We start from the raw sequence: 49,722 nt of genomic DNA, 5'->3' as shown, positions 1-49,722 counted from the left end.
CTGTTAGTTTGTAAGCTGCATCCTTGAAGGTGGCTTTGACTTGCTCTGTTAACATCCGCTCTACCGATGGCTCTCTATAAGCCCAGTTTAACCTCATTCAGGGGAGGTTATTTCAACGCTGCTCCCTTATTAACTTTCTAGAGTCTGGCGGGCGGACTGGGCGAGCTGGTGTAGGGCGTCGAGGTTAGGCGCTTGTTGATTGCTTTTACGATCTTTGAGCCAGAGTAGGTATTCGATGTTTCCGGCAGGTCCCGTCAGCGGCGACCAGGTTAGGCCCCAGTAGTGCCAGCCCTGCTGCTGGGCGGCGGTGAGTACCTGCAGCAAAGCATTGGCATGATCGCTGGGTTCGCGGACGACGCCTTTTTTGCCGATGCGATCGCGCCCCACCTCAAACTGCGGCTTCACTAACAGGACGACTTCCCGAGGCGACGTCAGCAGCTGCCAAAACGCGGGCAGCACCTTGGTCAGCGAAATAAATGAGACGTCCATGACGCCTAAATCGGGTCGCTCAGCTTCGTCTGCATAGAGGTCTGCTGGGCTGAGATGGCGAATGTTGGTGCGTTCCTTGAGCAAAACCCGGCTGTCCTGCCTGAGCTTCCAGGCCACCTGACCGTAGCCGACGTCAATGCCGTAGACCTGAGCGGCCCCCGCCTGTAGCAGACAGTCCGTGAAGCCACCGGTGGAAATGCCGCCGTCCAGGCAAACCCGATCGGAAATCTGCAAATCAAACGCAGAAAGCGCCTGGGCGAGCTTTTCGCCCCCTCGGGAGACATAGGGCGATTTTTGCTTGACCTGAATCGTAGCGTCGTCGGGGATCGGTGTTCCGGGCTTATCGATCAGCTGCTGATTGACCTGAACTGCACCGGCTCGAATCAGCCGCTGGGCCTGCTGGCGAGAGGTGCAAAAGCCCGCTTCGACCAGGCGCGTATCGAGCCGCTGCTTTGCCAAATACTCTACTCGTTAAAGTCTGGCTCGATTGTATCAGGCTGCTGGCGGGGCTTGAGCAAGAACCAGCCCATGGCAAAAAAGGATGCCGTGGCCAGCTGCATGATGTCAATGGCGGAGAGAAAGCCGTCAGAAACGGCGGCAATGGTGCGATCGCAAATCCCAAAGCTCCAAGACCCTAAGCCAAAGAACCAAAAGCCGGTTCTCAACCGATTCAAAAGCTCTGCGGTCTCTGCTATCGGTAGAGCAGAGCGAGCACCAAAAGGGCAGTAGCTGCGCTGCATGTGAAAAATCCACAAAAGTTATCTTTAGTCAAGATAATTGTAAACAAAACTTTACGACTCTGCCATGAGTCAGAGGCGAGCTGCTGTTTGAGGTTGAGCGGCGAACAGCGGCAGCCGAATTTCAAAGCAGGTTCCGCTGCCCGGAGTGGTGATGCAATCTAGTTTTCCTTGATGCTGTTCGACGATGATCTGATAGCTGATCGCTAGGCCAAAGCCCGTACCCTGTCCAAGCGGTTTAGTCGTGAAGAAGGGGTCATAAATTTTAGCCGCAATCTCAGCGGGCATACCGCTGCCATTATCGGCGATGCGGATAGTCGCAAAGTCCTGCTCTACTCCTGTTGTCACCTTCAGCGTGAGGGTCAGGGGTGGGGCAGCGGCAGCGTGAGTTAAAAATGCCGTTTCCAAGGCGTCGATGGCGTTGCTGAAAATATTCATAAAAACCTGATTGAGCTGGCCTGGGTTACATTCCAGCCGCGGTAGGTCACCATACTCGCGAATTACCTTAATTTCGGATCGATTCGACTGGATCTTAAGCCGATGTCCCAGAATCAGCAGCGTACTGTCCAGCCCTTCATGAATATCTGCGGCTTTCTTACCGGCCTGATCCATGCGTGAAAAGTTGCTGAGTGACCGCACAATCTCACTGATTCGTTCGGCCCCAGTCTCTATAGAGCGGAGAATTTTTGATAAGTCTGACTGCAAGAAGGCTAAATCCATTGCTTTGATTTTGGCCTGGATGGGAGCTTGGATGGGCTCTGTTATCTCCGGGTAAGCGGTCTGGTAAAGCTGAATCAGGTCCATCAGGTCGTCAGCATATTCCTGCAAATAGCAGATGTTGCCATAGATAAAGCTAACCGGATTGTTAATTTCGTGAGCGATACCGCCTACCAGCTGGCCCAGGGAGGACATTTTCTCACTCTGTACCATCTGCCCCTGGGTCTGCCGGAGCTGCTGGAGCGTTTCCTCTAAAACTTGGGTCTGCTGCCTTAGCTTTGCCTCGGACTGTCGCAGTGCGGCTTCTGCCTCCCTGCGGTCAGTGATATCTACTGCAATGCCGACTGTTCCAATGGCCATCCCAGCGGTGCTCAACACAGGCGTTTTATAGGTTTCAAACCAGCGAGTCTGCCCCTGCTCATTTACAATTCGCTCTTCTACCCGCTGCTGCCGTCGAGTCGCCATTACCGCCTGGTCTTGTCGAGAATAAGCTTGAGCTAGCTCTGCAGGCCAGATATCAAAATCGGTTTTGCCCGCTAGATCATCAGCAGGCGTACCGCAGGCGTGGCTAAAAGGTTTGTTAACCGCAATAAACCGACTTTCCTGGTCCTTTAGCCAGGCGAGATGGGGAATATTGTCCAGCAGCGACTTGAGCTGCTGCTGCTGCTGCTGCTGTAGGAGCTCGGCCTGCTTGCGATCGCTCATGTTATAGATATAGCCGTACCAAAGAATATCGCCGTTCGGCTGGCGCTGTGGCCGAGAAAACCCCTTCAGCCAGCGATAGTCCTCCGGCGTAATTACCCGCCACTCATACTCCCAGTCTGACAGCCCCGCCGCCGAAGCTTGAATGGACTGATTGAGCCCTGGTAAGTCTTCAGGATGAACCTCAGCGAAGGCTAAGCTGGCATCCTGCTTGAGCTTTTGGGGGTCAACATTCAGCAGTGCCTGAGTCCCAACCGACGCATAGGGGAAGCAGCGGCTGCCGTCGGGCCGCTGACAAAATTCAAAGAGCATTCCCGGCACATTGTCGGTGAGGTGGCACAGTCGAGTTTCGCTCTGCTGTAGGGCTGTCGTCTGCTGTTCGATCTGGGCTTCCAACGCTTCGTTAAGCTGCTGCTGCTGTAAGACGGCCTGTCTGCGCGCAGTGATGTCTGTCACTGTGACCATCAGACCCATGACCTTGCCCTGGTCATCCTGTAGCGGAATCCGGCTGACCCCCAGCCACTCAGTTTGACCGTTGCCCTGCAACCGGGGCTCAATCATATGGAGTTCCGGCTGCCCCGAGTCAATCACCCGGCGATCGCTAATCTGGTGACTGTCAGTCTTCTCCGGGTTCCAAGATAGCTCCTGCTCAGTTTTGCCCGCAATCTCCTCAGGACGTTCAAGGCCGTTAGCAATGGCGGCGCTGGAGTTACAGCCCAGATAGTGGAGATCGGTATCCTTCCAGTAAACCTGCTGAGGAACGTTATCCAGAACGCTGCGCAGCAGCCACCGTGATTGATCCAGTTCCCTCTCCGTCTGGTGCTGCCGCAGGCGACCACCTAGGCTCGCAGCGGCGGCTTGCAGCAGGGCCGTTTCGCTGGTTGACCAGTGGCGCTCTGTGCGACAGGCATCAAACCCAATGAAACCCCAAAAACGCTGCTCCATCTGGATGGGGATTACCAGGATTGAGAGAATCTGCTGACTTTCCAGTATCTGGCGTTCAGAGTCAGGAAAAGTCAGTACCGGGCCAGAAATTATCTCCCCGCGCAGTAAAGTCTGATGCCAACGAGGGAAGAAATCATCATAGGACAGATTTTGCAGGTCAGGATTGTCAATTTCGGGCTGGATACCCTCTGCGGTCCACTCCCAGCGCTGGCTCATCAGCGACTCACCGCTCAGGGGGGCCAAATGATTTTCAAAGATATAAGCACGATCGGCGGCTGCGGCTGTTCCCAAAGTTGCCAGGGCGAGGTTTACCGCCTGGCCATAGTTCTTCTCTATTAGAAGCTGATGAGTAGCCGTCGCGATACCTTGGAGTAGGCGATCGCGCTGCTCAATCTCAGGATGAATCATGGAAGCCACTGATGGGATGCGCATTTTGATTGAGAATGCCCCCACAGCCAGCTGGAGTAACGAAGCGGCAGCACTGCCAACACCTTCTTCAGCCAGAGGGTTAGATCGGCAAGACCCCTCAGGCTGCGCTTTGCTTGAGCACTATCAGCTGCTGCTTCACCTGGTCAATGCCGTCTTTACTGCCCTGACGGTCGTAGCGCTCGCTCGCCTGGAGCAAACTGCGTACAGCCTGATTGTCATCGCCGACGTTGACCTGAGCCAGTCCGAGGTTATGAAACGCTTCGGCGCAGGACGGCTCTAGCCGGCTGACCTGGGTAAACCGCGCGATCGCGCCCCGATAGTCTCCCCCTTGGAAGACCTTCACGCCCTGTTCAAAGGCGGCCTGGGCCTCTCCGCTGAGTGGCGTAGCCGATGCTTCTATCGGCAGGGGAAAGGGAATTTTGCCGCCCAGCGGTTTGAAGTAGGCGTTAGTCATCGCCCCAATCCCAATCCCGGCCACGGCAAGAATGACAATGGCCCAAACTAAAAAATCCGAAACTGCGATCATCCTTTTGTCCATCGGGCTAGCTACCCCTATTAAAGCGGCAATAGCGGCTAGCCAAGGGCCGTTTTTGCTAGCTCAGGCGACTCAAACCCAAAGGAGCGTGACTTTGGGCCTCACCTGTACTAAAACCAAGTAGGACTCGCTTAACGATTCCTTTGGTTCACATCTGCAAAAAATTATGAGTTTTCAACGCGCCAGCGGCGTTTTACTGCACCCGACTTCCCTACCCAGCCCCCACGGCATTGGCGATTTGGGGCAATCGGCCTATGAGTTTATTGATTTTCTAGAACGCAGCGGCCAGACCCTCTGGCAGATTTTGCCGCTGGGGCCGACTGGCTACGAGCATTCGCCCTACACCATGAACTTCAGCGCCTTTGCCGGCAATCCGCTGATGATCAGCCTGGAGCGGCTGGCGGAAGACGGTCTACTGGATGCAGGTTCGCTCTCGCCCCTGCCAGATAGCAACCCCAACCGGGTTGAGTTTGACCGGGTCATCCCCTACAAAGACGAATATTTGCAGCAGGCCTTTGAGCGATTTCGAGACACGCTAGAGGGCGATCGCAAATCCCGCTACGACCGGTTTTGTCAGGAGCAGGCCTGGTGGCTGGATGACTTCGTGCTGTTTATGGCGCTGCTAGAGGCCAACCAGGGCAAGAGCTGGAGCCAGTGGGAGCGGCCCATCGCAGAGCGCCAGCCAGAAGCGCTCAAAGCCCAGACCGAGGCGCTGAAGGAGCGGATTGACTTTCAGCGGTTTATGCAGTTCAAGTTCTTTGAACAATGGACCGATCTGCGTCAGTACGCTAACCAAAAAAATATTCAAATCATTGGCGATGTCTCGATCTATGTCTGCCACAACAGCGCCGACGTTTGGGCGCATCCTAAACTGTTTAAGCTCGATCCAGAAACGCTGGAGTCGGCCTTTATTGCGGGCGTGCCGCCGGACTACTTCAGCGCCACCGGGCAGCTCTGGGGCAATCCGGTCTACGACTGGGATGCCTGCCGTCAGAATAACTACGACTGGTGGATTCAGCGCTTCCAGGCCACCCTGCAATACGTGGACCTGGTGCGGGTAGACCATTTCCGCGCCTTTGAGTCCTATTGGGAGGTGCCTGGCGATGAGGAAACGGCGATGAACGGCGAGTGGATTCCCGGCCCGGGAGATGAATTCTTCAAGGCCCTGAACGACCGGCTGGGCAGCCTGCCGATTCTAGCCGAGGATCTGGGAATCATTACGCCCGAGGTGGAGGCCCTGCGCGATCGCTTTGACTTCCCCGGCATGAAAATCCTCATGTTCGCCTTTGCTGGCGGCCCTGAAAATACGCACCTGCCCCACTACTATCCACAAAACTGCATCGTCTACTCCGGCACCCACGACAACGACACGGCCCTGGGCTGGTGGAATCGGGCTGGGGCTGAGGAAAAGCAGTTTCTGGCTAAATACCTGGGCTATGGCAGCGTGGACGAAGTTGAGGAAATTAACTGGGTGCTGATTCGCACGGCCCTGGCTACGGTCGCTAACTCTGCCATCATCCCGCTCCAGGACATCTTTGGGCTGGACAACAGCGGCAGGATGAACGACCCCAGCGTCATTCCTGGCAACTGGCGCTGGCGCTACGGCAGCTCTGACCAGCTCTCGGTAGACCATCAGCAGCGACTGCTAGACCTGACCAAGCTATACAGCCGCTGATAGTGATTGAGCGTAGGCTGGGTTTCGGTGGCCTCAACCCAGCCATACACTGACCTGCTCTTGGTCAAGGCGTTTTCTAGGTCAAGCTTTCATATGCAGTTTGATTAGACCTTATGCACTAACTTGGAACGACTCTTCTGAACTGGCTGCTTGTGGTTGGAAAATATACTGAAACCTTCAATATATCTGCCTAATGTAAGCGTAATAATGGACAGCTCGCAGTATATCCAGCCGGTTCCAGGTAGATATACTGAAAGAATAGATCTAATAAATAGTTAGCTGGCAAATGATGCAGCGATTCTTAACTGATGTGACGCAAAGTCTGCTTGAGCACGCTAGACTTTCTTGAGGCTATCGGTCGGCATCAAAAATAAACGGAATGATATCTTCGTTAACTGGTTTTACCAAAAAAACTGAATTACTTAATAAAAAGGAAATAGACAAAGTTGTATTGCTAGCGTTTTATCATCAGAATGGGAAAGATGGCTTTGAATTCACAGTAGATTCTGTATGTGAATGGTTTGAGACCCTAGATTTACATAGGCCAAATAAATCAAGATTGAGGCAAAACTTGAAAAGCTCTCGCTCTTTTCTGAAAGGGCAACATGAAGACTCTTTTCGACTTCACGCTAAGGAGAGTTCAAGTCTCTACAAAAAGTATCCTTTTTTGGGAGAGAAATCCGAAGATATTGAAGCAACAGATACTATCTTACCTACCTTACTTTATGAGAACACACGTGGTTATATAGAATCTCTATCTAAACAAATCAATGCTTCTTACGAAAACAACATATTCGATGGTTGTGCAGTTTTAATGCGCAGACTTCTTGAAATATGTTTGATTCATTCTTATGAAAACCAGGGCATTGACTCAGACATCAAAGATTCTCAAGGAAATTATAAGATGCTTTCTGACATTATCTCTAATGCCTTGAGAAATCCAAAGCTTTCGCTTTCAAGAAATACAAAATCATGTTTGGAGGATTTCAGAGCGATCGGAAATTACTCTGATCACAAAATTTACTATAATGCGAAAAGAGCAGATATTAGTAAAGTAAGGCTAGACTTTAGAGCAACCATAGAGGAGCTATTATATAAAAGTGGAATTCGAAACTGAAACTGTAGAATCAGGAAATCCAGCAAAGGCAAAAATTAACTTCAAAACAGGTGAGGTTGAATTTGAAGGATCAGAGCAATTTGTATCAAATCAGTTGGCTGCTATAGATGCTATTGCTGAATATATGGCGCTTCTTATAACCAATGATTATAAAGACGATAGTGATTCGATTGAAGAAGAAGAAATGGCAGCTGTTGCTGAAGAAGAAGAGGAGAAACTAGTAATAGCTGGTGAGCAAGATCTTGATATGCCAGATAATTTTGGTGAATGGTTTCACGGCTTTAGAGATAATGTTAATGATCTAGACAAAGCATTACTCACGGCTTATTACGAACAAAAGCAATCGCCAGAGAATGACTTTAAAACCTCTGCAGTCAACCAATCACTCCAAGAACATGGAATAAAATTATCAAATCCGTCGAGTTCTTTGAAAAGACTTGCTGCTAAGAAATTGCTCTTTCAAACTCGAAAAGTTGGCAAACTGAAGTATATGAGAGTATCTGCGGATGGGGTGAAGTACCTTAAAACGCTTCGGAGCTAATTCTGTCATATATCTGGTTTGTAAGCTTACTTAACATCTTGTTAACAACCTTAGTGAAGACAAGTCGTTCGTCTCAAGTTATTGATAAAGGACTGGTTTCGGATTCAAGGCTAAGATAGAATTCAATAGTGTTTCTCATATTTGTCATCATGGCTCTTTCGATACTAGCTGAATCTGCACCCTTGACGACTAATCCTCATGGCGTGGTTTGTGTTGGTGGAACACGGGTGACTTTAGATACTGTGGTCGCTGTATTCAAGCAAGGATCAACAGCTGAGGAGATTGTTTATCGTTATCCATCTTTAAGGCTGGGTGACGTTTACGCTTCAATTGCCTTCTACCTTAACCATCAAGAGGATGTAGAGGAGTATCTCCAGCAGAGACAGCAGCAAGCTCAAGAAATTCGCCAAATAAATGAAGCTCGATTTGATCCTCAAGGCTTGCGAGATCGTTTACTCGCCCGAAGAATTGAGCGGCAGGCATGGTCAAGCTGCTAGCCGATGAAAATTTAGACAACACAATCATTCGAGGCTTATTGCGCCGCAATCCAAACATCGACATTGTTCGCGTTCAGGATATTGATTTATCGGGAGAAGATGATCCGGTTGTGCTTGAATGGGCTGCTGACAAAGGTCATGTTTTACTCACCCATGATGTTGCTACGATTACTCGCTACGCTTATGAAAGATTAGCCAGTAATCTCGCTATGCCAGGAGTAATTGAAATTCACACAGATGCATCAATCGGGAGAGTAATTGAAGATCTTTTCATGATTCTTGAATGTGGCACTCCGGAGGACCTAGATGGTCAAATTTATTACCTTCCCTTGTAAGTTGATAACAGCATAACAAATCGTTGCAGCGGCGGAATGGGGATGATTGGTGATGATGCCTAAGTTATCTACCGCCGTTGAACTCTATCGTTATGCCGCTTGCGTTACCGGTTGTGGCTGTACTCAAAGGTTACCTATGTGACGATTAGAGAAATCGGTGCGTTCAATTAGCGAAGTCGTTGCTGAGGTTGCAATCCATGCTTTATGTGGTCATTGAATATTTCAACGTAGGAGCGGCTGTTGAGATCTACCGCCGTGCCCGCGATCGTGGCCGTCAGCTGCCACCAGGTCTTGAGTATGTAGATAGTTGGGTCGATTTAGACTATTTTCGGTGCTTCCAACCCATGCGGACGAATGATCTAGCCTTGTTTGATATTCGGAATATTCGGATCAAAGATTGGAACGATCTCGGTCATTTTGAAATTATTCCAGTGAGAACTTCAGCAGAAGTGGCTCAACACATTGCCGATAAACTTTAGCAGCATTCTCTGTCTGTGACAGCATGAATCCTTGATATAATGTAAACAGCTATCCACTCATGCCACTTTTATGGACTACCAACACATCATCACAATTGAGCCTGGAAAGCGTAGTGGCAAGCCGTGTATTCGGGGAATGCGAATCACGGTGTATGACATCTTAGAATATTTGGCAGGTGGGATGACCGAGGCAGAAATTCTGGAGGATTTTTCTGAACTCACTTCAGAGGATATCAAAGCGTGTCTTGCTTTTGCTGCTGACCGCGAAAAGAAATTATTCGTGGCATCGCTGTGAAGCTGCTTTTAGATGAAACCCTATCCGATCGCATCATTCACAGAATTAGCGACCTGTATCCGGATTCTGAGCATGTCAAGACGCTGGGACTGATCAATACAGACGATTTAGTGATCTGGGACTATGCAAAAGCAAATGGATTTGTGATTGTTTCCAAAGATTCTGATTTTCATCAGCGCAGCTTACTCTATGGTCATCCACCCAAGTTTATTTATCTTCGAGTTCAAAACTGCCCGACATCGAAGATTACTCAAATTTTGAGGGATAATTTGGATACGATCGTTCAGTTTGAACGTAGCGAAACGGAAAGTCTTCTGGTGTTGGCGTAGTGTAGAGCTGCCGTATAACAACCCGGCTGTATCAGAACGAAGTCGAATTGTCGCTAAGACGCATAGGTAATCTGCGTCCGGTGAGCGGGAATGTTAGCTGGCAAAAAGGTTTGACGATGGATAGCCCTAAAAAATATGGATGTGCCACACGGAGTGCGGCACATCCTCAACTCAAAATCATGACCTCTAGGGCAATACCAAGTCACGTGGCAAAAGAGGTCTTCTAAGCTAGTCATAGCGGAGGGCAGGGCTGAATGGTTTGCAATTTCAGCGTACCTACTCCTCCCTTTATTGGCTTTTGACGATTGCCATATCCAGAACTGATGTTATTTATCTATGTCGTCAGCAGCTCGGCGGGCAGCCGCTTGAAGGCCAGCCGCTCATTTTCCACATCGACATAGATCGTATCGCCTTCGCCCAGCTCACCCCGCAGGATGGACTTGGCAATCTGGGTCTCCAGCTCGCGCTGGATGGCTCGCTTCAGCGGCCTTGCCCCATAGACCGGGTCGAAACCAACATCGGCTAGGAAGTCCAGGGCTGCATCCGACAGCCGCAGCGACATCTTGCGATCGCTCAGCCGCTGCTCCAGCCGTCGTACCTGAATCTTCACGATTTCGCGCAGCTGGACCTGCTCCAGAGCGTGGAAGATAATGGTTTCATCGACGCGGTTGAGAAACTCCGGGCGGAAGTTGGCCCGCAGCGCCTCTAGGACGCGCGATCGCATTTCCTCATACTGGCTGTCATCCCCGGCAATATCCAGAATGTGCTGGGAGCCGATATTGCTGGTCATAATAATGATGCTGTTGGTGAAATCGACCGTGTGACCCTGCGAGTCGGTAATCCGGCCATCGTCCAGCACCTGAAGCAGGATATTGAACACATCGGGATGGGCCTTCTCGATTTCGTCGAACAGGATCACCGCGAAGGGCCTTCGCCGCACCGCTTCAGTCAGCTGTCCGCCCTCGTCGTAGCCGACATATCCAGGAGGCGCACCCACCAGCCGGGAGACCGCGTGCTTCTCCATGTACTCCGACATGTCAATCCGCACCATCGCGTCTTCCGTGTCGAATAGGTAGGCCGCCAGGGCCTTGGCCAGCTCGGTTTTACCGACACCGGTGGGGCCGAGGAAGATAAAGCTGGCCATGGGGCGGTTGGGGTCGGCCAGACCGGCTCGCGATCGCTGAATCGCATCGGCCACCGCCGTCACCGCCTCATCCTGACCAATCACGCGGCGGTGCAGCTCAGCGTCCAGGTTCAGCAGCTTCTGCATTTCGGACTGCACCAGCTTGCTAATCGGGATGCCCGTCCATTTGGAGATGATTTCAGCAATGTCGGCCTCGGTGACTTCCTCGCGCAGCAGCGTCTTACCAGAAGTCTGGGTCTCGCTCAGGTCGGCTTCGGCCTCCTGGAGCCCACGCTGGAGGTCGGTGAGCTTACCATACTTGAGCTCAGCCGCCCGGTTCAGGTCATAGTCGCGCTCGGCCTGCTGAATTTCAATATTCACCCGGTCGATCTCTTCTTTAATCGACTGGATATGGTCGATGGTGTCTTTCTCAGCCTGCCACTGGGCGTTCAGCGCCCGTTGGTCTTCCTTCAGGTCGGCCAGCTCCTTCTCAATTCGCTCTAGCCGCTCTACCGAGGCCGGGTCGATTTCCTTTTGCAGCGACAGCCGCTCCATTTCCAGCTGGAGGATTTTGCGATCGACCTCGTCTAACTCCTCTGGCTTGGAGGTGATTTCCATTTTCAGCTTGGCGGCGGCCTCATCTACCAGGTCAATCGCCTTGTCGGGCAAAAAGCGATCGCTGATATAGCGAGTCGAAAGCGTTGCAGCAGCCACCAGCGCACTATCGGCAATCTTGACGCCGTGGTGCACCTCGTAGCGCTCCTTCAGGCCGCGCAGAATCGAGACGGTATCCTCCACCGTGGGCTGATCGATATAGACCTGCTGAAAGCGGCGTTCCAGGGCGGCATCCTTCTCGATGTATTTGCGATACTCGTCCAGCGTCGTCGCGCCGATGCAGCGCAGCTCGCCCCGGGCCAGCATGGGCTTCAGCAGGTTACCCGCATCCATCGCGCCCTGGGTGGCGCCAGCCCCGACGACGGTATGGATTTCGTCAATGAACAGGATGATTTGTCCTTGGGATTCGGTGACTTCCTTCAGCACGGCCTTGAGCCGCTCTTCAAATTCGCCCCGATATTTCGCCCCGGCGATTAGCGCCCCCATGTCCAGGGCGATTAGCTTGCGATCGCGCAGCGACTGCGGCACGTCACCGCTGACGATGCGCTGGGCTAAGCCTTCTGCGATCGCGGTCTTACCCACGCCTGGCTCGCCAATCAGCACCGGATTATTTTTAGTCCGCCGCGAAAGTATTTGAATCGTCCGGCGAATCTCGTCGTCCCGGCCAATCACCGGGTCAAGCCGCCCTTCGCGGGCAAAGGCGGTCAGGTCGCGGCCATATTTTTCCAGCGATTCGTACTTGCCTTCGGGGTTCTGATCGGTCACCTTTTGCTTGCCTCTCACTTGCTCAACGGCGGTTTTCAGTTTGGCTTCGTCCAGGTCAAATTCTCGCAGCAGCGCTTTGCCAAACCGCTCGTCTTGGGCATAGGCCAAAATTAAATGCTCGACTGAGATGTAGTCATCTTCAAAGGCTTTGCGGTAGGACTCAGCCCGGTCCAGCAGCGTGTCGAGCGAACGACCCAGGTAGACCGAGCCGCCGCTGCCGCTGATCCGGGGCTGCTGGCGAATGTAGGTTTCGGTGCGATCGCGCAGCTGCGAAACGGTCGCCCCGGCTTTCTGTAAAATACTGGCCGCCAAACCCTCTTGCTCCAAAAGCGCCAGCATTAGGTGCTCAGTCTCAATTTGCTGATGACCAGACTGCTTGGCGATGTCAGGGGTTCGGGCTACGGCGGCCCAGGCCTTATCGGTAAACTGATTGGGATCGGTAGGTTGCATAGGCTGACTCCGGCTGGGGATGATAGACCTTTTTAATAGGTATGTAGCTGCATTGTAGAAAAGCCAGCCTTGATCCGAAGATCGGTGTTTACGGCCAATTGGGGTAGGTATTGCCGCCCTTAGCAACGATCCTGATACTGCTGCACTGCGACTGCAAGAATAGACATCTACCGCTAATATGGTTCAATATCGGATTGTTAAAGATAGTTAATAATGTCAATAGGGTCTCCCGACTGTCAAAGTTAAAGACTTACCGAAAGCATTCCCGAAAGCGCTCAGTTCTGCGGATAATCGAAATATATCGAATCTATTGAAGCCTGCTTGCAGCTCTCTCGCATTAGCCACCTTTGACTCCACCCAATCGCTCAATTAAGAAAAAGCTCTACAGCACCTACCGCGAGCAGGCCCCGCTACGCCGGATTTCTTATACGCTATCGCCCGTTGCCTTTGTCCGCTTTCTGCTGAATATCAATTTTCGCACCGTCCGCAGGGTAGTCCGGGGAACGCTCCAGCTGCGCCTGCCCAGCCTAGCCTCAGAAATGGCCTATAACGCGATGCTGGGCCTGTTCCCAGGGATTCTGGCGCTGCTGACGGCAATTGGTCTATTTGCCCCGCTCGACTCTACCTTCACAAGGCTGGCGGCTCGACTGAGTGAAGTAGCCCCGCAGCAAGCGCTGGAGCTGATTGAGGAGTTCGTCAAGGCCATCAGCTTTAGCCAGAACCGGGGCCTATTTTCAGTCAGTTTTTTAGTGGCGCTGTGGGCTTCTTCGGGTGCCATTAGCGCGGCGATGCGGGCGCTCGATCAGATTCATCAGATTCCAATCAAGCAGCGACGTCCCTTCTGGAAAGCCCGACTGGTTTCGATCGGCCTCACCATCGGTACGATTTTGCTACTGATTCTGGCCTCTAGCCTGGTGTTTATCAGCGATCTGGTCGTTCAGCATCTGGCAGTTCAAAGTGGAGAATCGGTTGGCAAATGGGTGCTGACTGTCTGGCGACTGTTTAGCTGGCCCCTGGCGCTTGGAATCGTTTCAGCCGCCTTTGCCTTTGTCTACCGGTTTGGGCCAAGCCGCTGGAGCTCGGGCAAGCCGCTGCTGCCGGGGGCAATTCTAGCGGCGCTGTCTTGGGCCGTGATCTCTGGCCTATTTCGCCTATACGTCAGCCAGTATGGAAACTACAACAAGGTCTATGGCGCGGTTGGGGCGGTAATTATTCTGCTGCTGTGGCTATATCTGACGTCGCTAGTCATGCTGATTGGCGATTTGCTCAATGTCACGGTAGGTAAAGCCATAGCCGAAAAACGGGTAATCAGACGCCAGCAGTCGCAGCCGTCCGCCGAGCCACTATCTCCCTCTGCGTATTCCCAGGACTGATCAAAATAATCCTTCTGGTGGAAGAACCCGTACCTAATTTTTCGGACTATCGGTCTAATCTAGCCCGAACCCAGCCCGATAAAATTACTGTATTTACGAAAAGAGGTTTAAGGCCATGGGTCAACTGAAAACGGTGGCACTGCTGGGTTTGCTTAGCGCCCTACTGATTACGGTAAGCTACTTTATTTTTGGCGGGACGGGAGGTGTTTTGATTGGGATCTCGATCGCGGCCATCACCAATCTCGGCTCCTGGTTTTACTCCGACAAAATTGCCCTCTCAGCCTACCGCGCCCAGCCGGTGACGCGGCAGCAGGCCCCAGAACTATACGGCATGGTTGAGCGCCTGGCCCAGCGGGCGGAGATCCCCGTGCCGGCGGTCTATATTGTCCCTGGGGATGCGGCCAATGCCTTTGCCACCGGGCGCGACCCGGAGCACGCCGCGGTAGCCGTGACTGAGGGAATCGTAAAAATGCTCTCGACCGAAGAGCTAGAGGGCGTTCTAGCCCACGAGCTCACCCACATCATCAACCGCGATACGCTCACCCAGGCCGTCGCCGCAACGATTGGCGGCGCGGTGGCTTTTCTGGCCCAGATGCTGCAATACAGCCTTTGGTTTGGCGGGCGCGATCGCGAAGGCAATGGGTCCAATCCAATTGCGCTACTGCTGACGGTCGTTCTCGCCCCGCTGGCCGCGACAGTGATTCAGCTCGGCATCTCCCGCACGAGGGAATTTGCCGCTGATGCTGGGTCGGCTCAGCTGACTGGCAACCCCCGCGCCCTGGCCAGCGCCCTGAAGCGGCTGGAGGCCAGCGCTAAGCGACTACCGATGCAGGCCAACCCGGCCTTTGAGCCGTTGCTGATCGTCAACGCGCTGCCTCAGCAGATGTTTAAGAGCCTATTTTCGACCCATCCTTCGACTGAAGATCGGGTGGCACGGCTGCTCGAAATTGAGCAAGCCCAGGGCAGTCAGGCCAAAGATGTCTCCTTTGGGGTTTAGCACTAAAAAATGAGCAGTCTGAAAAGTGGTTACTCAGACTGCTCATGTTTTAGCTCTCGTCGCGCTGTTCAATCAGTTCGACTGAGTCCGGAGGTCAGCTAGACAGCCCTGCTGCTACCGCTGCCAGAACCCCTTTTTCGCCGAGCTTGGTACCGGTAGATTTAGCCGATTATGGAAATCTTCCTGCACCTTTTTGGTTAGCCGTCGCGACACCTGGCGGACAATCTGGTTCAGCAGCTTGTCTCCAGACGCCTTGACTAGGCTGTGTGGCAGGGCCTGGATAAAGCGAGGCATTTGGACTAGGGTACATAGGGTCAAATCCCACTCAACGTGGGTGGCCCGCTCAACCTGGGCATCTTGCGGAGCATTTTCCGGGCCGTTTTCACAGAGGGTCATCGAGGCTTGGAAATCGACCTCGTAGCCCTTGGGCTCAAAGCCGGGAACCGGAATCGTCTCGATCCGGTAAATTCCCTGATCTTGAGGCAGCAGATGCAGGCCAATTCTCGGCTCAATTTCTAAATTTAAGCTGCCAAACCGGCCCACCGTCAGCGCATAGCCATTTTCACCGATCGGCTCTACGCTCATCGGTCGAGCACAGCGCCCAAACCAGCCCTGGTGAGCATCGAGGTACTCAGCTACCGTAGCCGCGTCGGCGTACATTTCCATCTGCCCAATATAGTTGCCTTGAAACTGCACCGTCTCCAAGGGGGATGAGTCTGTATCCAATTGAGTCATTTCCTGCGCCTGCAGCAGGCCAGCGCCCTGGTTAAAGAGCCCGGGAGCGGACTTAGAAGGATGGCTAGAGGGGACTTGCATAGATGAGCGGTCTTCCTGCTGAGGGTTTAAAAACTCACCGACGTTAGCCACGCTAGCGCCGAGCGAATGAGGGATACAAAACATACTCTCGATTCAGAATACCTATTCACCCCAACAGCGCCCATCGTTGATCTACGGATCATCGTCTAATAGTTTAGTGGCCTCTGGGTGGTTTGCCCACTCGCTCTAGAGCCGACCTCGACTAGAATATATCAATTTTTTTAAATTTTGGGTGCAGCAGCGGCTTCCATTACTGCTAATTTCCGCCCGGCGAGGCAAGCTCGAATATGGCCAGCCCTTTATACTAAAGCTCCTAACAATAGACCTTTAATCCAGGATTTACCGCCATGAAAGCATTTGTCGCCGGAGCCACCGGCCGCACCGGGCAGCTCATTGTCGAGCAGCTGATCGCCCGCGATATCCCCGTGCGGGCAATGGTGCGGGATCTAGCTAAGGGCCGGGACCAGCTGCCGACCAGCATTGAGCTGGTTGAGGGAGACGTGATGAAACCAGAGACGCTAGGCGCGGCGATGGCGACCTGCACCGTCGTCCTCTGCGCCACCGGGGCGACGCCCAGCCTAGACCCCACCGGCCCCTATCAGGTGGATTACGAGGGCAACAAAAACCTGATTAATGCGGCCAAACAAGCGGGCGCTGAGCAGTTTGTCATCGTCTCTTCGCTCTGCGTATCCAAATTTTTCCACCCGCTGAACCTATTCTGGCTGGTGCTCTATTGGAAAAAGCAGGCCGAAGACTATCTCAAGGCGAGCGGCCTACCTTACACCATTGTGCGACCGGGTGGCCTGCGCAGCGAGGACAGCAGCGACCCGGTGGTGATGGCCCCAGCCGATACCCTATTTGAAGGTAGTATTCCCCGTCAGCAGGTGGCTCAGGTCTGCGTGGAGGCCCTGACGGAGCCCGCGGCAAAAAATAAGGTGGTAGAAATCGTCGCCCGCGAGAATGCAACACCCCAGCCGATCGACGCTCAGTTTGCGACAATTCAATAAATTTTGAATTAAAAGAACCAGCCGTAGCTGTGCAGGCCCTTACCCAGCAGGTTGACGCCCAGATAGCAGATCCAGACGACGACGAAGCCTGAGGCAGCTAAAATGGCGGGTCGCCTGCCCTGCCAGCCTTTGGTCAGGCGCGAATGCAGGTAGGCGGCAAACACCAGCCAGGTGATCAGTGCCCAAGTTTCCTTCGGGTCCCAGCTCCAGTAGGAGCCCCAGGCTTCATTCGCCCAGACAGCTCCGGCGATGATGCCAATGGTCAGCAGTGGAAAGCCTAGGCCAATCATCCGGTAGCTGACGTTGTCAAGGGTGTCAGCTAGGGTCAGCCGCTGCATGGATAGCGGGGCGGTGGTGGTTTCACGCTGAAGTACCGCCGTGCCACCGCTGCCGACGGCGGTGCTGGCCAGGCCGGGAGCCAGCTTGTGCTCAGCCGCCTTTTGCAGGGTGTATTTGCGATCGCGAAATCCCCCCGTCCCCACCGAGCTGCCCTTCAGCTCCACCGCCTGACCCCGAGTCACAATCAGAAACGCCACCGCTAGCAGCGCCCCCACCATCAAAGCGGCATAGCTCAGCAGCATGACGCTGACATGCATCATCAGCCAGTTCGACTTCAGGGCCGGGACTAGCGGCTCGGAGACCTGCATCTGGTCGGGCAGGGTCAGGGCGGCAAAGGCCGCGATCGCCATTGCCACCGGGGATGTCACCACGCCCACCCAGCGGCTATCGCTGGTGCGCTCGGCGATAAAATGCATCGCGGTGATGCCCCAGGCAATAAAAAATAGCGATTCGTAGAGATTGCTCAGCGGGAAGTAGCCTCCCTCAATCCAGCGGGCCGCTAACAGGGTCGCCATGGTCAGGTTGGCAACGGCCATCCCGGCTGTCCCCAGCGCCGGCAGCAGCGATAGATTGGGGAAGGCAAGACCGCTCCAGTAGAGCAGCATTGTCACAAACAACACTGCAAAGGATGCATTATCAAGCCAGCCTTGGAGGGTAACCAGGTCCATAGAAGGGTATCAAACTTAACGCTTTTCCTATCCTACAGCGGATACCAGGCCGTCAGCAGCGGCTAAATCTTAAAACCTTGGGGCTTTTTCTCACAGGTCACTCAGCCAAGACGACAATCGTCGGCATACTATTCTACTGTGCGAAAATTGAGACAACTAGGAGCGGGTAACCATGGCAGACGCAGCGACACTCTGGGAACGGTATCAGGACTGGCTTTACTATCACGAGGGCCTGGGTCTATACCTTGACGTTAGCCGAATGCGCTTTGACGAAGCCTTTGTCGAGCAGATGCAGCCCCGCTTTGAGCAGGCCTTCATGGCGATGGAGGCGCTGGAGGGAGGCGCGATCGCAAACCCCGACGAAGACCGCATGGTTGGCCATTACTGGCTGCGCGACCCCGACCTAGCGCCCTCAGACGAGCTCAAGCAGGATATTGTCGAGACCCTAAACTCGGTAGAGGAATTCGCCGCTAAGGTGCGCTCAGGCGAGATTAGCCCGCCCGGCCAGGCTCGCTTTACCGATATCCTCTCCGTCGGCATTGGCGGCTCGGCGCTGGGACCCGAGTTTGTCGATCAGGCGCTGAGCGCCGTCAGCCCAGAACTGCAAATTCACTTCATAGACAACACCGACCCGGCGGGAATCGACCGCACCCTCGCCCAGATTGGAGAACGGCTATCGACCACGCTGACGATCGTTATCTCCAAGTCGGGCGGCACACCCGAAACCCGCAACGGCATGGTCGAAGTCAAGGCGGCTTATGAGGCTCAGGAGCTAGACTTTGTCAAGCAGGCCGTCGCCATCACGGGGATTGGTAGCAAGCTAGAGGACATCGCCAAGTCTGAAGGCTGGCTTGCCACCTTCCCCATGCACGACTGGGTGGGCGGACGCACCTCCGAGCTGTCGGCGGTCGGCCTGCTGCCAGCCGCCCTCCAGGGAATTGAGATTCGCGAAATGCTGGCCGGGGCCAAAGCGATGGACGCGGCGACGCGGGTGCATGAGCTGCACCAGAACCCAGCGGCCATGCTGGCCCTAGCCTGGTATTTTTCAGGCGATGGCAGAGGCGAGAAAGACATGGTAATTCTGCCCTACAAAGACAGCCTGCTGCTGTTTAGCCGCTATCTGCAGCAGCTGGTGATGGAGTCTCTGGGCAAGGAAAAGGACCTGGACGGCAATACGGTTTACCAGGGCATCGCGGTCTACGGCAACAAAGGCTCCACCGACCAGCATGCCTACGTTCAACAGCTGCGCGAAGGGGTCCCTAACTTCTTCGTCACCTTTATCGAAGTGCTTCAGGACCGCCAGGGCGACTCGGTGGAAGTGGAGCCCGGTGCGACCTCGGGAGACTACCTCTCGGGACTGCTGCAGGGCACCCGCCGCGCCCTCTATGACAATCAGCGCGACTCGATTACGATTACCATCCCGGTTGTCACCCCCCGCGCCGTCGGGGCGCTGATTGCCCTCTATGAGCGCGCCGTCGGCCTCTACGGTTCATTGGTCAACGTCAATGCCTATCATCAGCCCGGCGTGGAAGCAGGTAAGAAAGCCGCCGCCAGCGTGCTGGAGCTGCAAAAGCAGGTGGTGGATATTCTCAAAAAAGCCGATCAGCCGCTGGCGCTAGCCGAAATTGCCAGCCAGGCCAATGCTACAGATCAAATTGAAAGCATTTATAAAATTATTCGGCATCTGGATGCCAATGAGCGGATGGCCAAAATCCAGGGCCACCCCAGCCAGCCTAAGACGCTTAAGGTGACGGCACGGTGAAAGACAGTGCCGGTGATTGACAGATTGTTTGATGTTTGCAGCTATGGTCAGCGCAGCTCCCCCTTTCCACTCACAAAAGGCGTCTTCCAAAAATCCCAGTTTTCTTTATTAAAGGGCGATCGCCATTTATAAATCAGCCTAGACTCTAACGTTTGGCGAGCTCGGCGCTGGCTCGGCGCATGGGGCCAGAACGCAATTCCGAGCTGACTGGTCATCTGATTTTGATAATGGGCCTGCCGGTAGTTGACCAGGTAGCGCTTACAATCATGCTCGCCCTTCCAGCGCTGATTCGACTTCACGGTCTCGCCCACGTAGAGCAGCAGCGGCGCGGCATAGTCGATCACAAAATACATCGCCGCCACCCCGACATCGCTGAATCGCCAGCGCCAGAACTCAGTATTCTGCGGCGGCAGCTCAAATGGATTGAGCCCTTCTGCCTGACTATCTGCTGCCGCTAAATCAAACAGGGTCGTCTGCTCAGCGGCGGGGGCTAAACCAACGGTCGTCTGAAACTTTGCCACCCGGCGTTTCCAATCCCGCAGCTCAGCTGTGCCAACGGGAGCCGCTGCCCTAAAATTTTCGTAGTGCGACTGGCCGACAGCCCGGAGTTGACTTTCTGAAAGCAGGAAACCTTGCCTATCCACGGAGCGCCTCTGGAAAGTGAATTACAAAGCTATATATAGCGTAATTTCCAAAAAAATATGCAGAAAACCTCTATATGTTGATGAGCCATTAAGGAAAGCCGATCGGGTTTTTCTGAGTTCCAGCCATTGACGGCCGCTCATCAAAACTTCTTGATTATTCCAATTCTGACTATTGGAAGACCAAATATCAAGCTTTGGCATAATTTCGGAGTTTAAATATGTAACTGATGACAAGCGCGATCGAGAATGGTCAGAAAGGCTTGAAGCTCACGTAGACTTTGGGAAGAATAAATTTGTCCATTCGCTCTACAGATCCCCCCGGTTGTGAGGCCAGCTCACCTGAGATGCCTAAATTTGAAGCGGCTATTCAGAAAAAGGTAGGCACAATCTACATCACGGAAATCTTTACCGTCTTAGAAGCCGTTGCCTTTAAACAGACCTGTCAGGCACTGTTCCAGCAGAATACCTGCCTCAACCAGGTCATTCTTGATTTCGAGAAAACCAGCTTCATCGACAGCAGCGGCATTGGTGCCCTCGTGATTTGCCATCGTCTTAGCCAGGCTCAGGGAGCTCAAATGCAGCTGCACAACGTGCCGTGCCAGGTGATGATGGCGCTACAGATGACTGAGCTAGACAAGATTTTTACCATCAAGCCCTCTGCCTCACCCCTCAGTCCACCGCAAAGTCGGCTTAACGGTCTGCCCTCTACCCATCCTTCGGTCCGGTCTAAAGCCAAGCGCCTGACGGATATTGTTGGCGCGCTGGTGGGACTGCTGATCACGGGCATCGCCTGGGTGCCGATCGCGATCGCGATCCGCTACGAAGACAGGGGTCCCATCCTGTTCGGCCAGACTCGCTGCTCCTGGATGGGCAAGCGCTTCACGATTTGGAAATTTCGCTCGATGGTTGCCGACGCCGAAGCCCTCAAAGCCCAGGTTACCAACCAGGTCGAAGGTCCCCTGTTCAAAAATGAAAACGATCCCCGCGTTACCCGCATCGGCCGCTTCCTGCGCCGTACCAGCCTGGATGAGCTGCCCCAGTTTTGGAATGTGCTCAAGGGCGAAATGAGCCTGGTGGGGACGCGCCCGCCGACCCCCGACGAAATTGAGCAGTATGAAGTGTCGGCCTGGCAGCGGCTCAATGTCAAACCGGGCATGACTGGCGAGTGGCAGGTACATGGTCGGTCTAAGGTCACCAATTTTGAAGACGTTATCCGTCTGGACCTGAGATATCAGGAAAACTGGAGCTTCTTCTACGATCTGAAGCTGATTGCCAAGACGGTTTTAATTCTCTTCAGCCGCAACTCTGGAGCCGTTTAGCAGTCAAAACGCTTTTTACGTTGCTTTCGGATCAGGCCAATAGCCTGCCGCGCGTGGCTAGGATTTTGAAACGGCTGACGGGGTCGCCGGAAGCAGCCACCGGCTAGTGATTTTGTCAGTCGCTTTGCGTTTTGCGTCAAACAAATTCGCTGGTGCTTCAAAATGCCTTCACAATAATAGAGGACGTAGAAGCATCAGAAGCAGCGCGTATGCTGGCAAATATCTTAGCCATGGTCGTAGGGCTGGGCAGTTTCGCCTTTTACATGGCGGCCTTTATCTATCCCGAGGTGCATCGTCGGGCCGACTTTTTATGGAGCGGCCTGGGATTTTTCTATGCGCTGGTACTGTGGTTCGGGGCCGGACAAGTTCGAGGGGTGGTCCTACTGGGGCAAACGGCCAGCGTTGGACTGCTCGTTGTATTGGGCTGGCAAACGTTAGTCCTGCGGCGATTGACGACGCCTTTACCACAGCGTACCCCCGTCGTCCTCAAGCCTGAGCTGGTGACGGCCTGGGCCGGTCGGCAGCTCGACAAAGCTCAGGATACGATCCCCGCCATCGAGACCATTCGCGCCGCCCAGGTCGAGCGCAAGCGGGTCGAGACCAGCGGCCCTTCTAGCGGCTGGCGACGAGCCTACGAATATGAGTTTGTCGAAGACGGCATTGATCTAGCATCGGCCAAAGAACCGGCCAAAGAACCGGCCAAAGAATCCGCTCAGGGACTGGCTAAAGGGATTGCGGACGAGTCGCTGGCGGTCCCCCCAGAAGAATTCTCAAAAGAATCCGCAGAATCCTTTCCAGAAGCTCCAGATGCGTCTTCAGAAGCAGTCCTAGATCCGCCTCCAGAGGAATCTGCTCTCGAAGCATCCATAGAAGCACCCCTAGAAGCCGTGATAGAGCCATCTCCAGCGGCACCTGAGCTAGCCGATCCCGATTGCGTCATTCCAACTCCCGACCTCTCAACTGAAGCTGAGTCGCTTGCAGCAAACGCCAAACTTCCGCCAAGCTCGGCAGACCCGCAACAGTCGCGGCCCGCAGCGACCCGCTCAGCGCCTCAAGGACCGATCTCAAAAGCTATGATTATTGCAGACTGGCTTAAGGAGTTGGTGGTATTGCTTACCCGACCCAAGCCAGCTCGCCCCATGATCGAGCTGCCGCCCCGGCCGCCCTCCATTCCATCGGTTAAGCCTGAGTCCAGTGATGAAGCCGATGGGATATGGCCCGCAGAGGAGCTAGAGGACGATCTCAACTAGCCCAGCCCCTTGAAGCCCGCCAGACTTCAAGGCAGAATGGTTCGATGGCGCGAAAAATCCCTGAGTTTCCTAACCTGTGACTGACTCCAAAAGCTACAAAGAGACCGTTCTGCTGCCCCAGACAGACTTTAGTATGCGAGCCAACGCGGTCAAGCGCGAGCCCGAGCTTCAGCAGTTTTGGGACCAGCAGCAGATCTATGCAACCCTCTCCGAACAGAATCCGGGTGAGGTATTTGTGCTGCACGATGGCCCGCCCTACGCCAACGGCGACCTGCATATGGGCCACGCCCTAAACAAAATTCTCAAGGATATTGTCAATAAATATCAGCTATTGCAGGGCCGTAAAGTTCGCTATGTTCCCGGCTGGGACTGCCATGGCCTGCCGATTGAGCTGAAGGTGCTCCAGACCCTGAAGCCCGAAGAACGGCGATCGCTCTCTCCTCTGGAGCTGCGCCATAAGGCCAGAGAATTTGCCCAGGAGACGATTGAGCATCAGCGTCAGGGCTTTCGTCGCTACGGTGTCTGGGGCGACTGGGAGCATCCCTATGCGACCCTTCAGCCCGAGTACGAGGCCGCCCAGCTCGGGGTCTTCGGCCAGATGGCGCTAAAGGGCTATATCTATCGCGGGCTCAAGCCGGTCTACTGGAGCCCCAGCTCCCAGACGGCGCTGGCGGAAGCCGAGCTGGAGTATCCCGCTGACCACGTGTCGCGCAGCGTCTACGTGGCCTTCCCGCTGACCGAGCTCTCGGCGGCCAGTCAGTCGGCTCTGTCGCCGTTTATGCCTGAGCTGGCGATCGCAATCTGGACCACCACCCCCTGGACGATCGTCCCCAACCAGTTCATCCGCAGCCGCCCTGAGATGGCCTACGCGGTGGTAGAAGGCTTCCAATCCGTCAGTCCCCAGGCTCCCAAATACACCCTAGTCGCCGCCGACGCGGTCGAAAGGCTGGCCAAAACCTTTGACACCGAGCTGACCGTGAAAGCCACGGTAGCGGGACAGGACTTAGAAGGCTGCACCTACCGGCACCCGCTGTTTGAGCGTCAGAGCCCAGTCGTCTCGATGGGAGAAGACATCAATGCCGAGACTGGCACCGGGCTGGTTCACTGCGCCCCGGCCCATGGCCCCGAAGACTTCCAGGTCGGCCAGCACTACGGCATCGAGCCAATTGTGATTGTGGACCAGTATGGCCGCTATACCGAGGACGCCGCGCCATTCAGCGGGCTCAATGTCCTGACTAACGGGACGGAGGCTGTAATCGAGGCGCTGACCGAATCCGGGGCGCTGCTTAAGGAAGCAGCCTACGCCCATAACTATCCCTACGACTGGCGGACCAAGAAGCCGGTGATCTACCGCGCTACCGAGCAGTGGTTTGCCTCGGTAGAAGGATTTCGGGAGGCTGCCCTGGACGCGATCGCGCAGGTACAGTGGTTCCCCGCCCAGGGCGAAAACCGGATCACGGCGATGGTCCAGGACCGAGCCGAATGGTGTATCTCTCGCCAGCGCAGCTGGGGTGTGCCGATCCCCGTCTTCTACGACGAAGAGTCGGGCGAACCGCTGATGACCCCGGAGACGATTGCCCACGTTCAGCACATCTTCGCTGACCAAGGCTCAGATGCCTGGTGGCAGCTGCCGGTAGCCGAGCTGCTGCCAGAGCCCTACCGCAGTAACGGTCGTAGCTACCGCCGGGGCACCGACACGATGGACGTTTGGTTTGACTCGGGCTCCTCCTGGGCCGCCGTGGCAGAGCAGCGCGACAGCCTCCACTACCCAGCAGAGATGTACCTGGAAGGCTCCGACCAGCATCGCGGCTGGTTTCAGTCTAGCCTGCTGACCAGCGTCGCCACCCACGGCCAGGCCCCCTACAAACAGGTGCTGACCCATGGCTACGTGCTCGACGAGCATGGCCGCAAGATGAGCAAATCCCTGGGTAACGGCGTCGATCCCCGCGTGGTGATCGAGGGCGGCAAAAACCAGAAGCAGGAGCCGCCCTACGGCGCTGACGTGCTGCGGCTGTGGGTGTCTTCGGTGGACTACTCCTCCGACATGCTGCTGGGGCAAAAAAATCTTCGGCAGATGTCAGACGTCTACCGCAAAATTCGCAATACGGCGCGCTTCCTGCTGGGCAACCTGTACGACTTTGACCCGGCCCAGGCCGTCCCCTATGAGCAGCTGCCGGAACTCGACCGCTACATGCTCTATCGCATGACTGAGGTATTCACAGAGGTCAAAGGCGCGTTTGAGTCCTATCAGTTCTTCCAGTTTTTCCAGACGGTGCAGAACTTCTGTACGGTAGACCTGTCGAACTTCTACCTGGATATCGCCAAAGACCGGCTGTATATTAGCGCCGCCAACTCACTGCGTCGCCGCAGCTGCCAGACCTTGCTGGCTGCCGTAATCGAGAATCTGGCCCGGGCGATCGCGCCCGTCCTCTCCCACATGGCCGAAGACATCTGGCAGTTTATCCCCTACCACACCGGCTATGAATCGGTCTTTGAGTCGGGCTGGGTGAAGCTCGACCCGACCTGGTCTCAGTTTAAGCCGGTAGAGGACTGGCGGCGGCTGCGGAAAGTCCGTGAAGAGGTCAATAAGGTGCTGGAGCAGGCCCGTGCCGCCAAAGCCATCGGTTCCTCGCTGGAGGCTAAGCTTATGCTTTATGTCGCAGACCTTGACCTGCGCCAGCAGCTGGCCGCGATGAATCCACCCGAGGATAAGGCAGACGGCTCGGCTCACGTCGATCGGCTCCGCTACCTATTTTTAGTCTCCCAGGTGACGCTGCTTGAAACCCCCGAGTCCTTACAGAATCTGCCCTACCACAGCGAGTCAGACGCCTTTGGGATTGGCGTCGTCGATGCCGAAGGCGAAAAGTGCGATCGCTGCTGGAACTATTCCACCACGGTCGGTACCTCGGCTGAGCACCCGACCCTGTGCGATCGCTGTGTCCAGGCGCTAGCCGGGCAGTTTTAGGATTTGCAAGGGAGTCTTAACGACAACAAAAATATTTTATGAATCCGTAGTTTACCGCTTGTGCCAGGGCGGCGGCTTTACTATGTTTGAGGCTTGAGGAACATCCCCACCTAGAGCCACATGCCGCCACTGGGTCTAGCTTGAGGTTGGCTATCCCCGCTATAGTCGAAGCGTCACATGCTCTATTTCATCCTGGCCTGGACCGGCCTGCTGATCGCCAGCTTCCTTGTTGGGACGGTTACCCTGCAACTCTGTCGGGGGTATACGCTAGATCGGCTGTGCGATCGCGTCAGCCTCTCAGTCTGGCTGGGTCTAGTCGTCCTCTCAATCGCCCTGATGGCGGCTTCGCTACGCTTCTCGCTGTCGGCTCCGGTCGGGGCAGTCGTTATTTTAGGGCTGAGTAGCCTCGCCTGTTTACAAAAGCAGACCCGGGCTGAGATAGCCGCCGTTTGGGCTTGGATCAGCTGGAGCAGGGGTCTAGGGTATGGCGCAGCTGCCGCTGCGATCGCGGCCTTGATGGCGCAGCCCGTCACCTGGTTGGATACCGGTCTTTACCACGCCGGGTTGATCCGCTGGCTGTTTGAGTTCGGCACCGTTCCTGGCCTGGCCCTGCTCAATTCCCAGTTCGGCTTTATTTCCACCTGGTTCGCGATCGCGGCTCCCTTTAATGCCCCTTTCCCAGCGGGGCAGGCAGCAGCCGTTATGAATGGGTTTGTGCTGCTGATAGCGGTCTTGCAGCTGGGCCTCAGCCTAGCTCAGGTGATGCTCCGGAAAGCGCGATCAAGCGACTGGTTCAGCCTAGTTTTTCTGCTTATTGTTTGCCTGGCGTTTACTCAAACCCATTTCCTATCGGTCATTTTGCTCTCACCTTCACCCGACATTCCAGTCATTTTGCTGACCGGGACGGTGGCCTGGCTGATTTTGCTCCTCCACGAGCAGAATAGCCGGGCATTTGCTGAAGTCATTCAGACGCCCCTCAGCCCCGACCTGCTGCCGCTGCTCTTGGCGATTGGAGCCACGTCAATCAAGCTCACTGCCCTACCGCTGCTGGCTTTTTCTCTGGGGTTCTATCTGCTTAGAAAGATGAGCTGGGGACGATGGATTGCTGGCGGCCTGATCCTTGGCCTCGCCTTATTGCCGTTTTTAACGGCCTCCACGCTGACCTCCGGCTGTCCGCTTTTTCCGTCTACCTTTGGATGTTTGGACCTACCCTGGACCCACTCTGCCGAGTCCACAGTGCGAATTGCCAATCAAACCCACGGCTGGCAGACCTGGTTTGGTCAGCCCCCGCCGGGCGCTAATCGCTACCTCTGGCTGCTGGGGAAATGGCTGCAAAGCTCCAATTCAAATAAGCTGATTGCGCCACTTTTGGTCGCCATCCCGATCTATTTGCTCTTCGCTATCGGCCAAGCTCGGCACTATCGTCCCCCTAGTCGCGCCTATGCCCAAATCTGGTTGGTTCTACTCGCTGCCGTAGGCACCCTGTTCATGATGCTAAAAGCACCCATGTTCAGATTCGGCATGGGCTATGTCCTTCTGGTTCCCTGCCTGCTGGCCATGACCTGCTTACAAAAGCAGGCCTGCGCAATAGGGGACATTCGGCAGCTATCCTGGTTCTACAAACGCAGCCGCTGGGCCATTGGGCTAGCCGTTAGTGCGGCTCTACTCGCCATGATTACAGTCCGTTCCGGGCCGTCTCACCTGCTCTTGCCGCCGCCCTTACCAGCCTCTGAGCTGGAGGTCCTACAGCCCGTTGGGGAAGTTGCTTACCAGCGACCCCTCAATTCGCGAAGGATCTGCTGGTCGGCTGAGCTCCCCTGCGTCCGCGAAGTCAGCCCCAGGATTGGTCTTCGCAACACTGCTGCAGGGCTAGATGCCGGATTTATGTACGTACGCTAGAGCGCTTCAATCAATTATTTCCAAAGTTCAAATCCGTGTAAACCCTCTGTGAAGTTGGGCGCTGCCCGCTGTAATTACCCGACATGGTGACTACCATGGTTAGAGTAGTAAACGTTTCTTAACAATATTTCTTGTAGAATTGTCGATGGGCAGCTGGAGAGCTATGCAGGGGGCAACTGCAACTTCCCTAGCTCAGGCTCCCTATCCAGGAACATTCAACGGATGTTGACCGACTCGATTAGTATGTGTGCTGCATACAGACTGAGAATTTTTGTGGACATATCTAGGAGATAAGGTGCAGAAAGCGTCCGGCTGGCCTGAGGTTTCAATCATTGTCCCGGTGCACAATGGCGGCGAGAGTTTTCGGAAATGCTTACAGAGCCTAAACCAATGGGCGCTGGAGCGGGCCGAAGTCATCGTTGTTGCCGATGGAGCTTCCGACGGCAGCTGGCAGTTGGCAGAGCCGTTCGGCGCGAAGCTGATTCGCCTACCCGAAACGCAGGGGCCAGCCCGAGCCCGAAACATCGGGGCTGAGGCGGCTGAGGCCGATATTCTGTTTTTTGTCGATGCCGATGTTACAATTCACCCCAACACGGTCGATGGCGTTATTCGAGCCTTTCAGGCCAACCCTGAGCTAGCTGCTCTGATTGGCTCCTACGACGATGCTCCGGGGGCGACAAATTTTTTGTCCCAGTACAAGAATCTTTTTCACCACTACACCCATCAGGGGGGGCACGAGGAAGCCTCTACCTTCTGGGGTGCATGTGGAGCTGTTCGACGAGAGATTTTTCTATCTTTGGGAGGATTTGATCAGCGTTTCCGAAAGCCTTGTATTGAAGATATTGAATTGGGATATCGTCTAAAGCAGGCAGGATACCAAATCCGTCTTTGCAAAGCTATCCAGGTCAAGCATCTGAAACACTGGACACCTTATTCACTGCTGCGGGCCGATATTTTTTATCGGGCTCTTCCCTGGACGGCCCTGCTGCTTCAGCTTCGGCAGACCGATCCGCAGCAGTATCAGCAGGTGTCTCGCGATCTCAACCTGAAGTCGAGCAGCCGCCTCAGCGTGGTTTTGGTCTATGCCGCGATCGCGAGCCTGCTGTTCGTGTGGTGGTGGCCCACAGCGTTGCTTGGCGCGGGGCTGTTGAGCCTGGTTTTAGTCCTACTCAACTGGCCCGTCTATCGATTTTTCTATCAGCAGCGGGGATTTTGGTTTGCCCTGGGCGTTATCCCATGGCACTGGCTCTATTACTTTTACAGCGGTCTCGCGTTTGCCATTGGGCATCTGCGGTATCAGATTTGGGGCTATCAGCTCGCCAAAGGTTAATCCGCTCCCCTGCTCATTGCTCCCCTGCTCATTGCTCCCCTACTCATTGCTCCTTGGAGAACATTAGGATGAAAAATGCTCAAACCGTTGTCATTGGTGGCGGTCCAGCTGGCCTAACGGCAGCTTACGAACTGGCCAAGCATGGACATTCGTCCGTTGTTTTGGAGCAGGCCGATCGGGTCGGGGGAATTTCCCGCACTGAGGACTATAAGGGCTATCGCTTTGATATTGGCGGCCATCGCTTTTTCACTAAAGTGGGCGAAGTTCAGCAGGTCTGGAAAGAAATCCTGGGTGATGAGTTTATTCAGGTGCCTCGGCTGTCCCGCATTTACTACCGAGGTCGCTTTTTTGACTACCCGCTGTCGATTTCGAATACGCTGAAAAATCTCGGCCCGGTTGACAGCGCCCTGATTGTTTTGAGCTATGTCAAGTCTAGGCTCAAGGCCAAGCTAAATCCGGGCGAAGAAGCTGAGAACTTTGAAGACTGGGTGGTCGAGCGGTTCGGCAATCGGCTCTATCGCACCTTCTTCAAATCCTATACCGAAAAAGTCTGGGGTATTCCCTGCGACAAAATTCAGGCCGAATGGGCAGCTCAGCGGATTAAAGGGCTTTCTTTGAAAAAGGCGGTCGTCAACGCCATGTTTGGCAGCAACGATACCAAAACACTGATCAAAGAGTTTGACTATCCCATTCTGGGTCCCGGCATGATGTGGGAGCGCTGTCAGGAGATTCTAGACCGCAAGGGATCGCCGGTTCACCTGCATACTCGGGTTGAGAAGATTGAGCATGAGAATGGCCGAGTGACAAAAGTGACTGCCCGAAAGGGAGATGAGACGCTTGAGCTAGAGGGTGACGACTACGTGTCGAGTATGCCGGTTACGGCGCTCATTCGCTGTCTGCACCCCGCGCCGCCTGCTCATGTGTTGAAGGCTGCCCGGGGTTTGAAATACCGCGATTTCCTAATCGTGCCGATCATTGTCAATCTAAAGTCGCTCTTTCCCGACAACTGGATTTATATCCACAGCCCCGAATTCAAAGTAGGCCGCATCCAGAATTTCAAAAACTGGAGTCCTAAGATGGTGCCCGATCCCGAGAAAACCTGCTTGGGAATGGAATATTTCTGTAGCGAAGGCGACCAGCTTTGGGAAATGTCAGATTCCGAACTGGTGAAGCTGGCCAGCCGGGAAATTGTAGGATTGGGACTTGTCCCCGTTCAGGCTTTAGTAGAAGATGGCACCGTTATCCGCCAGAAGAAAGCCTATCCGGTCTACGACGGCGAATATCGCGATCATCTACAGGTAATGCAGGACTACATCCAAAGCTTTCAAAATCTGCAAACGGTAGGTCGTAACGGGATGCACCGCTACAACAACCAGGACCACTCCATGCTCACCGGTCTGCTTGCGGCCAAGAACATTCTGGGCGAGCACCACGACCTGTGGAACGTGAACGTAGAGCGCTCTTACCACGAGGACTTTACTAAAGACCAGTGGGCAAAGCTCAAGGCTGAGAAAAAGCGGCAGGAGCAGACCCAGGCAATCTTGGCCTGAGGCTATAGGTTCTACAAGATGCAAAGCAGCCAGCCCTATCCTCAAGTTTCTATCATTGTTCCGGTGTTCAATGACGCAGAGCCGCTAGCCCAGTGCCTAGCCGCCCTGGAGCAACAGTCCTATCCCAAAGACCGCTATCAGGTGATTGTTGTCGATAATGGATCGGATCACCTCTCCGCGGTAGAAGCTTTGGTGGGCCGATGCGCTCAAGCCGTGCTGGCTCAGGAGAGCCGTCCAGGCTCCTACGCGGCCCGCAACCGGGGGATTGAGATGGCTCAGGGAGACGCGATCGCGTTCACAGACGCCGACTGCATTCCCGCCGCCGACTGGCTAGAAGCAGGCGTCAGGCGGCTGCTGGAGACGCCCAACTGCGGCTTAGTCTCAGGCCAGATTGAGATTTTTCCACAGGATGCTCGCTGCCCAACCACGACTGAGCTGTTTGAAATGGCGACTGCCTTTCCCCAGGAGCAGCACCTGAGGGATATGAAGTATGGCGCTACGGCCAATCTGTTCACCTGGAAAACCGTCATTCAAGCCGTGGGTAGCTTCAACCCGACGCTCAAATCTGGCGGCGACCTAGATTGGGGAAAGCGGGTATACGACGCCGGATACGCACAGGTCTATGCCCCCGAGGTGCGCATTGCCCATCCGGCCCGGGCTTCCCTACGGCAGATTCGACAAAAAACGGTGCGGCTAGCCGGGGGGCACTACGATCTGCTCAATCGCAACCTCTATCACTTCTTCTATGAAGATTCGCTTTTCTTTAAGCTTGCTATCCAAAAGCGCATTCCCGACCCGATTAAAAAAAATCTAATTTTCGCGCTGATCTTAGGTCAGGATTTGATTCCCCCTGTTAACTACGTGATCAGCGTCTTCAACAGCCCGAAGTTAAGCAGAGTTAGTGAAAAAATTCGAGTTGCCTGGGTGATTGTGGTCGTTCGGTATACGGGTGCCTGGGCCAAAATTCTGCTGAGGATGGGTAGAACACCTAGCCGGGTTTAATCGCCGTCATTCACGCCATATTTAAGCAAGATTCCGCTGCCAGAGCCGCGCTAAACGTCATGAAAATCGCATTTATAGTCGGTACGTTTCCAACCTTATCCGAAACATTTATCCTAAACCAGATTACAGGCTTGGTTGACCGGGGACACGAGGTTGATATCTATGCCGATCGGTCTGGCGACCTTTCTAAAGTCCATGAAGATGTCTTAAACTATCGGCTGCTCGACCAAACTTACTATCTGCCTGAAATTCCTGCTAACTTGCTTTGGCGGGCTATTAAAGGCGTAGGCCGCAGCATTTCCTGCCTGACTCAAGCGCCTCGGGCAACGTTGAAGTCCCTGAATTTTCTGAAGTATGGCAAGCAGGCGCTATCCCTCTGGCTGCTGTATACGCTAATCCCCAACTTTGAAAAAGACTACGATATTGTCCACTGCCAGTTTGGCACCGTTAGCTTTCGGGGCATGGCATTCCGCGCGATGAATTCTCCCCAAGCAAAGCTAATTACCATCTTCAGAGGTCACGACATTAGCAACTTTGTGCAGGAGCAGGGCGAAGATATCTACGATCCCCTCTTCAAAAATGGGGACTATTTTCTAGCAAACTGTGAATTTTTCAAGCGCCGCGTAGTCGAGCTGGGCTGTCGGCCGGGTAAAATTCGGGTGCACGGCTCGGGTCTAGACTATAGCCGCTTTCCGCTGCAAGTTCGTCAGTTTCCCCAGGATGGTGTAGTGCGGGTCGCCACGACGGGCCGCCTAGTGGAAAAAAAGGGAATTGAATACGGTATTCGGGCCGTTGCTCAGGTGCTGAAGCACTATCCCAATCTGGAATATGTCATCATCGGCGAGGGGCCGCTGCGATCGCAGTTTGAGCAGCTGATTCAGTCGCTGGGGGCCGAGGGTTCAATTCAGCTAGTCGGGCAAAAGTCCCAAGCAGAGCTGATTGCCCTGCTAGAGACCTCGCACTTATTTATTGCGCCGAGCGTAACGGCTGCCGATGGCAATCAGGATGCGCCGGTCAACGTCCTGAAGGAGGCAATGGCGATGGGGCTTCCCGTCATCAGCACCCTGCACGGCGGTATTCCAGAGCTGGTGGAGGAAGGCGTATCGGGCTATCTGGTGTCAGAGCGAGACGCGGGCGCGATCACGGCTCGCCTAGTCGAGCTGATTGAGCATCCCGAACGCTGGCCAGAGATGGGACGGGCTGGGCGCGCCTTCATCGAAAAAAATTACGACCTCAACCGCCTCAACGACGCCCTGGTTTCACTCTATGAATCGCTGCTCCAGTCTGATCCGCCCGCGTCCCAGCCAGAGGCTTCCCTTTCCCTTAGCCCCTTCTCCTAGTCCTTTTTCCCAGCCCTTTTCTCCAGTTAATTTAGCCATCATGGAAGGATAGTCTACTCCCATGCCCTCCACCACGCCTCAAATGACCAATCAATTGCCTTCGCCCCGGGTCACCATCGTGGTTGTCCCTCGCGAGCGCTTCAGCTGTGCTCAACGATCTTTAGAAAGTGTACTGGCCCATACCCAGCTGCCTTATCGGCTCGTTTACGTCGATGGCAACTCGCCCGCTCCGGTGCGGGACTACCTGAAACAGCAGGCCGATGCCCATGGCTTTGAGCTGCTGCGCACCGAGCAATATCTCTATCCCAATCAGGCCAGGAATCTGGGGCTGGCCCAGGTGGAGACCGACTATGTGGTCTTTTTGGATAACGACGTGATTGTCTCACCGAATTGGCTAACGGCTTTGCTGAACTGCGCTGAGGAAACGGGAGCGGCAGTTGTGGGGCCGCTGATGTGCCAGTATGAACCCATCCATGAAGTCGTTCATTTTGCCGGGGGAGAAACTCACATCTGGACGGACAAAACTGGACGACGGCGGCTGCGGGAGAAAATGTATGACCAGGGCAAGCGGGTGGCTGACGTGCGCGATCGCCTGCAGCGGACTCAAACCGAGCTGGCTGAATTTCACTGCGTGCTGGTTCGCCGCTCGATTTTCGAGCAGCTAGGACCCCTTGATGGGGCCATGCTGAATACGAAGGAGCATCTGGATTTTTGCCTGAGCGTGCGCGAGCTGGGGGACACCGTTTATTTTGAACCCGATAGTATTGTCACCTATGTTCCGGGACCGCCATTGCAGTGGTCTGACCTGCACTACTACATGCTGCGCTGGAGCGACGCCTGGACGTTTGCGAGCCTGAAGCATCTGCAGACCAAGTGGAATCTGGCCGAAGATGGCTACTTTCAGACTAAGTACAAGAAGTTGCAAAAGGGCTGGCGACGCAGAGGCACCATCATCGGCCCCTTTGTTCGCAAGCTGACTTTTGGACTCGGCAGCGGCAAACTGGAAAGCCTTTTGGTTAAGCCAGAACGACTGTTGAATCAGACCTTAACCACTCGCCACGCTAAGCATCAGCCGACGGAGCAGCCGTCTATGAAGGTGGCTTCTCCAGACCTGGTCTCGAGTTCTGCCAATCGTTAAAGATAGTTTACCCCGTTCATCCGCATGCCCCCCGAAGTCGTCTATACGCCCGATAGTTTGCTGCGCCGTCCCCGGTATCTGCTGTGGACGATGTGGCGCGACCTGCTCGCGGCCCGCGAGCTGGCCTGGCGGCTGATGGTACGGGACATCAGCGCCCAGTATCGGCAGGCCTTTTTAGGCATCGCTTGGGCCTTTATCCCGCCGATTGCCATGGCCTACGGGTTTACCTTAGCCAAAGAGGCCAATGTCTTCACGGTAGGCGCGACGGATATTCCCTATCCGGCCTACGTGATGTTCAATACGGCGCTGTGGCAGACCTTCGTAGATGCGGCTACGGGACCAGTACAGGCCGTAATTTTGGCTAAGCCTATGCTGTCCAGAGTCAATTTTCCTCGGGAGGCGATTATTCTGGCCAAGTTGGGGGAGGTAGGCTTCAACTTTGGCATCAAGCTGATTCTGATTGTCGGCCTGTTTCTCTATTTTCGGGTCCCCGTCAGCTGGACAATACTGCTCGCTCCGGTAGCGCTGATCCACCTGATTTTGCTGGGTACCCTGGTGGGCGTATTGCTAGCTCCAGTGGGTGTGCTGTACCAGGACGTGTCGAAAAGCCTGAATATGGTCATGGGGTTTTGGCTGTTCCTCACCCCGGTGATTTACCCCGTCCCTACGGAGGGCCTGTTTGGGGCACTGGTCGCTTGGAATCCGGTAACGCCGCTATTGGTTACCATACGCGAGCTGGCCACGACTGGGGTTTTGACCCATCCGGTGGGGTTTTGGGTAGTGAGCGGCCTGACGCTGGTTGGGCTGGTCCTAACCTGGGTAGGCTTTCGAATTGCGATGCCGTACGTGGTCGAGAGGGTAACGTCATAGAATGCTGCTGAACAGTCAATCTCAATCGGCTCCGGAAAATCTGCCTGAAAACCCGCCGGTCATTACAGTGGAGGGCGTGTCGAAAAAGTTTTGCCGCGACCTCAGGCGATCGCTCTTTTACGGTGTCCAGGACATCGCCGCTGATCTCACCGGGGGGCGGCGACACAGCGATCGCCTGCGGTCCCATGAATTCTGGGCGCTTAAAGACATTAATTTTCAGCTGCATCGTGGGGAGGCGCTTGGCCTCGTGGGCACCAACGGGGCTGGCAAGAGTACCCTGCTGCGGATCATCAGCGGCTTGATTAAACCCGATGTTGGCAAAGTCCGAGTCAGCGGCAGAATTGCCCCCCTCATCGCGCTAGGGGCAGGCTTTAACCCGATTCTCACCGGACGCGAAAACATCTACGCCAACATGTCGATTTTGGGCTTGACCACCAGCCAAATTGAGGCTCGATTTCAAGATGTGGTGGATTTTGCCGAGATCGAAGAAGCGATCGATGCGCCGGTACAAACCTATAGCTCGGGCATGGCGGCTCGGCTTGGGTTTGCCTGTGCTATTCACACAGATCCGGAAATTCTACTGATTGATGAAGTCCTCGCAGTTGGCGATGCTCGGTTCAAAGCGAAGTGTTATCGTCGCCTCTACGAGATTCGACAGAGGGGGGTATCGTTTATTTTAGTCAATCACAATCCCCAAGCGATTCTAAACATATGCGATACAGCCGTTTACCTATCAAAAGGGTGTTTGGCTGCAAGGGGCAACTCAGGGGAGATTGTCGCCCAGTACGAAAAAGACCTGTTTTTGGATGAGGTTGAATTTGGCAGTAACCGCATGAGTCTGCCTGCCAAACCCAGAGCAGAAAGTTTAGGGCTTGACATCCGAGACCTCTTTTTTCGAGATGAGTATGGCAATATCCTGCAAGCCCTGTTTGCGGGAGAAGCAGTCAGTTTTTGCGTCGGCATCGAAAGCTATCATGTCTTTGAAGGCATCACCATGCATGTCAAGATTAATAAAATTGGCGGTGAAGATAATTCTGGCACTGTTTTATACCTAAACGGAGAAAATGATGACGTTTACTTTAGTACCGAATCTGGTCAATACGAGCTTCGACTCGAACTTCCTTATCTCGGGCTAGAAGCAGGCGCCTATACGATGAATCTTAAAATCAAAAAAGATTCTATTTATACCTTCGATGTTGTCGAGTCTTTTAAATTTACAGTGCAATCAAAAAGCCGGGAAAATAAATGTGTTTTTTATCAGCCAAGAACCTGGAAAATCATGGAGAGCGCGTCTAAAGCAGACGCTTTTCCCCATTAGGCCCACTAGGCCCATTAGGTATGGGTGTCAAGGGCGTAGGGGAAACGAACTTAGTTATTCAAGGGGGGAGAACGGTGAGCATTGAGATTCAAAACAAAGTGGGGTTTGCCATTGGCACCGGTCGATGTGGTACCAAGTTTATGTGCCGAGTGCTCGGTTTAGAACCTCATGTCTCCTCCGTACACGAACGCAACCCCCTGAATGAAGCTTTTCATCGGTACTGCAAGTGGTATGGGCTGCCTGTTGATTCGGCAGGATTTCTCAACACCAAGCTGCTAGAAGTCCAGCAGGACTTAGCAGATCATCAGTTCTCTTTTGAGGCCAGCGGCTATCTGTCGCTGTCAGTCAAGGAACTCTACGAGCGATTCGGAGCCAAGTTTATTTTGCTTGTACGTAGCCCAGAGCGAGTCGTCAATTCCTATCTGCGAAAGGGCTGGTATCAGGCACCAATTGAAAGGAAAGATCCCAACTTAGCCCCTACATTTCAAGTGAACTGCGCCTATTTTCATTATTTTCTAGGACGAATTATTCCTTCAGGAGATAGGTTTCTCGAATGGCAGGCCATGAGCCGCGTAGGCAAACTTGCCTGGTACTGGAATGCCTTAAATTCAGAAGTGATTAAGCAGTTTCAAGATATTCCTGCTAGCCACTACCGAATTGAAAAAGTTGAGCAGATGACCCATAATCGCTATCTAGAGATAGCTGATTTTTTGGGTTTTCAACCACAACTACCGAGGGCTTATTACGATGAATTAGTGCGACGTCCGCCCAACGCTAAACAGCAGGTACCAACCACCTCTGCCTGGACAGCAACTGAAATTGAGGAATTTGAAACTTCAGTGCGACCTATGGCTGATTATCTAAAGTATGAATATAGGGTTGATCAGCTGCAACAGCATAAGTCCCAAGCCAATGAATCTTCTAAGTTGGGGTGGTTGGAGCGTCAATATCTCAAGTTAAAGCTGAAGAATGCTGCCAAGAAAGACGGCAAACTGCCCAAGAGTCGGATCCAATAGAAATGAATTTTTGCTGTGAATTTTCCATGTTATCGGCTCACCTAATTGTTTTGCCATGAATCAACCTCTACTCAGCATCATTATTCCCACCCATAATCGTCCACAGCTTCTACAATTCGCTGTGGAAAGTGCGCTCGCTCAAACGGTGTCTAACATTGAGGTCGTCGTCGTCGATGATGCCTCGGCAGAACCGCTCCAGCTCCCTGACGATCCCCGCCTGAGGTTGATTAGATTGGAAGCATCCCGCGGTGGAGCTGGTGCCCGCAATGTCGGCACCGAGGCAGCCCGTGGACGCTGGGTGACCTACCTCGATGACGACGACGACCTGTTGCCGAGCATGGCGGAGGTTTCCCTCCAAGCTCTCCAGGCCTCTTCCCTTGAAACCCCGGTCGCGGTTATTTCTGGGTTAGAAAAAATTACGCCTGAGGGCAAACTGCTCAAGGTCAGGATTCCGCCTAACCTTTCGCCAAAAGGGAGCTACTTTTTTCTGGAACCGCCGGAGCCCAACTCCTCCTACGCCAGCAAGCAAACGCTGGTGGTTGAGCGTTCTGTCATGCTAAATATTGGCGGCTGGGATGAGAATTTCCGTTCTCGCGTCCATTCTGAACTCTTTCTGCGGTTGAACCCAGTTTGCAATATCATCGGCATTCCTACGATTACCTATCGCCACGTGAGCCATCACAGCGATCGCGTATCGAGCAATCCGCAGCTGCGCCAGGAAAGCTTTCATCGACTCATTCAAAAACACTATGCCGCATTTGCAGCCCATCCCCGGCAATTCTCGCGATTTGTCTACCGTCACGGCCAAATTTCCCTCGAGCAAGGGCAGCTGCAAGCGGCAGCGAAAGCTTTTCTGTGGGCCATGAAAATTGAACCTGTTTCAACTTTTCAGCGGCTGACGGCTGAGCTAAAAACCGGCCTCAAGCTTCAAGTTCGTCGGCTGCTGCCCGTCTCACCTTAGACCGTCCGCTGAATACTGCGTCCTGTTTCGAAGGCTGCTGAATTTGAGTTATGCAAGCTTCCCCCAGACTTTCAATCATCATTCCCAGCTACGATCGACCCCAGCTATTAACTCGGGCCGTCCAGAGTGCGCTGAGTCAGACCATTGACGATATTGAAGTTGTCGTCGTGGATGACGGCTCGCCTGACCCCGTAGTATTAGCGCCCCATCCCCGCCTGAAAGTGGTTCGACTATCTGAGAACCGGGGCACGGCGGCGGCTCGCAACGCCGGGGCAAAAGCCGCCCAAGGTCGCTGGATGAGCTACCTAGACGATGACGATCAGCTACTGCCTGACATGGCCAGACTGTCCCTTGAGGCGCTGGAGCGTTCTACGCTGCCGCCGCCGGTCGCAGTTTTATCCGGCCTAGAAGTGGTGAGCCCAGCAGGGCAGGTGATTGAAACTCGAATTCCCCCCACTCTACTCCGGGGATCCCACTTTTTCCTGGAAGAAATCGAGCCTGGAAAGTCATTCATTTCTAAACAAACTCTAGTCGTAGAGCGATCGCTTTTTCTGAAAATAGGTGGCTATGATGAAGCGTTTCAATCGCGGGTGCATACAGAGCTGTTTCTACGACTGAATCCAGTCTGCTCAATTTTAGGTATTCCAAATACCACCTATCGCCTGATGGCCCACGACGGGCCCCGGATTTCCCGTAATCCAGCCCTGCGTCAGGTGAGCTTTAATCAGCTGGTACAAAAGCATCGGCAGATATTCTTAGAACACCCCAAAATGTTCTCGGATTTTGTCTATAAGCATGCTCAAACTTCACATCATTTAGGCCAAACCAGGCCAGCAATCAAAAGCCTAGCCTGGGCTTTTGTTCTCCATCCTAGCCATACTTCTATGAAGTTAGGGCGCGATTTTCTGGGACGCCTAGGAGGGGCTTTTAGATCGATGTTTTCGAATCCTATTGGCAGCCACTAGCGCTCGGCTGCATCAATCACTGCCTCAGTATCAAGCAAAATCATCTCTGGAGACTAAATCATGAACACCTCAGCTACCTCAGAAACCAGCGTCACCATCGTTCTCACCCAGCGGGAGCGATTTAGCTACACTCGGCAATCTCTGGAAAGCATATACGAACATACCAAAATTCCTTTTAGCCTAGTGTACGTAGATGCCGGATCTCCAGACCATATTCGCCGTTATTTAGCGGCGGCAGCTAGGGAAAAGGGGTTTCAGGTTGTTCGTTTGGAGCACTATCTTTCGCCAAATCAGGCCCGCAACGTTGGTCTGAGTCAAGTTAAAACCAAGTACGTCGTTTTCGTTGACAACGATGTGATTGTCACTCCCCACTGGCTCGAGCGACTGGTCACCTGCGCAGAGGAAACCAATGCAGCCGTAGTAGGGCCAACAATTTGTATCAGTGAGCCGATCCATGAAATGATTCATAATCCTGGCGGCAGCATTGAGATTAAAGAGGACTGGATCGAAGGTACGCTGGTCCGACATTTTCACCATAAGTGTCACTTCAAACGAAAAATTGAAGATGTTCAGGACCGTCTCAGCCGGGCGGAATGCGACTATGTTGAATTTCACTGCATGATGGTGCGGACGGATATTTTTGATAAAACTGGACCGCTCGATGAAAAGCTGCTGAGTACCCGTGAACATCTAGATTTTTGTATGCTAGCTGCTCAGGCTGGTGGGCGCATTGTTGCCGAGCGAGACATCATTGTAACCTATGTGCCAGGACCGCCTGTAGAATGGTCTGACCTAGAGTTCTTTATGCTGCGCTGGAGCAACGCCTGGGATTTGGCTAGCCTGGAGCATTTTATTAAAAAATGGAACTTAGCAGAAGATGGCTATTTTCATAAGCGCTACGAAAGGCTTGGATTTCGGCGGCATAAAGCCTACGTGAAACCCTTAGCCAAGCAGCTCGCGTTTGGCAGGAAGGTTTCTGTTTTAGAAAGGGCTTTGATGTACTTAGACCATCGCTTAAACCGCCTGGTCAGCGATCGCTATGCCCGTCGATATCCTCAGAATGTAGCGCCTTCGGAAACAGAAACGAATCAGGCTTTAGCCACTGCCAATAGTAATGGATAGGGACGAGATCGCCAGACCAATCCAGGCCCTGCTATTGCGCTCAGCACTGGGACTGCTGCCGCAAAGGGGAACTATCGGTTTATGTCTTTGCGGTTCATATGCTGGGCTATTCAACAGATGAACTCATAAGAAAGTGAAATGGACTCAGCTCAACCTCTCTTTTCAATTATCATTCCAACCTATAACCGACCACGGCAGATTGTTGCTTGTCTAGAATCGCTGACGCGGTTGGACTATCCCCGCGATCGCTTTGAGGTGATTGTGGTGGATGACGGCAGTGACGAGCCTTTAGACGCCGTGGTCGAACCTTTTCAAAAGGTGCTGAATCTGGTTCTGCTGCGGCAGGCGAATGCGGGACCCGCCGCGGCGCGCAACCGAGCGGCTGACAAGGCCCAGGGGCGCTACATTGCCTTTACCGACGATGACTGTATGCCCGCTCGCGACTGGCTGCAAAAGCTCGCAGCCTGCTTTGCGCAAAAGCCGGTCTGCATCGTCGGCGGTCGCACGGTCAACGCCCTAGACAACAATCCCTTTTCCATGACCAGCCAGAACATCATCAGCATGGGCTACGACCACTACAATGCCGTACGCGACCAGGCTCGATTTTTTGCCTCTAACAATATGGTCGTGCCCAAGCAGGAATTTCTTGAGCTGGGTGGCTTCGATGAAAGCTTTACCACCTCGGAAGACCGGGAGCTGTGCGATCGCTGGATCCACGCCGGCTACCCCATGACCTACGCGCCGGAAGTCGTGATCTATCACGCGCACCCGATGACCCTACGCAGCTTCTGGAAGCAGCATTTCAACTACGGTCGCGGGGCCTTTCGCTTTCACCAGACGCGATCGCAAAAAGGCTGGGGCAACTTTGAAATTGAAGGCGGCTACTACCTGCGGCTGCTGCGCTATCCCTTCACCCATGGCCAGAGTCGGCAGGGCCTGACGCTGACGGCGGTGCTGTTTGTCTCCCAGGTCGCCAATGCCGCCGGCTTCTTTTGGGAGCGGCGGGAGCGGCAGCGGGGTTAGCGCGACAGCTCCAGCAGGCGGCCCTCCACTGCGATCAGGGCCTGAGTTCCGGCCGCGATCGCCACCTCATAGCCGCCGGTAAAGTCGCCAAAGGCCGGTAGCGTCAGCCGCCGCGCCGTCGTCTCAACCCAAAAGCAGGGCAGCCGCAGCGCGTCTAGCCGACTGCTGAGTCGAATCACCGGATGGATATGCCCGCAGATATTCAGCCCGGCCGACTGCTGAACCGGCTCATGGCTGAGCAGGCAGCCCCCCAGGGTCACCGCCGACGTGCAGGCCATCTCAAAAGCCGCCAGCTCCTGCACCAGCCGCCGGTCGTGATTCCCCACCACCAGCGTCACCTCAGCGCCCACCTCAGCAAGAAACTGACGCCACGGAGTCAGCACCGACTCGACCAGCGCCTGACGGGCATGAAACAAATCTCCCAGGATAAATAGCCGCTGCGGCGAGAGCTGCTCACAGAGCCGCTTTAACCGGGCTATTGTCGCCTGATTCACCTGCGTTGGAATCGGAATCCCCGCCATCTGAAAGGTCTCTGCCTTGCCCAGGTGTACATCGGATACCAGCAGTGATTGCTCAGCTGGCAGAAAGAGCGCCCGCTCTTCTAGTAGGCATACCGCCTGTCCTAAAACCTGAGCTTCGTGAAGATTAACCGCGAGCATTGAACCTTTCTATTGAGCCTATCTTCAGGGCGTTCATCTGAACCAACAGACATTCTACAGCCCAAATAGGCCTTCCAGATGTTTCCGAATCCAGTCCACCGGATTTTGATTATATTCTTCCGAATTGATTAGCCCCAATTGAAAAAACGGCGCCTCCAAAACCGCCTGAACCTGCTCTAAAACATTCAGCATCAAGACCCCACTGCATGGGCTCGGGAACCAAGCCCCTACCCGACCATCCGCCCCTACCGCCTACCGCCTACCGCAACGCTTCGCGAACCCCTTCCCCGGCGGGAAGCCGCGATCGCGTCTGCACCCGATCACCCGATCACTCAATCACCCATCACCCTCTCCCCCTAAACCGCTCCCGCGCCGCCTGAAACGACTCCCGCATCACCGCCTGAATCCGCTCCGGATCCGGCTTATTACCCCCCAGCAGGTCGCCAAAGTAAACGCAGGCCCCTTCCCCCAGCGCCCAGGTATAGGCCGCCGCCCAGGACGCCGCGATGACGCTGCCAAAGCCGGGGATAAACTTAATCAGCTCGCGCCCGATCGCCTGGGCCACGAAGCCACCCGCGATCGCGCTCACCACCCCGCCCGCCTGCGACGGCGTCAGCGTCTGGCCGTACAGCCGCCCCAGCAGGCCCACCATCGAAACCTGGAGCGCCGTCAGCATCGGCATGGTGGCAAAGGGCAGGGGCACCGCCGCCAGCGTAGCCGCGATCGTCGAGAACGCCACCAGGTAGCGACGACCGGCATCGCGGTAGAGGTTACCCAGCTGTTGGCTGGCCCCGTTATCTAACAGCTGATAGATCGCCCGCGCTTCGGCCTCGGGTAGCAGGTCAGCTAGCGTATCTCTGAGCGCCTCCTGGCCATAGAAGACCGGTGTAAAGCCGTCTTCCTCCAGGGTGAAATCAAGCAGCAGCGCTCGGTCATACAGTCCGGTAAAGGCCGACTGAATTTCGTCAAAGGCCCGCTGGATGGCCTCAACCGCCGGTGGGTAGGGCGGATGGTCGGTAACGCTAGCGGGATAGAGCTCGTGCAGGCAGGTAACCGCTAGCAGGCAGGGCAGTCCGGGATAGCGCTGCCGCAGCTGCTGGGCGATCTGCCGCAGCGTATCGAGGGCAAAGTCAGTGACTTTGACCGTTAGGATCAAAATTCGGGCACGGCGGCTCTCCTGCTGCAGCTCAGCTTCGAGTTCCTGAATGATTGCTTCAGTCGCTTGACCGACGTCACCTAGCCCCACCGTGTCGGTAAAGATCAGCAGCGGCAGCTCCTCCGACGGGTAGGCATAGCGCTCGGTATGCTGCGTATGGGGCCGAAACCCCTGCCCGACAATCTCGTCAGAAACCCCGGTCAGCCCCCGGACGATTGAGCTTTTGCCCGCTTGAGGCTTGCCGATCAGTAGCGCCTCCGTGGTCGGCAGCTCGGCCCGGACGGCGGCGAGAATCTCTGCGACCTTAGCCTCATCTACGTTGAATAAGCCTGTAGCCTGGGCCAGCTGCTCCAGCGGCAGCAGCTGCGTCAGCCGGCCGGTGGCCTGGTTCAGGACTTTGGAAAACCCTGACCAGGGATCTTTAGATGGGTTTGGCTGACCCAGTTCCTGCGGTTTTGCTAGCGGCTGCTCCTCGGCAGCGCTTTCGCTAAGGGGCAGGTCGGTCTCGTGCGGATCGCTCATACGGTCACGGCCAGTCTGGCCCCATCAGTCGCGTATCAGTCGCAATTTTAGCCGATGCGCTGCTGAATAATCATCGCCTCAGCCGCTTCGGCCGTCATTGGGTAGCCTAATAAATGGCCTTGGCCTAGTTCGCAGCCAAAAGCCTGGAGCTGCCGCAGCTGCTCTGGGGTCTCGATCCCTTCCGCGATCGCGTCGATGCCCAGCCGGTCGCCCAGGCCAATAATGGTCTCGGCAATATTCAGATTGCGGGGGCTGTCAAACAGCTTGCTGATAAACGACTGATCAATCTTGAGGCTATTGACCGGCAGCCGATGCAGATAGCTGAGCGATGAAAATCCCGTCCCAAAGTCATCAATGCTCACCTGAATATCGTCGGCCCGAAGCTGGGTCAGCAGCCGGCTAACCGCCTCGATATTTTCCATTAGCACACTCTCGGTAATCTCTAGCGAAAGCTGATTGCCCGAGAGGCCGTTAGCGGCTAAGGTTTGCTTGACCTGGGCCAGCAGGTCGGGCTCATTCAGCTGCTTGACGGATAAATTGACGCTGATTTTAAGTCGGGTTCCCGCCGATAGCGTCTGCCAGCGCGCCATCTGGCTACAGGCCTGCTGCAAAATCCACAGCCCTAGCGGCACAATCAGGCCCGACTCTTCGGCAATCGGGATAAATTCTGCTGGTGGAATCATGCCCTTGGTCTGATGCTGCCAGCGGGCGAGTACTTCAAAGCCCAACAGCTGACCCGTCGCCAGCGTCACTATCGGCTGATAGCAAAGCCCTAGCTCGCCCCGCTCAACGGCTTGCCGCAGGTCATTCTCCAGCTCCAGCTGCCGCATCGCCCGCACATGCATCGCCCCGGTAAAGACGGCATAGCGAGCTTTGCCCTGAGCCTTGGCTGAATACATGGCAATATCGGCATCGCGCAGTAGGTCTAAGCCATTGCGATAGCTGGCATTACCCATCACAATCCCAATGCTGGCGCTCATCACCGCCTGATGCGGGCCGAGCTGGATCGGCGATTGCAGCTCATCCATCACCCGTTCGGCGACTCGAATCGCGGCCTGAGCGGAGTCAATGTCGTCCAGCAGTAGCACGAACTCATCGCCGCTAATGCGGGCGGCGATGTCGCCTGGGCGCAGAACGCTTTTGAGCTTACGCGCGATCTCAACCAGCAGCCGGTCTCCCATCGAATGGCCGAGGCTGTCGTTAATCACCTTAAACCGATCGAGGTCTACAAATAGCACAGCAAATCGTTCGCCATCTGGCTGGCGAGCGCGTTCCAGCGCCAGACTGAGCCGTCTGAGCAGCGCATTTCGATTGGGCAGCTGGGTGAGGCCATCGTGCAGGGCCTCATACTGGAGCTGGTGCTGCACTCGGACTTTATCGGTCACGTCGCGGGAGCTAGTTTGCAGATAGAGCAGCTGCCCCTCGCTATCGGTAATCGCTTTGATCAGACTTTCTAGCCAGATATATTTCCCCTCCCGCGTCCGCATCCGGCAGGTAATTGGGATGGAGCGACCCTTAATTGAGGCCTGACTCGCCTCCAGTCGAATCATCTCGCGATCGCCTGGATAGATCAGCGCATAGGGACTGGTCCCGACCAGCTGCTCGGGCTCAAAGCCTAGCAGCGAGCGGCAGGAGGGGCTGAGGTAGAGAAACCGGCCATTGGGCTGGTGGAGGCAAATCAGGTCTCTGACATTTTCGGCCAGCAGCCGGAAGCGTGCTTCGCTTTCCTTCAGAGCCACTTCTGAACGCTGGCGTTCCAGTTCGGCTGCCGCCCGGCTGGCAAAGATATGGAGAATGGCTGAATATTGAGACCGGTCGCCCAAGGACTGGCGGCTGACGATACAAAGTTTACCGAGGGTATGTCCTAGCGCATTGGTCAAGGCCACGCCAAAATAGCCTTCTGCCTCTAGCTCAGCTAAATAGGGATTTTGGGGAAAGGTTTGAGTCACCCCAGACGCACAGTAATAAGTGCCCTCATGCAGCGTTAGCTGACAGGGGGTGTGCTCTAACGCATAGGTAAAATTAGGCCGGAGTTCACCATCTGACCAGAACGCAATCGTTCTGAGCCCGTCATCCAGCTGTTCAGTAATAAAGACATGGTCAACCTCCAGCGCTGAGGCCAGGTGCTCGGCAATCGTTGAGAAAAAATCTTCTCCCGTCGCCGCCGCCGTCTGTTCCACCAGCCGCTTAAAAACCGCTTCAGACTGCCTGCGCTGGGTGATGTCATGCTCCATGATGGCATATCGATAAATCTCTCCCCTTTCGTCCTGAATGGGGAAAGAGCGATTCCACATCCAGCGCATCGTGCCGTCCGGCAGGTTCAGCCGATACTCCGCTTCTGGCGACGGCTGACCCAACTTCTCTGCTTCTATTTTGGCCAACATCGCGGCCCGATCGTCTGGATGCATCGATTCAATCCAGGCCGCCAGGCGCTGGGGCAAGGGAATATCGAGCAGATACTGATAGACCTCTCGATAGTGAGAGTTACTATAGATCTGCTCTGAGCTGCCGACCGGCTTGAGGATAAATACCGCATCGATATTGTCGGTAATTTGCCGCAGCTGCTCTTCACTGCGGTAAAGCGAATCGGCCAGGCGCTTCCGTTCAGCCAGCTCGGCCTTGAGCAGCTGCTCTTGCTCAACTAGGCTGGTGACCAGCTGATTTAAGGCTTGAGATAGGCTAGCGGTCTCGCGCTGACCCTCCAGCGCCGGTAGTTTAAAGCTGCGATCGCCGCGCCGAATCCGATCCGCTGCCGCTGCAATCCGCTGCATCGGGCGCGTCATCGAGGTCGCCGCCAGCCAACCCAAAGCGGCAAAGCTGCTGCCGACGACCATCCCCCCGATTAAAATTTGCTGATAGAGCTGCTGCGCCGGGGCAAAGGCCAGCTCAGCCGGCTCCCTTACCAGCAAAATCCAGCCCAGCCCCGGATAGCTGCGATAGCCCTGGCTGCGAGAGTAGCCGGTGAGAAAGAGCTCTCCATTCGGCCAGCGTTCGACCGTATGGCCGCTGTACTGTGCCTGAGCGAGCCGAACGCTCTCTAGATCGAGCTTTTTCGATTTCGCCCAGCGGTCTATCCAATCCGGCGGCCCTAGCAAAATGGTGCCATCCTCAGCCAGGATGAACACCTCTTTCCCATCGGTCGCAGCTGAGTCGAGTAGCGAAACGCCGACGACTTCGGCCCACTCCCAGCTCAGATGCGCCCCCAAGACGCCCAAAAAATTGCCCTCAGGCCCAAACACGGGTGCCGATACATCGACAAAACGCAGCGGTTCATCACCGGTATTAGGCAGCAGCTCAGCCAGCAGCGCCGCTTCGTGGACATCGCCGACGTAGGGCAGGCGCTGAGCCTCCATAAACCAGGGCCGCTGGGCGACGCTTTGTCCCTGCAAAAGCGCCTTGGTGCTCGATTCGACCGTTCCCTGATGATTGGCAAAGCCAATCCAGGAATAGCTGGAGTAGGTCTCCTGGAGCCGATCTAGCAGCGCCTGCTGCTCGGCAGCCGGGGTCTGAGCGTCGCGAAACGGTTCGAGCCCGGCAATCAGCTGAATTTCTCGAAAGCGCTCAAACATAGTGCGATCGAGCTCATCGGCCATCTGCTCGGATATGTGAGCGAGCTCCTGCCCAATTTCTGTCTCAGTTCGGCTCATCGCCAGTTTGCCGGCGATCTCACCGATCACTAGGGTCAGCAAAACGGCAATCCCACCAAAGGCAAGACTGAGCCGAACGCTTAAACTCAGGTTTTTTTGAGCTCTAAACAAGCGGTGCACCACGCTATACGAAAAAGCAAGGAGTATATTGTAGTGTTTCCACGGATGACCCCTGTCTACATCCATTGTGCATTCAGTAGATTCCCCTAGGCTAAAGCTTCCCAAAAAATAGGCCTTCCCAACAGCCCCCATCGAATTTTAGCGAGTGAGGGAGCATGTCACCTTTGAGCCCTCACCCTAAATCCCTCTCCCCGGGGAGAGGGACTTTGAGTCTTACTCAGTTTTCTGGCCATTTCCTTCTCCCCTTCTCCCCGGGGAGAAGGGGCTGGGGGATGAGGGATATACAGAGTATGGCAAACCTGACATGCTCCCGGCTCGTGACCTCCACTTATTTAATGCTATTAGTTTTACCATGCCAGCCGGCCTGCTTTGCTAGTGTAGCCGGCTGCTGTTCACGGCTCGTATTGGGTCTAGCCCTCACTCAAAGCCCCTCTCCCAAGTCGGGCTACCGTGTATACACAACTGAAAGATAATGACCGAAAGTGCTGAGATTCCTCGGGTTCGCCCTCAACCTAAATCCTTCTCCCGTAGAGCTTTGCTCTTCTCGAAGAGTGGGGAGAAGGACTTTGATCTCTGGCTCCCCTTCTCCCCGGGGAGAAGGGGTTGGGGGATGAGGGCTGCCGGGATAACGCTTGATTCCCCGATTTATGTATACACAGTAGCCCAGGTCGGGCGAGGGGCTTTGAGCTAGCTAGAGTTCTTGCCCCCCTTCTCCCCTCGCGTGGGAGAAGGGGCTGGGGGATGAGGGGGCAACGTCAATCCGTTAAAGTACGGAGAAATGTATTAGCCCCCTTTTTAGTTTGTGTATATTAGCTGATCGATAGGGTTTTAGCAGCGGGTAACTTAGTCTCGTACAAGGAAAGAGAGCTCACCCAAACGGCAAAAGATTCTCTGACTGACTGATTAGAATCCGACGCAAACTGGGTAACTTGAATTCGACGACAACAAACCAACTTTCCCTCGACCCTCTAGGAAACCTCAACCATGAAAACTGAACTGAAAGCTAAGCTCCTCCAGCATTTTTCCAAGAAGAACAAGTCCGGCGGTTTCACCCTGATTGAACTTCTCGTTGTGATTATCATCATCGGTATTCTGTCGGCTATTGCGCTGCCTTCTTTCCTGAACCAGGCGAACAAGGCTAAGCAGTCCGAAGGTAAGACCTACGTCGGTTCCATGAACCGCGCTCAGCAGGCTTACTTTCTTGAAAATGGTGCCTTTACCGATTCTGTTGATACTCTTGGCTTAGGTGTCAACACCAGAACTAATAACTACACTTATGCCATCCCTACTGATGCAGCCGATCTAGCTACTCAGGCTCTCAATGGGGCAACGCCCACGTCTGCGGCACTTAAATCTTACGCAGGGGGTGTAAAACTTGGGACTGCAACAGGTGGAAATGCTACTACTCTAGCGGTTCTATGTGAGGCTGATACTGCTGGTACAACACAACCAACAGCAACTTTCCCCACTGATGGTGACCCTTCTTGTGCTGATGACTGGACAAACTTGAGCAATCCAGCAGCTGCTGCGGCAGCAGAACCAGCAGCAGAACCAGCAGCAGATCCAGCTCCATAACTAACAGCTCATTCAAAAGATTGTCTCTTGATAATTCGACCTAATATTTCCAGCAGTTGAGCAAGCCTGGTTTACTCAACTGCTTCTTTTCATTCGTAGGATGCGTCATTGCCCCGCGTAACGCACCAGAGCTTATCCAGCGGTGCATTGACCTACTGCCGCAATACCTCCTACCGTATGTCATTCCGAGTGAGCGTAGACGCTTGCGGCTTCCCGCAGGGTGGAATCTCCCAGTTTGTAACATTCTCAACCGAGATACTTCCTTCCACTCAGCATGACACTTTGTTCAATAGACTTAGGTGTTGTAAATCAATACCCTCGCCCTTTTCGCTCTACCCTCCCCCTTTTCAAGGGGGACAGAGGGGGATCCCAATACCTCCAAGCACCTGAGGATCCCCCCTAACCCCCCTTGAAAAGGGGGGATATGAAACCATGAGACCGAGATACTTCCTTTCACTCAGCATGACCTCATGGTTCGCTTATTTATTTTAGTGGTTCGCTAAATTCTGAAAACGCCACATGTAGCGTAAAGTTGATTACATTTTCCTCATGACTTCCTGAGACGCCATATGGCAAGAGAAGACTCATGGGTTA

Annotated in this window: 41 protein-coding genes; 29 read left to right on the top strand and 12 right to left on the bottom strand. The window is 54.5% G+C overall.

Annotation, left to right across the window (positions count from 1 at the left end; all coding sequences use genetic code 11):
• Nucleotides 1-129: 129 nt before the first annotated feature.
• The 4 genes from IQ241_RS15930 to IQ241_RS15915 all read right to left on the bottom strand — a co-directional run bounded on the left by IQ241_RS15930 (nt 130) and on the right by IQ241_RS15915 (nt 4,545).
• Nucleotides 130-948 (bottom strand): TlyA family RNA methyltransferase, encoded by an 819-nt coding sequence (locus IQ241_RS15930; RefSeq protein ID WP_193908950.1) that lies wholly within the window; start codon nt 946-948, stop codon nt 130-132.
• Between the two features lie 5 nt (nt 949-953).
• On the bottom strand, nt 954-1,229 hold the full coding sequence (locus tag IQ241_RS15925) for a hypothetical protein (protein WP_228021770.1): 276 nt from the start codon (nt 1,227-1,229) through the stop codon (nt 954-956).
• Nucleotides 1,230-1,298: 69 nt separating this feature from the next.
• The gene (locus IQ241_RS15920; RefSeq protein WP_228021774.1) at nt 1,299-3,998 is read right to left on the bottom strand and encodes a PAS domain-containing protein; all 2,700 of its coding nucleotides are present in this window, start codon (nt 3,996-3,998) and stop codon (nt 1,299-1,301) included.
• Between the two features lie 118 nt (nt 3,999-4,116).
• On the bottom strand, nt 4,117-4,545 hold the full coding sequence (locus IQ241_RS15915) for a tetratricopeptide repeat protein (protein WP_228021769.1): 429 nt from the start codon (nt 4,543-4,545) through the stop codon (nt 4,117-4,119).
• A gap of 175 nt (nt 4,546-4,720) precedes the next feature.
• On the opposite strand from IQ241_RS15915, the gene malQ reads away from it, so the two are divergent.
• The 8 genes from malQ (at nt 4,721) to IQ241_RS15875 (ending at nt 9,822) form a co-directional block, all read left to right on the top strand.
• Nucleotides 4,721-6,229: a 4-alpha-glucanotransferase gene (gene malQ / locus IQ241_RS15910; protein WP_193908945.1), complete on the top strand. Its 1,509-nt coding sequence runs from the start codon at nt 4,721-4,723 to the stop codon at nt 6,227-6,229.
• Between the two features lie 379 nt (nt 6,230-6,608).
• Nucleotides 6,609-7,346, top strand: a complete 738-nt coding sequence (locus IQ241_RS15905) for a hypothetical protein (protein ID WP_193908943.1) — start codon at nt 6,609-6,611, stop codon at nt 7,344-7,346.
• Nucleotides 7,330-7,887 carry a hypothetical protein gene (locus tag IQ241_RS15900; protein ID WP_193908941.1) on the top strand — a complete coding sequence of 186 codons (558 nt, stop codon included), beginning with the start codon at nt 7,330-7,332 and terminating at the stop codon, nt 7,885-7,887. Before IQ241_RS15905 ends, IQ241_RS15900 begins: the two co-directional genes overlap by 17 nt.
• 149 nt (nt 7,888-8,036) lie before the next feature.
• Nucleotides 8,037-8,384, top strand: a complete 348-nt coding sequence (locus tag IQ241_RS15895) for a DUF433 domain-containing protein (RefSeq protein WP_193908939.1) — start codon at nt 8,037-8,039, stop codon at nt 8,382-8,384.
• Complete coding sequence (locus IQ241_RS15890; RefSeq protein ID WP_193908937.1) at nt 8,369-8,719, top strand: DUF5615 family PIN-like protein; 351 nt, start codon at nt 8,369-8,371, stop codon at nt 8,717-8,719. Before IQ241_RS15895 ends, IQ241_RS15890 begins: the two co-directional genes overlap by 16 nt.
• 197 nt (nt 8,720-8,916) lie before the next feature.
• Complete coding sequence (locus tag IQ241_RS15885; protein ID WP_193908935.1) at nt 8,917-9,198, top strand: DUF3303 domain-containing protein; 282 nt, start codon at nt 8,917-8,919, stop codon at nt 9,196-9,198.
• Between the two features lie 70 nt (nt 9,199-9,268).
• Nucleotides 9,269-9,493, top strand: coding sequence for a DUF433 domain-containing protein (locus IQ241_RS15880; protein ID WP_193908933.1), 225 nt, complete (start codon nt 9,269-9,271; stop codon nt 9,491-9,493).
• On the top strand, nt 9,490-9,822 hold the full coding sequence (locus tag IQ241_RS15875; protein ID WP_193908931.1) for a DUF5615 family PIN-like protein: 333 nt from the start codon (nt 9,490-9,492) through the stop codon (nt 9,820-9,822). Before IQ241_RS15880 ends, IQ241_RS15875 begins: the two co-directional genes overlap by 4 nt.
• 334 nt (nt 9,823-10,156) lie before the next feature.
• On the opposite strand, the gene clpB is transcribed toward IQ241_RS15875, so the two are convergent.
• Nucleotides 10,157-12,775: an ATP-dependent chaperone ClpB gene (gene clpB / locus IQ241_RS15870; RefSeq protein ID WP_193908929.1), complete on the bottom strand. Its 2,619-nt coding sequence runs from the start codon at nt 12,773-12,775 to the stop codon at nt 10,157-10,159.
• A 419-nt stretch (nt 12,776-13,194) separates the two neighbouring features.
• Between clpB and IQ241_RS15865 the strand changes: the two genes are divergently transcribed.
• Both IQ241_RS15865 and IQ241_RS15860 read left to right on the top strand, forming a co-directional pair.
• On the top strand, nt 13,195-14,148 hold the full coding sequence (locus IQ241_RS15865) for a YihY/virulence factor BrkB family protein (RefSeq protein ID WP_193908953.1): 954 nt from the start codon (nt 13,195-13,197) through the stop codon (nt 14,146-14,148).
• A gap of 115 nt (nt 14,149-14,263) precedes the next feature.
• A complete protein-coding gene (locus IQ241_RS15860; RefSeq protein ID WP_193908926.1) occupies nt 14,264-15,145 on the top strand; it encodes a M48 family metalloprotease in 882 nt (293 codons plus the stop codon).
• A 114-nt stretch (nt 15,146-15,259) separates the two neighbouring features.
• On the opposite strand, the gene IQ241_RS15855 is transcribed toward IQ241_RS15860, so the two are convergent.
• Nucleotides 15,260-15,961 carry a DUF1997 domain-containing protein gene (locus IQ241_RS15855; RefSeq protein WP_193908924.1) on the bottom strand — a complete coding sequence of 234 codons (702 nt, stop codon included), beginning with the start codon at nt 15,959-15,961 and terminating at the stop codon, nt 15,260-15,262.
• A 347-nt stretch (nt 15,962-16,308) separates the two neighbouring features.
• Here IQ241_RS15855 and IQ241_RS15850 point away from each other — a divergent pair, with 347 nt between their 5' ends.
• Nucleotides 16,309-16,968 (top strand): SDR family oxidoreductase, encoded by a 660-nt coding sequence (locus IQ241_RS15850; protein WP_193908922.1) that lies wholly within the window; start codon nt 16,309-16,311, stop codon nt 16,966-16,968.
• 8 nt (nt 16,969-16,976) lie between these two features.
• On the opposite strand, the gene ccsB is transcribed toward IQ241_RS15850, so the two are convergent.
• The gene (gene ccsB, locus IQ241_RS15845; protein ID WP_193908920.1) at nt 16,977-17,975 is read right to left on the bottom strand and encodes a c-type cytochrome biogenesis protein CcsB; all 999 of its coding nucleotides are present in this window, start codon (nt 17,973-17,975) and stop codon (nt 16,977-16,979) included.
• A 172-nt stretch (nt 17,976-18,147) separates the two neighbouring features.
• On the opposite strand from ccsB, the gene IQ241_RS15840 reads away from it, so the two are divergent.
• Nucleotides 18,148-19,737, top strand: a complete 1,590-nt coding sequence (locus IQ241_RS15840; RefSeq protein ID WP_193908918.1) for a glucose-6-phosphate isomerase — start codon at nt 18,148-18,150, stop codon at nt 19,735-19,737.
• Nucleotides 19,738-19,784: 47 nt separating this feature from the next.
• Here IQ241_RS15840 and IQ241_RS15835 read toward each other — a convergent pair whose 3' ends face one another.
• A complete protein-coding gene (locus tag IQ241_RS15835) occupies nt 19,785-20,381 on the bottom strand; it encodes a GIY-YIG nuclease family protein (protein WP_193908916.1) in 597 nt (198 codons plus the stop codon).
• Between the two features lie 344 nt (nt 20,382-20,725).
• On the opposite strand from IQ241_RS15835, the gene IQ241_RS15830 reads away from it, so the two are divergent.
• From IQ241_RS15830 to IQ241_RS15755, 16 genes are all read left to right on the top strand, one after another.
• Entirely contained in the window at nt 20,726-21,700 is a 975-nt protein-coding gene (locus IQ241_RS15830; RefSeq protein ID WP_193908914.1) for a sugar transferase, read from the top strand.
• Nucleotides 21,701-21,909: 209 nt separating this feature from the next.
• The gene (locus IQ241_RS15825) at nt 21,910-22,950 is read left to right on the top strand and encodes a Ycf66 family protein (protein ID WP_193908912.1); all 1,041 of its coding nucleotides are present in this window, start codon (nt 21,910-21,912) and stop codon (nt 22,948-22,950) included.
• A gap of 76 nt (nt 22,951-23,026) precedes the next feature.
• Nucleotides 23,027-25,915 (top strand): isoleucine--tRNA ligase, encoded by a 2,889-nt coding sequence (ileS, locus tag IQ241_RS15820; protein ID WP_193908910.1) that lies wholly within the window; start codon nt 23,027-23,029, stop codon nt 25,913-25,915.
• Nucleotides 25,916-26,092: 177 nt separating this feature from the next.
• A complete protein-coding gene (locus tag IQ241_RS15815) occupies nt 26,093-27,814 on the top strand; it encodes an LIC_10190 family membrane protein (RefSeq protein WP_193908908.1) in 1,722 nt (573 codons plus the stop codon).
• A gap of 295 nt (nt 27,815-28,109) precedes the next feature.
• Nucleotides 28,110-29,144: a glycosyltransferase family 2 protein gene (locus IQ241_RS15810; RefSeq protein WP_193908906.1), complete on the top strand. Its 1,035-nt coding sequence runs from the start codon at nt 28,110-28,112 to the stop codon at nt 29,142-29,144.
• Between the two features lie 68 nt (nt 29,145-29,212).
• Nucleotides 29,213-30,694 carry an NAD(P)/FAD-dependent oxidoreductase gene (locus tag IQ241_RS15805; RefSeq protein ID WP_193908904.1) on the top strand — a complete coding sequence of 494 codons (1,482 nt, stop codon included), beginning with the start codon at nt 29,213-29,215 and terminating at the stop codon, nt 30,692-30,694.
• Between the two features lie 18 nt (nt 30,695-30,712).
• Nucleotides 30,713-31,696, top strand: coding sequence for a glycosyltransferase (locus IQ241_RS15800; RefSeq protein WP_193908902.1), 984 nt, complete (start codon nt 30,713-30,715; stop codon nt 31,694-31,696).
• A gap of 59 nt (nt 31,697-31,755) precedes the next feature.
• On the top strand, nt 31,756-33,036 hold the full coding sequence (locus tag IQ241_RS15795; RefSeq protein ID WP_193908900.1) for a glycosyltransferase: 1,281 nt from the start codon (nt 31,756-31,758) through the stop codon (nt 33,034-33,036).
• A 61-nt stretch (nt 33,037-33,097) separates the two neighbouring features.
• A complete protein-coding gene (locus tag IQ241_RS15790; protein WP_228021766.1) occupies nt 33,098-34,174 on the top strand; it encodes a glycosyltransferase family 2 protein in 1,077 nt (358 codons plus the stop codon).
• Nucleotides 34,175-34,198: 24 nt separating this feature from the next.
• Nucleotides 34,199-35,044, top strand: a complete 846-nt coding sequence (locus IQ241_RS15785) for an ABC transporter permease (RefSeq protein WP_193908898.1) — start codon at nt 34,199-34,201, stop codon at nt 35,042-35,044.
• A gap of 1 nt (nt 35,045) precedes the next feature.
• Nucleotides 35,046-36,362 carry an ABC transporter ATP-binding protein gene (locus IQ241_RS15780; protein ID WP_193908896.1) on the top strand — a complete coding sequence of 439 codons (1,317 nt, stop codon included), beginning with the start codon at nt 35,046-35,048 and terminating at the stop codon, nt 36,360-36,362.
• A 74-nt stretch (nt 36,363-36,436) separates the two neighbouring features.
• Entirely contained in the window at nt 36,437-37,378 is a 942-nt protein-coding gene (locus IQ241_RS15775; RefSeq protein ID WP_193908894.1) for a hypothetical protein, read from the top strand.
• Nucleotides 37,379-37,433: 55 nt separating this feature from the next.
• A complete protein-coding gene (locus IQ241_RS15770) occupies nt 37,434-38,339 on the top strand; it encodes a glycosyltransferase family 2 protein (RefSeq protein WP_193908892.1) in 906 nt (301 codons plus the stop codon).
• Nucleotides 38,340-38,389: 50 nt separating this feature from the next.
• Entirely contained in the window at nt 38,390-39,304 is a 915-nt protein-coding gene (locus IQ241_RS15765; protein ID WP_193908890.1) for a glycosyltransferase family 2 protein, read from the top strand.
• Between the two features lie 60 nt (nt 39,305-39,364).
• Nucleotides 39,365-40,426 (top strand): glycosyltransferase family 2 protein, encoded by a 1,062-nt coding sequence (locus tag IQ241_RS15760; RefSeq protein ID WP_193908888.1) that lies wholly within the window; start codon nt 39,365-39,367, stop codon nt 40,424-40,426.
• Nucleotides 40,427-40,564: 138 nt separating this feature from the next.
• A complete protein-coding gene (locus tag IQ241_RS15755; RefSeq protein WP_193908886.1) occupies nt 40,565-41,449 on the top strand; it encodes a glycosyltransferase in 885 nt (294 codons plus the stop codon).
• Here the strand turns inward: IQ241_RS15755 and pdeM are convergent.
• The 4 genes from pdeM to IQ241_RS15735 form a co-directional block, all read right to left on the bottom strand.
• The gene (gene pdeM, locus IQ241_RS15750) at nt 41,446-42,108 is read right to left on the bottom strand and encodes a ligase-associated DNA damage response endonuclease PdeM (RefSeq protein ID WP_193908884.1); all 663 of its coding nucleotides are present in this window, start codon (nt 42,106-42,108) and stop codon (nt 41,446-41,448) included. The two genes, IQ241_RS15755 and pdeM, sit on opposite strands and share 4 nt — an antisense overlap.
• Nucleotides 42,109-42,162: 54 nt before the next feature.
• The gene (locus IQ241_RS15745; protein WP_193908882.1) at nt 42,163-42,300 is read right to left on the bottom strand and encodes a hypothetical protein; all 138 of its coding nucleotides are present in this window, start codon (nt 42,298-42,300) and stop codon (nt 42,163-42,165) included.
• A 151-nt stretch (nt 42,301-42,451) separates the two neighbouring features.
• Nucleotides 42,452-43,786 (bottom strand): GTPase family protein, encoded by a 1,335-nt coding sequence (locus tag IQ241_RS15740; RefSeq protein ID WP_193908880.1) that lies wholly within the window; start codon nt 43,784-43,786, stop codon nt 42,452-42,454.
• Nucleotides 43,787-43,833: 47 nt separating this feature from the next.
• The gene (locus IQ241_RS15735) at nt 43,834-47,544 is read right to left on the bottom strand and encodes an EAL domain-containing protein (protein WP_193908872.1); all 3,711 of its coding nucleotides are present in this window, start codon (nt 47,542-47,544) and stop codon (nt 43,834-43,836) included.
• A gap of 993 nt (nt 47,545-48,537) precedes the next feature.
• Between IQ241_RS15735 and IQ241_RS15730 the strand changes: the two genes are divergently transcribed.
• Nucleotides 48,538-49,128 (top strand): type IV pilin-like G/H family protein, encoded by a 591-nt coding sequence (locus IQ241_RS15730; RefSeq protein WP_193908870.1) that lies wholly within the window; start codon nt 48,538-48,540, stop codon nt 49,126-49,128.
• Nucleotides 49,129-49,722 lie beyond the last annotated feature (594 nt).

Origin of the sequence: Vasconcelosia minhoensis LEGE 07310, from assembly GCF_015207255.1 — a bacterium.
Taxonomy (GTDB): Bacteria; Cyanobacteriota; Cyanobacteriia; order Phormidesmidales; family Phormidesmidaceae; genus Vasconcelosia; species Vasconcelosia minhoensis.
This window is presented reverse-complemented; position numbering and strand designations above follow the sequence as displayed.

What these genes read in the sequence shown, in the direction of transcription:
- IQ241_RS15925 (WP_228021770.1), bottom strand. Translation starts at nt 1,229, where the DNA reads ATGCAGCGCAGCTACTGCCCTTTTGGTGCTCGCTCTGCTCTACCGATA.
- IQ241_RS15920 (WP_228021774.1), bottom strand. Translation starts at nt 3,998, where the DNA reads ATGATTCATCCTGAGATTGAGCAGCGCGATCGCCTACTCCAAGGTATC.
- IQ241_RS15915 (WP_228021769.1), bottom strand. Translation starts at nt 4,545, where the DNA reads ATGATCGCAGTTTCGGATTTTTTAGTTTGGGCCATTGTCATTCTTGCC.
- malQ (WP_193908945.1), top strand. Translation starts at nt 4,721, where the DNA reads ATGAGTTTTCAACGCGCCAGCGGCGTTTTACTGCACCCGACTTCCCTA.
- IQ241_RS15905 (WP_193908943.1), top strand. Translation starts at nt 6,609, where the DNA reads ATGATATCTTCGTTAACTGGTTTTACCAAAAAAACTGAATTACTTAAT.
- IQ241_RS15895 (WP_193908939.1), top strand. Translation starts at nt 8,037, where the DNA reads ATGGCTCTTTCGATACTAGCTGAATCTGCACCCTTGACGACTAATCCT.
- IQ241_RS15890 (WP_193908937.1), top strand. Translation starts at nt 8,369, where the DNA reads ATGGTCAAGCTGCTAGCCGATGAAAATTTAGACAACACAATCATTCGA.
- IQ241_RS15885 (WP_193908935.1), top strand. Translation starts at nt 8,917, where the DNA reads ATGCTTTATGTGGTCATTGAATATTTCAACGTAGGAGCGGCTGTTGAG.
- IQ241_RS15880 (WP_193908933.1), top strand. Translation starts at nt 9,269, where the DNA reads ATGGACTACCAACACATCATCACAATTGAGCCTGGAAAGCGTAGTGGC.
- clpB (WP_193908929.1), bottom strand. Translation starts at nt 12,775, where the DNA reads ATGCAACCTACCGATCCCAATCAGTTTACCGATAAGGCCTGGGCCGCC.
- IQ241_RS15860 (WP_193908926.1), top strand. Translation starts at nt 14,264, where the DNA reads ATGGGTCAACTGAAAACGGTGGCACTGCTGGGTTTGCTTAGCGCCCTA.
- IQ241_RS15855 (WP_193908924.1), bottom strand. Translation starts at nt 15,961, where the DNA reads ATGCAAGTCCCCTCTAGCCATCCTTCTAAGTCCGCTCCCGGGCTCTTT.
- IQ241_RS15850 (WP_193908922.1), top strand. Translation starts at nt 16,309, where the DNA reads ATGAAAGCATTTGTCGCCGGAGCCACCGGCCGCACCGGGCAGCTCATT.
- ccsB (WP_193908920.1), bottom strand. Translation starts at nt 17,975, where the DNA reads ATGGACCTGGTTACCCTCCAAGGCTGGCTTGATAATGCATCCTTTGCA.
- IQ241_RS15840 (WP_193908918.1), top strand. Translation starts at nt 18,148, where the DNA reads ATGGCAGACGCAGCGACACTCTGGGAACGGTATCAGGACTGGCTTTAC.
- IQ241_RS15830 (WP_193908914.1), top strand. Translation starts at nt 20,726, where the DNA reads ATGCCTAAATTTGAAGCGGCTATTCAGAAAAAGGTAGGCACAATCTAC.
- IQ241_RS15825 (WP_193908912.1), top strand. Translation starts at nt 21,910, where the DNA reads ATGCTGGCAAATATCTTAGCCATGGTCGTAGGGCTGGGCAGTTTCGCC.
- IQ241_RS15815 (WP_193908908.1), top strand. Translation starts at nt 26,093, where the DNA reads ATGCTCTATTTCATCCTGGCCTGGACCGGCCTGCTGATCGCCAGCTTC.
- IQ241_RS15805 (WP_193908904.1), top strand. Translation starts at nt 29,213, where the DNA reads ATGAAAAATGCTCAAACCGTTGTCATTGGTGGCGGTCCAGCTGGCCTA.
- IQ241_RS15800 (WP_193908902.1), top strand. Translation starts at nt 30,713, where the DNA reads ATGCAAAGCAGCCAGCCCTATCCTCAAGTTTCTATCATTGTTCCGGTG.
- IQ241_RS15795 (WP_193908900.1), top strand. Translation starts at nt 31,756, where the DNA reads ATGAAAATCGCATTTATAGTCGGTACGTTTCCAACCTTATCCGAAACA.
- IQ241_RS15790 (WP_228021766.1), top strand. Translation starts at nt 33,098, where the DNA reads ATGCCCTCCACCACGCCTCAAATGACCAATCAATTGCCTTCGCCCCGG.
- IQ241_RS15785 (WP_193908898.1), top strand. Translation starts at nt 34,199, where the DNA reads ATGCCCCCCGAAGTCGTCTATACGCCCGATAGTTTGCTGCGCCGTCCC.
- IQ241_RS15780 (WP_193908896.1), top strand. Translation starts at nt 35,046, where the DNA reads ATGCTGCTGAACAGTCAATCTCAATCGGCTCCGGAAAATCTGCCTGAA.
- IQ241_RS15770 (WP_193908892.1), top strand. Translation starts at nt 37,434, where the DNA reads ATGAATCAACCTCTACTCAGCATCATTATTCCCACCCATAATCGTCCA.
- IQ241_RS15765 (WP_193908890.1), top strand. Translation starts at nt 38,390, where the DNA reads ATGCAAGCTTCCCCCAGACTTTCAATCATCATTCCCAGCTACGATCGA.
- IQ241_RS15760 (WP_193908888.1), top strand. Translation starts at nt 39,365, where the DNA reads ATGAACACCTCAGCTACCTCAGAAACCAGCGTCACCATCGTTCTCACC.
- IQ241_RS15755 (WP_193908886.1), top strand. Translation starts at nt 40,565, where the DNA reads ATGGACTCAGCTCAACCTCTCTTTTCAATTATCATTCCAACCTATAAC.
- pdeM (WP_193908884.1), bottom strand. Translation starts at nt 42,108, where the DNA reads ATGCTCGCGGTTAATCTTCACGAAGCTCAGGTTTTAGGACAGGCGGTA.
- IQ241_RS15745 (WP_193908882.1), bottom strand. Translation starts at nt 42,300, where the DNA reads ATGCTGAATGTTTTAGAGCAGGTTCAGGCGGTTTTGGAGGCGCCGTTT.
- IQ241_RS15740 (WP_193908880.1), bottom strand. Translation starts at nt 43,786, where the DNA reads ATGAGCGATCCGCACGAGACCGACCTGCCCCTTAGCGAAAGCGCTGCC.
- IQ241_RS15730 (WP_193908870.1), top strand. Translation starts at nt 48,538, where the DNA reads ATGAAAACTGAACTGAAAGCTAAGCTCCTCCAGCATTTTTCCAAGAAG.